49 protein-coding genes, 1 tRNA gene, 1 other RNA gene and 2 pseudogenes are annotated in these 46,707 nt (G+C 63.6%); 26 read left to right on the forward strand and 27 right to left on the reverse strand.

Features of this window, described 5'->3' with window-relative positions:
• Positions 1–258: 258 nt before the first annotated feature.
• From AUR66_RS01870 to AUR66_RS01880, 3 genes and pseudogenes are all read right to left on the reverse strand, one after another.
• The gene (locus AUR66_RS01870; RefSeq protein WP_058570826.1) at positions 259–843 is read right to left on the reverse strand and encodes a 2Fe-2S iron-sulfur cluster-binding protein; all 585 of its coding nucleotides are present in this window, start codon (positions 841–843) and stop codon (positions 259–261) included.
• A 149-nt stretch (positions 844–992) separates the two neighbouring features.
• Positions 993–1,913, reverse strand: a pseudogene (gene gnd / locus AUR66_RS01875) (phosphogluconate dehydrogenase (NAD(+)-dependent, decarboxylating)); the annotation flags it as partial.
• 60 nt (positions 1,914–1,973) lie between these two features.
• Positions 1,974–2,846: an ATP-grasp domain-containing protein gene (locus AUR66_RS01880; RefSeq protein ID WP_058570828.1), complete on the reverse strand. Its 873-nt coding sequence runs from the start codon at positions 2,844–2,846 to the stop codon at positions 1,974–1,976.
• Between the two features lie 111 nt (positions 2,847–2,957).
• On the opposite strand from AUR66_RS01880, the gene AUR66_RS01885 reads away from it, so the two are divergent.
• Positions 2,958–4,052: an aminopeptidase gene (locus tag AUR66_RS01885; protein ID WP_058570829.1), complete on the forward strand. Its 1,095-nt coding sequence runs from the start codon at positions 2,958–2,960 to the stop codon at positions 4,050–4,052.
• Between the two features lie 197 nt (positions 4,053–4,249).
• A pseudogene (locus tag AUR66_RS21635) lies at positions 4,250–4,735 on the forward strand (high-potential iron-sulfur protein); the annotation flags it as partial.
• 355 nt (positions 4,736–5,090) lie between these two features.
• Here the strand turns inward: AUR66_RS21635 and AUR66_RS01900 are convergent.
• Positions 5,091–5,345 carry a rubrerythrin-like domain-containing protein gene (locus AUR66_RS01900; protein ID WP_058570830.1) on the reverse strand — a complete coding sequence of 85 codons (255 nt, stop codon included), beginning with the start codon at positions 5,343–5,345 and terminating at the stop codon, positions 5,091–5,093.
• A 153-nt stretch (positions 5,346–5,498) separates the two neighbouring features.
• Here AUR66_RS01900 and AUR66_RS01905 point away from each other — a divergent pair, with 153 nt between their 5' ends.
• From AUR66_RS01905 to AUR66_RS01915, 3 genes are all read left to right on the forward strand, one after another.
• Positions 5,499–5,900: a 30S ribosomal protein S6e gene (locus AUR66_RS01905; RefSeq protein WP_058570831.1), complete on the forward strand. Its 402-nt coding sequence runs from the start codon at positions 5,499–5,501 to the stop codon at positions 5,898–5,900.
• A gap of 21 nt (positions 5,901–5,921) precedes the next feature.
• Entirely contained in the window at positions 5,922–6,359 is a 438-nt protein-coding gene (locus AUR66_RS01910; protein WP_058570832.1) for a DUF7112 family protein, read from the forward strand.
• 128 nt (positions 6,360–6,487) lie between these two features.
• Complete coding sequence (locus tag AUR66_RS01915) at positions 6,488–6,916, forward strand: DUF5807 family protein (RefSeq protein ID WP_058570833.1); 429 nt, start codon at positions 6,488–6,490, stop codon at positions 6,914–6,916.
• A gap of 24 nt (positions 6,917–6,940) precedes the next feature.
• On the opposite strand, the gene AUR66_RS01920 is transcribed toward AUR66_RS01915, so the two are convergent.
• Positions 6,941–8,194, reverse strand: a complete 1,254-nt coding sequence (locus AUR66_RS01920) for a DHH family phosphoesterase (protein WP_058570834.1) — start codon at positions 8,192–8,194, stop codon at positions 6,941–6,943.
• Between the two features lie 99 nt (positions 8,195–8,293).
• Positions 8,294–8,755: a universal stress protein gene (locus AUR66_RS01925; protein ID WP_058570872.1), complete on the reverse strand. Its 462-nt coding sequence runs from the start codon at positions 8,753–8,755 to the stop codon at positions 8,294–8,296.
• 100 nt (positions 8,756–8,855) lie between these two features.
• On the opposite strand from AUR66_RS01925, the gene AUR66_RS01930 reads away from it, so the two are divergent.
• Complete coding sequence (locus AUR66_RS01930; RefSeq protein ID WP_058570835.1) at positions 8,856–9,311, forward strand: universal stress protein; 456 nt, start codon at positions 8,856–8,858, stop codon at positions 9,309–9,311.
• A 33-nt stretch (positions 9,312–9,344) separates the two neighbouring features.
• Here the strand turns inward: AUR66_RS01930 and AUR66_RS01935 are convergent, their stop codons facing one another.
• Entirely contained in the window at positions 9,345–9,884 is a 540-nt protein-coding gene (locus tag AUR66_RS01935) for a GNAT family N-acetyltransferase (RefSeq protein ID WP_058570836.1), read from the reverse strand.
• The gene (locus tag AUR66_RS01940) at positions 9,881–10,249 is read right to left on the reverse strand and encodes a universal stress protein (RefSeq protein WP_058570873.1); all 369 of its coding nucleotides are present in this window, start codon (positions 10,247–10,249) and stop codon (positions 9,881–9,883) included. Before AUR66_RS01940 ends, AUR66_RS01935 begins: the two co-directional genes overlap by 4 nt.
• Before the next feature lie 111 nt (positions 10,250–10,360).
• Between AUR66_RS01940 and AUR66_RS01945 the strand changes: the two genes are divergently transcribed.
• Positions 10,361–11,188 carry a DUF5806 family protein gene (locus AUR66_RS01945; RefSeq protein ID WP_058570837.1) on the forward strand — a complete coding sequence of 276 codons (828 nt, stop codon included), beginning with the start codon at positions 10,361–10,363 and terminating at the stop codon, positions 11,186–11,188.
• Here AUR66_RS01945 and AUR66_RS01950 read toward each other — a convergent pair.
• The 3 genes from AUR66_RS01950 to AUR66_RS01960 form a co-directional block, all read right to left on the reverse strand.
• Complete coding sequence (locus AUR66_RS01950) at positions 11,185–11,706, reverse strand: DUF7529 family protein (protein WP_058570838.1); 522 nt, start codon at positions 11,704–11,706, stop codon at positions 11,185–11,187. The genes AUR66_RS01945 and AUR66_RS01950 overlap by 4 nt on opposite strands.
• A 114-nt stretch (positions 11,707–11,820) precedes the next feature.
• The gene (locus tag AUR66_RS01955; RefSeq protein ID WP_058570839.1) at positions 11,821–13,110 is read right to left on the reverse strand and encodes a dihydroorotase; all 1,290 of its coding nucleotides are present in this window, start codon (positions 13,108–13,110) and stop codon (positions 11,821–11,823) included.
• Positions 13,111–13,173: 63 nt separating this feature from the next.
• Positions 13,174–13,860, reverse strand: a complete 687-nt coding sequence (locus tag AUR66_RS01960; RefSeq protein ID WP_058570840.1) for a lipoate--protein ligase family protein — start codon at positions 13,858–13,860, stop codon at positions 13,174–13,176.
• Between the two features lie 54 nt (positions 13,861–13,914).
• Between AUR66_RS01960 and AUR66_RS01965 the strand changes: the two genes are divergently transcribed.
• Both AUR66_RS01965 and AUR66_RS01970 read left to right on the forward strand, forming a co-directional pair.
• The gene (locus tag AUR66_RS01965; RefSeq protein WP_058570841.1) at positions 13,915–14,823 is read left to right on the forward strand and encodes a hypothetical protein; all 909 of its coding nucleotides are present in this window, start codon (positions 13,915–13,917) and stop codon (positions 14,821–14,823) included.
• A 219-nt stretch (positions 14,824–15,042) separates the two neighbouring features.
• On the forward strand, positions 15,043–15,726 hold the full coding sequence (locus tag AUR66_RS01970) for a helix-turn-helix domain-containing protein (RefSeq protein ID WP_058570842.1): 684 nt from the start codon (positions 15,043–15,045) through the stop codon (positions 15,724–15,726).
• Positions 15,727–15,943: 217 nt separating this feature from the next.
• Here the strand turns inward: AUR66_RS01970 and AUR66_RS01975 are convergent, their stop codons facing one another.
• Positions 15,944–17,068: a hypothetical protein gene (locus AUR66_RS01975; RefSeq protein ID WP_058570843.1), complete on the reverse strand. Its 1,125-nt coding sequence runs from the start codon at positions 17,066–17,068 to the stop codon at positions 15,944–15,946.
• A gap of 60 nt (positions 17,069–17,128) precedes the next feature.
• Entirely contained in the window at positions 17,129–19,795 is a 2,667-nt protein-coding gene (locus AUR66_RS01980; RefSeq protein ID WP_058570844.1) for a PAS domain S-box protein, read from the reverse strand.
• Between the two features lie 115 nt (positions 19,796–19,910).
• On the opposite strand from AUR66_RS01980, the gene AUR66_RS01985 reads away from it, so the two are divergent.
• A complete protein-coding gene (locus AUR66_RS01985; RefSeq protein ID WP_197409649.1) occupies positions 19,911–20,396 on the forward strand; it encodes a PaaI family thioesterase in 486 nt (161 codons plus the stop codon).
• Between the two features lie 18 nt (positions 20,397–20,414).
• Here AUR66_RS01985 and AUR66_RS01990 read toward each other — a convergent pair whose 3' ends face one another.
• Complete coding sequence (locus tag AUR66_RS01990) at positions 20,415–20,987, reverse strand: cysteine hydrolase family protein (RefSeq protein ID WP_058570846.1); 573 nt, start codon at positions 20,985–20,987, stop codon at positions 20,415–20,417.
• A 149-nt stretch (positions 20,988–21,136) separates the two neighbouring features.
• On the opposite strand from AUR66_RS01990, the gene AUR66_RS01995 reads away from it, so the two are divergent.
• The 3 genes from AUR66_RS01995 to AUR66_RS02005 all read left to right on the forward strand — a co-directional run bounded on the left by AUR66_RS01995 (position 21,137) and on the right by AUR66_RS02005 (position 25,324).
• Positions 21,137–22,594, forward strand: coding sequence for an Hvo_1808 family surface protein (locus tag AUR66_RS01995; RefSeq protein ID WP_058570847.1), 1,458 nt, complete (start codon positions 21,137–21,139; stop codon positions 22,592–22,594).
• Between the two features lie 78 nt (positions 22,595–22,672).
• The gene (locus AUR66_RS02000; RefSeq protein ID WP_058570848.1) at positions 22,673–24,097 is read left to right on the forward strand and encodes an Hvo_1808 family surface protein; all 1,425 of its coding nucleotides are present in this window, start codon (positions 22,673–22,675) and stop codon (positions 24,095–24,097) included.
• Positions 24,098–24,172: 75 nt separating this feature from the next.
• The gene (locus tag AUR66_RS02005) at positions 24,173–25,324 is read left to right on the forward strand and encodes a nicotinate phosphoribosyltransferase (RefSeq protein ID WP_058570849.1); all 1,152 of its coding nucleotides are present in this window, start codon (positions 24,173–24,175) and stop codon (positions 25,322–25,324) included.
• 144 nt (positions 25,325–25,468) lie between these two features.
• Here the strand turns inward: AUR66_RS02005 and AUR66_RS02010 are convergent, their stop codons facing one another.
• Positions 25,469–26,071 carry a TIGR00296 family protein gene (locus AUR66_RS02010; RefSeq protein WP_058570850.1) on the reverse strand — a complete coding sequence of 201 codons (603 nt, stop codon included), beginning with the start codon at positions 26,069–26,071 and terminating at the stop codon, positions 25,469–25,471.
• A 150-nt stretch (positions 26,072–26,221) separates the two neighbouring features.
• Here AUR66_RS02010 and rnpB point away from each other — a divergent pair.
• The 4 genes from rnpB (at position 26,222) to AUR66_RS02025 (ending at position 29,751) form a co-directional block, all read left to right on the forward strand.
• Positions 26,222–26,636: RNase P RNA component (gene rnpB / locus AUR66_RS02125), an RNA gene on the forward strand.
• Between the two features lie 86 nt (positions 26,637–26,722).
• Positions 26,723–27,877 carry a hypothetical protein gene (locus AUR66_RS02015; protein WP_058570851.1) on the forward strand — a complete coding sequence of 385 codons (1,155 nt, stop codon included), beginning with the start codon at positions 26,723–26,725 and terminating at the stop codon, positions 27,875–27,877.
• Positions 27,878–28,002: 125 nt separating this feature from the next.
• A complete protein-coding gene (locus tag AUR66_RS02020) occupies positions 28,003–28,314 on the forward strand; it encodes a hypothetical protein (protein WP_058570852.1) in 312 nt (103 codons plus the stop codon).
• A 204-nt stretch (positions 28,315–28,518) separates the two neighbouring features.
• Complete coding sequence (locus tag AUR66_RS02025) at positions 28,519–29,751, forward strand: digeranylgeranylglycerophospholipid reductase (RefSeq protein ID WP_058570853.1); 1,233 nt, start codon at positions 28,519–28,521, stop codon at positions 29,749–29,751.
• A gap of 88 nt (positions 29,752–29,839) precedes the next feature.
• On the opposite strand, the gene AUR66_RS02030 is transcribed toward AUR66_RS02025, so the two are convergent.
• Complete coding sequence (locus AUR66_RS02030) at positions 29,840–30,136, reverse strand: hypothetical protein (protein ID WP_058570854.1); 297 nt, start codon at positions 30,134–30,136, stop codon at positions 29,840–29,842.
• Between the two features lie 94 nt (positions 30,137–30,230).
• On the opposite strand from AUR66_RS02030, the gene AUR66_RS02035 reads away from it, so the two are divergent.
• Positions 30,231–31,463 carry an MBL fold metallo-hydrolase gene (locus AUR66_RS02035; RefSeq protein WP_058570855.1) on the forward strand — a complete coding sequence of 411 codons (1,233 nt, stop codon included), beginning with the start codon at positions 30,231–30,233 and terminating at the stop codon, positions 31,461–31,463.
• Positions 31,464–31,486: 23 nt separating this feature from the next.
• On the opposite strand, the gene AUR66_RS21640 is transcribed toward AUR66_RS02035, so the two are convergent.
• Positions 31,487–31,624, reverse strand: coding sequence for a hypothetical protein (locus tag AUR66_RS21640; RefSeq protein WP_197409650.1), 138 nt, complete (start codon positions 31,622–31,624; stop codon positions 31,487–31,489).
• Between the two features lie 306 nt (positions 31,625–31,930).
• On the opposite strand from AUR66_RS21640, the gene AUR66_RS02040 reads away from it, so the two are divergent.
• Positions 31,931–33,133, forward strand: a complete 1,203-nt coding sequence (locus AUR66_RS02040; protein WP_058570856.1) for a hypothetical protein — start codon at positions 31,931–31,933, stop codon at positions 33,131–33,133.
• A 104-nt stretch (positions 33,134–33,237) separates the two neighbouring features.
• Here the strand turns inward: AUR66_RS02040 and AUR66_RS02045 are convergent, their stop codons facing one another.
• The 3 genes from AUR66_RS02045 to AUR66_RS02055 form a co-directional block, all read right to left on the reverse strand.
• Entirely contained in the window at positions 33,238–33,630 is a 393-nt protein-coding gene (locus AUR66_RS02045) for an SHOCT domain-containing protein (RefSeq protein ID WP_058570857.1), read from the reverse strand.
• A 333-nt stretch (positions 33,631–33,963) separates the two neighbouring features.
• Positions 33,964–34,251, reverse strand: a complete 288-nt coding sequence (locus tag AUR66_RS02050; protein WP_058570858.1) for a DUF7521 family protein — start codon at positions 34,249–34,251, stop codon at positions 33,964–33,966.
• Between the two features lie 2 nt (positions 34,252–34,253).
• Entirely contained in the window at positions 34,254–34,604 is a 351-nt protein-coding gene (locus AUR66_RS02055; RefSeq protein ID WP_058570859.1) for a winged helix-turn-helix domain-containing protein, read from the reverse strand.
• Positions 34,605–34,729: 125 nt separating this feature from the next.
• On the opposite strand from AUR66_RS02055, the gene AUR66_RS02060 reads away from it, so the two are divergent.
• Positions 34,730–35,443, forward strand: a complete 714-nt coding sequence (locus AUR66_RS02060) for a plastocyanin/azurin family copper-binding protein (protein WP_082682099.1) — start codon at positions 34,730–34,732, stop codon at positions 35,441–35,443.
• Positions 35,444–35,558: 115 nt separating this feature from the next.
• Positions 35,559–37,667, forward strand: a complete 2,109-nt coding sequence (locus AUR66_RS02065) for a PAS domain-containing sensor histidine kinase (RefSeq protein ID WP_058570860.1) — start codon at positions 35,559–35,561, stop codon at positions 37,665–37,667.
• 46 nt (positions 37,668–37,713) lie between these two features.
• On the opposite strand, the gene AUR66_RS02070 is transcribed toward AUR66_RS02065, so the two are convergent.
• Complete coding sequence (locus tag AUR66_RS02070) at positions 37,714–37,989, reverse strand: hypothetical protein (protein WP_058570861.1); 276 nt, start codon at positions 37,987–37,989, stop codon at positions 37,714–37,716.
• A gap of 44 nt (positions 37,990–38,033) precedes the next feature.
• Positions 38,034–38,522: an Lrp/AsnC family transcriptional regulator gene (locus AUR66_RS02075; protein WP_058570862.1), complete on the reverse strand. Its 489-nt coding sequence runs from the start codon at positions 38,520–38,522 to the stop codon at positions 38,034–38,036.
• A gap of 204 nt (positions 38,523–38,726) precedes the next feature.
• Here AUR66_RS02075 and AUR66_RS02080 point away from each other — a divergent pair, with 204 nt between their 5' ends.
• Entirely contained in the window at positions 38,727–39,665 is a 939-nt protein-coding gene (locus AUR66_RS02080; RefSeq protein WP_058570863.1) for a DMT family transporter, read from the forward strand.
• 33 nt (positions 39,666–39,698) lie between these two features.
• Here AUR66_RS02080 and AUR66_RS02085 read toward each other — a convergent pair whose 3' ends face one another.
• Together AUR66_RS02085 and AUR66_RS02090 are read right to left on the reverse strand one after the other, a co-directional pair.
• Positions 39,699–40,619, reverse strand: a complete 921-nt coding sequence (locus AUR66_RS02085; protein ID WP_058570864.1) for a DMT family transporter — start codon at positions 40,617–40,619, stop codon at positions 39,699–39,701.
• A 314-nt stretch (positions 40,620–40,933) separates the two neighbouring features.
• Complete coding sequence (locus AUR66_RS02090; RefSeq protein WP_058570865.1) at positions 40,934–41,218, reverse strand: DUF6360 family protein; 285 nt, start codon at positions 41,216–41,218, stop codon at positions 40,934–40,936.
• Between the two features lie 163 nt (positions 41,219–41,381).
• Here AUR66_RS02090 and AUR66_RS02095 point away from each other — a divergent pair, with 163 nt between their 5' ends.
• Positions 41,382–41,774 (forward strand): MaoC/PaaZ C-terminal domain-containing protein, encoded by a 393-nt coding sequence (locus tag AUR66_RS02095; RefSeq protein WP_058570866.1) that lies wholly within the window; start codon positions 41,382–41,384, stop codon positions 41,772–41,774.
• Between the two features lie 15 nt (positions 41,775–41,789).
• Here AUR66_RS02095 and AUR66_RS02100 read toward each other — a convergent pair whose 3' ends face one another.
• On the reverse strand, positions 41,790–43,562 hold the full coding sequence (locus tag AUR66_RS02100; protein WP_058570867.1) for a nitrite/sulfite reductase: 1,773 nt from the start codon (positions 43,560–43,562) through the stop codon (positions 41,790–41,792).
• A gap of 90 nt (positions 43,563–43,652) precedes the next feature.
• Entirely contained in the window at positions 43,653–43,973 is a 321-nt protein-coding gene (locus AUR66_RS02105; RefSeq protein WP_058570868.1) for a hypothetical protein, read from the reverse strand.
• A gap of 302 nt (positions 43,974–44,275) precedes the next feature.
• Here AUR66_RS02105 and AUR66_RS21645 point away from each other — a divergent pair, with 302 nt between their 5' ends.
• Both AUR66_RS21645 and AUR66_RS02110 read left to right on the forward strand, forming a co-directional pair.
• Positions 44,276–44,425 carry a hypothetical protein gene (locus AUR66_RS21645; RefSeq protein WP_197409651.1) on the forward strand — a complete coding sequence of 50 codons (150 nt, stop codon included), beginning with the start codon at positions 44,276–44,278 and terminating at the stop codon, positions 44,423–44,425.
• Between the two features lie 67 nt (positions 44,426–44,492).
• Positions 44,493–45,164, forward strand: coding sequence for a DUF7119 family protein (locus AUR66_RS02110; protein ID WP_058570869.1), 672 nt, complete (start codon positions 44,493–44,495; stop codon positions 45,162–45,164).
• Here the strand turns inward: AUR66_RS02110 and AUR66_RS02115 are convergent.
• A complete protein-coding gene (locus AUR66_RS02115) occupies positions 45,152–46,396 on the reverse strand; it encodes a M20/M25/M40 family metallo-hydrolase (RefSeq protein WP_058570870.1) in 1,245 nt (414 codons plus the stop codon). The genes AUR66_RS02110 and AUR66_RS02115 overlap by 13 nt on opposite strands.
• An 83-nt stretch (positions 46,397–46,479) precedes the next feature.
• Here AUR66_RS02115 and AUR66_RS02120 point away from each other — a divergent pair.
• Positions 46,480–46,587, forward strand: a tRNA-Lys gene (locus tag AUR66_RS02120).
• Positions 46,588–46,707 lie beyond the last annotated feature (120 nt).

The following is a 46,707-nucleotide window of genomic DNA, read 5'->3' on the forward strand; positions in this document are numbered from 1 at the left end:
GAGTTCGGTGACGATAATCGGCCACGCCAGTTCGAACATTGGACGTTTGAGGTCACCCTCGGTGAGTGAACCTCCTTCGGGGACAGACACTGAACCTGTGAGACACGCGGCGTGCGTTTCAAGGCGTCGATAATTTTCTCAGGAGGTCGAGCGCGGCAGACTCTCCCGAGTCAAAAACGCGCCCAAGAGAGACGACTCGCGTGGCGAGGCGAGAACTCAGAAAGCGAGCGCGAGAAAACGAATGGTGGGTTCGAGTCGTTACGGTGCTTCGCCAGTCTCGATGGCGAAGTCGGCCTTCGGGTAGGCCACACACGTCAGGGTGTACCCGTTGTCCATCTCGTCGTCGGAGAGGGTCTCTTGCGTGTGGTGGGTCACGTACTCTTCGGCGGGTCCGTTGGTAATCTTCGCGGCACAGGAGACACACGAACCCTGGCGGCACGCGTACGGAAGGTCCATCCCTGCGTCTTCACCCTGGTCGAGGACCGTCTGGTTGCTCGCCAGTTCGATGGTCTCACCTTGCTTGACGAACTCGACTTCGAAGTACTCGACTTCGTCTTCGGGCATGTCCGCGGGGCTCGGTTCTTCCTCTTCGGCTTCTTCGCCTTCGAGTTCGGCACCTTCTTCGCCACCGGCGATTGCACCAGCGACCGCGCCACCGCCGATGGAGCGGTTCATTGGTTCGGGGAAGTCGGTCTCCGGGACGGTCGCCGCACGGCGCTCGAGGACCTCTTGCGTGATGTCGGCGGTTGGTTCCCAACCGGTGCCCTTCGAGAAGTGCAGGGCGACGGCGAGGAGTACCAGGACTAATCCGGCCCCGACACCCACCAGACTGATGACTGCCATGAGGGCGGATATGGAGGGAGGGGTTAAGGAAATTGTGATTGTGGCGCCGTCGCCGAACTGTCAAATCCGCCGGGGAGACGGCGTCGACGGGTAAGTTCCCACAATATTTCGGGGCGACCTGTGTTGGTGCCCGTTTTCTGTCGACGCGGTTACTCGTCTTTTCGCGCGACTTCGTGACGGCCGAACCCGTATCGAAGTCGGTTGGCGAGGCGGCGCGAGAATCGGTCGTCGGCGCGCGACCCGAAGCGCTCGGCGAGCGACTGGTAGATGAGCGGAACGGGCACTTCCTGTTCGAGTGCTTCTTGGACCGTCCACGTGCCAGTCGACCCGCCAGCGATGTGGTCGTCCACGTCGCCGAGGTCGGTCCCTTCCTCGCGGAACGCCTCTTCGCAGAGTTCGAGGAGCCACGAGCGGATGACTGCACCGTTGTTCCACGTGCGCGCGACCGCTTCGAGGTCGAGGTCGTAGCGGCCCTCGGCGAGCAGTTCAAAGCCTTCGCCGTAGGCCTGCATCAGCGCGTATTCGACGCCGTTGTGGACCATCTTCACGTAGTGGCCGGACCCTGCTTCGCCCATCCGGTCGTGGCCATCGGGGTTGGTCGCGACGGCGTCGAAGACGGGTGTCATCTCGTCGTAGGCCCACTGCGGGCCACCAATCATGAGTGAGAAGCCGAGTTCGGCCCCGGCGGGACCGCCGGAGGTTCCACAGTCGAGGTACGCCGCGGAACATGCTTCGGCACGACGAACCGACGCCTCGAAGTGTGAGTTGCCGCCGTCGACGACCACGTCGTCTGCGTCGAGGTGCGGGTCGAGGTCGTCGAGCGTCGCGTCCACCGCGTCGCCCGCGGGGACCATGAGCCAGATTCGCTTGTCGTCTCCGAGTCGGTCGGCGAGGTCAGCGACGCTCTCGGCGGGTTCTGCGCCCGCGTCTGCCGCTGCTGCGACTGCCTCTTCGGAGAGGTCGAAGGCGACGACTTCGTGCCCGGCATCGAGCACTCGGTCGACGACGATGCGCCCCATACGGCCGAGGCCGATGACGCCTAGTTGCATGCGACGGAGTCGTCTTCGGGGGGAGGTAGTGGTTGTGGTTTGGCGCGCAGGACGAACGAGTCGGCCCGGCCGAACTCGTTTTCAGAGTCGGTCGAGTATCGCGTCCGACAGGAGACTACCGGCGTCGGCATCGACCCGGAAGAACAGTTCGGGTTCGATGAGTTCGACTTCGAGGAGGACGAAGTCGCCGTCTCGTTCGACGCCGTCGACGCGGGCGTACAGCGGACGGTCGCCACCCATCTCGTCGGCAACTGCGTCGACGACGTCTCTCGCGTGGTCACGGAGCGTCTCGCTCGGTGTCTCGACGTGGACGCTCCCGCCGTGTTTCTCTTGGACGCGGTAATCTCCCGACTCCGGGCGTTTGACGACGGCGTGGCTGAACTCGTCGCCGAAGAACACGACCGACCACTCGCCGTCGGTGATGTCGTCTGCGAACTCCTGGACGAGTACGTCCTTCTGTGCGACGAGTGCTTCGACCCACGACTGCTCTGCTTCGGCGTCCTCGCGGCCGATTCGTTTCGTCTCGAACGCGCCGGCGCTCACCGCAGGTTTGACGACGAGTTCGTCCCACCCTCTGTCGTCGAAGACCGACGTGAGCGACACGTCACCGCCCTGTTCGACGTACTCGGTCGGGAGCGTCGAGACGCCGTGTCGCTCCAAGTCCCGCAGGTAGAACTTGTGGCTGTTCCAGCGGAGTGTCTCGACCGAGTTCAACACTGTACAGGACGAGGCGTCGAGTTCGTCGACCCACGCGCTGAACTCGTCGGGGCGCTTGTAGTAGTCCCAAATCGACCTGACGACGACGGCGTCGTAGTCGTTCCACTCGACAGTTTCGTCGGACCAGACGGTCGGTTCTGCGGTCACGCCTCGGTCACGGAGTGCGTCGAGAAACGACGCGTCGTCGTCGACGAGCGAGGGGAGTTCTTCACAGGTGGCGAGTGCGATGGAGGTCACGGGATGGTGTGTCGCACGTCGGGCGATAAGCGTTCTGTCACGATTCTCGGAGATGGGTGCGTCACGGTCGCCAGACGCCGACGTTTTTACCGCCCCCCGCGAGGTCCGCGTATGGACGAACGCATCTACGAGCACGCCGAGGTACTCGTCGATTGGAGCGCACGAATCGAGGCCGGCGACGACGTGGTCCTTTCGGTCGGTGAGGGCGCTCACGACCTCGCTGTCGCCGTCGCCGAGGCACTCGGTGAACGCGGCGCGAACGTCGTCACGACCTACGCATCAGAGGAGGTTCAGCGCGCGTACCTGCGCGCCCACGACGGCGACTTCGAACTCCCGGAACACGAACTCGCACTCTACGAGGCGGCCGATTCGGTCCTCTTCCTCGGTGGCACGCGAAACACGGCCACGACGGCAGACGTGCCAACCGAGACACGGCAAGCCTACGGCCGTGCCACGGAAGCAGTTCGTGAGGCTCGTATGGCGACCGACTGGGTTTCGACGGTCCACCCCACACGAGCGATGGCCCAGCAGGCCGGCATGTCCTACGAGGAGTACGCCGACTTCGTCTACGATGCCGTCCTCCGCGATTGGGAGGCCCTCGCCGACGAGATGGCGAACATGAAAGAGATTCTCGACGACGGGTCGGAGGTCCGAATCGTCAAGGAAGACACCGACCTCACGATGTCCATCGAGGGGCGGACGGCGGTCAACTCCGGTGCGTCTGTCGTCTACGACTCACACAACCTCCCGTCCGGCGAGGTGTTCACCGCACCCGTCGAAGACGCCGTCGAGGGCGAGGTGTTCTTCGACGTGCCGATGACGCTCGAAGGCCACCGCGTCGAGAACGTCCACCTCACGTTCGAAGGTGGTGAAGTCGTAGACTTCAGCGCGGGACAGGGTGAAGAGGCACTCGCCGGCATCCTCGATACCGACGAGGGCGCACGCCGTCTCGGCGAACTCGGCATCGGCATGAATCGCGGCATCGACCGCTTTACCGACAGTATCCTCTTCGACGAGAAGATGGGCGACACCATCCACCTCGCCGTCGGGCGCGCCTACGACGCCTGCCTCCCCGAGGGCGAAGACGGCAACCAGTCTGCAGTCCACGTAGACATGATAACCGACATGAGCGAGGACTCGCGCATCGAAGTCGACGGCGAAGTCGTCCAGCGGAATGGCGTCTTCCGCTGGGAAGACGGCTTTTAACGTGGCCTGTCGTTCCGCTTAGGAGGGCGATACGACACGGAGACGAAGGGTTAGGACGTTCTGTTGGAGAGGTTGGCTCGGCGACTGTCGTCGTCTGTCGCACTCGTCTTCGACGTGTCAGAATAATAGTCTACTATTCGCTATTGATACGTGGTAACTATACGCCTACCAAAGTGCGCTGACAGACTAGCTCCTTTATGGCACATTCTAGCCGGACGAGGCGGCGGTTCCTTCAACTGGCGGGGAGTGGCACAGTTCTGAGTCTTGCTGGTTGTCTCGGGGGTGGTGGGTCTCAAGAGACTGAGACGACGACAACCGAGGAGATGACGGAAGAAGAACACGAAGAGGAACTTCCAGAGGGTGTCTCCGAAGAGGAGTTCGAGCGCGGTCCGGTTCCCGAAGAGTACCGGACAGCGCTGTCTCAGGCGAACGAGGAACGAGACCCAGACCGCTTGCTCGCGAAGCCAGACGTCCAATTCCAGGAGGCAGACGCAGCGTTCGAGGCGGGACTCGCCGTCGAAGGGACGAACTGTGGGAACTGCGCGGAGTACATCCCGGACAAGAACGGCGACGGGTTCGGGGCGTGCGCGAAAGTCGAGGGGTACGTCGACCCCGAAGACTGGTGCGTCCTCTGGGAGTCTATCGAAGAAGCCGAAGCGGAAGCAGAGCAGACGGCGGAAGGCGACGGAGAAGACCACGAAGAGGAACTCCCGGAAGGCGTCTCCGAAGAGGAGTTCGAGCGCGGACCGGTCCCAGAGGCGTACCGGACCGCGTTGTCACAGGCGAACGAAGAACGAGACCCAGACCGCTTGTTCACGAAAGAGGAAGTTCAGTTCCAAGAAGCGGACGACGCTGTCGCAGCAGGATTCGCCGACGAAGGCAGCGACTGTGGGAACTGCGCGGAGTACATCCCGGACAAGAACGGTGACGGGTTCGGGGCGTGCGCGAAAGTCGAAGGCTACATCGACCCCGAAGACTGGTGTGTCGTCTGGGAGTCTATCGAAGACGCAGAAGCAGAACAAGAGAGCTAACTCGGACTTACTCTTGGGCCACCCCGATGTGCTTCAGCACGCCGCCACAGCGGGGACACAGCTGTTCGTGGACGCCGTGCCCAGAGCGGTAGCCACACGAGACACACTCGTACCACGCCCGTTCGACGAGCACTTCGGTCGGTCGTTCGACCAGTTCTTCGGGACGGCGCTCGGCCAGTTCGGTCGGTTCCGGTTCGACGAGTTCTCTCGACTCCGCTTCCACGAGGTCTGTCGGCTCGCGTGTGGTGATATCGTCGGTCATGCGTGTCCATACGCTGTGCTAGGAGTTAACTGTTGACACAGTCGTTCTCAGGCGTGATCGTTCCGAATTCGGGCGTCTCGCGGGGTTTCGACGGGACTGGTCCCGAGACACGCTTTCGACGTACTTTTTATCCGCGACCGTTTTCATCCGCGCATGGCAGAATTCATGGTCGTCGTCGCCGACCCCGACTCCGGCGAGACCCACCAGTTCGACGTCGAAGGACAGGACGCAAACCGATTCCTCGGCCGTGACCTCGGTGACGAGGTCGACGGCGGTGCCGTCGGCCTCGACGGATTCACGCTCGAACTGACGGGCGGGTCCGACAAGGCCGGTCGTCCGATGCACCCCGAAGTCCCCGGTTCGAACCTCAAGGAAATCCTCAGCGAAGGCGGCATCGGCTACGCTCCGTCCCGTGACGGCGAGCGCAAGCGTGTCACCGTCCGCGGTCGTCAGGTCTCCGAAGAGACCGTCCAGATCAACGCGAAGGTCGTCGAAGGCGGCGACGTCGCCGCCGCACTCGGCGAAGACGACGACGAAGAAGAAGCAGACGAGTAAGCTTTCTCGCTACTCTCTTTCGTGCCCGAGCAACTACCATCCGACCATCCGTCGGTCCAGACGTTCCGCGCGAGCATCGCCCGCAGCGGCGGCACTCGTCGCCCCTGTCTGCGCGTCCCCGACGAGGTCCCGGCCGCCGGCGGCGACTTCGTTCGCCTCCACCTCGACGGAACAGCCTACCACGCTCGTCTCTCCGCCGACACCTCTGGTCTCGTGATTCGCGGTGCGTACGACAACAAACGCCTCGCACGGTCGCCCGGCGAGGGTGAGAACCGCCTCGTCGAGTGGTGTCGCGAGAACGACCGCGGCCCAGACGATGCCGTCGAACTCGACTCGCTCGACGGTGGCTACCAGTTCGGTCTCCGCGTCCCCGGTGTCCGTACCGTCTACCGAATCACAGAGCGTCCGAACGACTCACTTTCGAGTATCGCGGAGAAGTTCGGGTTGTCGGACGAGTAGTTAGCTCGGCCGGTGCAGTTCAGCCGGGCGAGTAGTTAGCTCGGCCGGCCCACCTTACCGGGCGAGTCAGTCGCCTCCAGCCACGCAGATACACGCCGCTTTTAGGGCCTGATTCCCCTAGGCGGGGTATGAGCAAGGTAGCGGAGTACCTCGCGGGCGAGCGCCTCGACGACGTGGCGCTCTTTCTGACACACGAGTATCTCGACAGCGAAGGCAAACTCCCGAACATGGGCGAAGAGGTCGAAAACGGGTACATCCTCGTCGTCCCCGGCGACGACGGACGCCGCGCGTTCGCCGCCGGAACGGGGATGGACGCGATGGAATTCGCCCAGACGGCGATGGGCAACGACGGCGACATCGACCACGACCTGAGTGGCGGCACCTGCCCCGACGCGGCACCCGACGAGAACCACGAAGCGAAGTTCATCTTCTCGTTCGCCGAGGCGCAAAACGAGGAGGTCGGCGGTATCTACGAAGACGGCGACGTCGTCCACGCCTACGCGAAGTGCACCTGCGGGACGACGTACTCCGACCGCTGGGTCGTCGACGACGAATAACGCGACGACAGTTCTGAGTCGGTCTTACCGGTCCGTCTCGATATCTTCTTCTTCTTCTTCTTCTTCTGGCATCTCCGCGACGCGTTCGAACGCGTTGAGGATGACGCGCTTCGTGGTCGCACCCTGCGTCGTCCAGTGGTGGGCGTAGTCGAGCATGTCGTCGTAGATGTCGGGTTTGCACCCGGCGGCCTTCGGGTGGCCACCGCCGTTGACGAGGTCGGCGACTTCGTGACAGCGTTCGAAATCCTCCGACCCACGGATACTCGCGCTTCCGGCGGGTTTGACGATGACCGCGGCGTCGGCGCCCTTCTCGCGGAGGGCGTCTGCCACTTCGTTCTGCGAACAGCGACCGTAGGTGATGCCGACGGTCCAGTCACCGACCGCCTTCATGTCTGCGCGGTCCACGGCGGCCTCGATGAGGTTCTCTTTCTCGATGCGACGGTGTGCGATGTAGTCTTCGACGACAGGCGGGAGGTCAGCACCGTAGGCACCGACGACGGCGACGTACTCCTCCTTCGAGGTCCAGTAGGCGTAGTCGGCGAGGTCCTGACTCCGCTCGTCTTCGTTCAGCCAGAGGTCGTGGTCGCGAGTGACCGCGGCGAGTTCGACGAATCGGTCGTCGAAGTCGTAGTCGAGTTCGCGGAGTGCCACGTCGGTCGAACATTCTTCGTCGGACTCGCCGACGACGAGGTCCACGCCTGCCTCGCGAACCTTCGATTCGACCTCGGGTTTCCACTGGTGGTGGTCGTACCAGTGAATCGCACCGGCAACCTCGGCGAGTGCTTCGAGTTCGTCTTCGACGTACTCGTACTTGTCCGGACAGAGGTCACAGACGAACACGTCGATGCCTTCTGGCGCGTACTCGGCGACGCGCAGCAGGTCGTCTTCGAGCGAGTACGGACTCGACCCGACGAGCGCGACGGGCGATTTGGGTCGCTCTTCTTCCTCTTCAGCAACGTCGACGACGGCGTCTTCGGCTTCGGCGTCGTCTTCGACTGCTTCTTCCTCGTCGTCGTCGCGCAGTCGCTCTTCGATGCGGTCTTCGAAGTCTTCGACGTCGAGGGCGGCGTCGTACATCTCGCGGATGAGCGCGACACACCCGAGGCCGTCGGCGTCAGTGTCGGTGACGACGGCGACCGAGGCGCCTTCGAGTTTCTCTCTGGCACGCTCTTCGGCGCGCGATTCGTCGAGCGAGTCGGGGTAGAAAAAGCCCGCTCCCGGGAGGACAGACTTTCGGGGGAGCGAGAGTCGAGAACTGTCGATGAGCTCGTCTTCCATACCAGCGGGTCGAACGCGACGGGGAAAACTCCTGCCGATTGTCTCGGAGTGCGGTCGCTCTGGTCGGAGACGGGCCGTCTCCGTGTCGCCGTCGCCCACTCAGGCCGGTTCTTCGCCGAGGAGTGTGTCGACCGACCCCTCTTCGAGTTGCCGAACTGTCAGCACCGGGACGGGGCAGGTTCGGACGACACGTTCGGCGACGCTCCCGATGAGGAAGCGGTTCTCGCCGTGACGGCCGCGGGTACCCATCGCGACTAAATCTGCGTCGACTTCGCGGGCGTAGTTCGAAATCTCGGCCGCTGGCCGGCCCTCACGCACCGCGAACGTCACCTCTCGGTCGGTCTCCGCTTGCACATCTGCCAGCGCTTCCTCACCGCGTTCTTGGAGTGCGTCGCGCATCTCGTCGCGGAGTCGCTCCGGGGCAGTCTCCACGTCGCCGGCGTCGACGACGTACAGTGCGTGCACGTCGGCGTCGAATCGCTCGGCGAGGTCGGCGGCGACCCGGACGCCGCGGCGGACACTCGCCGACCCGTCCGTGGCGATGACGATGGTGTCGAACATGTCCACGGGTTCTCCGTGCGAGGTGATAAAACCCGTCCGGGTCGGCGAGATGTAGGGACGGTGGGTGAGTTTTTTGTCGTCCCCCGACGGAGGTGGGGACATGTCATCGCGCCCGCTCTCTATCGACCTCGTCCTCGTGCCGGTCGACCAAAGCGAGGAGGCGACGCGTGCGGCCCGGTACGCCGTCGCCGTCGCGGCCGAGTACGACGCCGCAGTCCACGCTGTCCACGTCCTCGGCGAGGACGTCGTCCGCGCTATCGAGCAGGGCGTCGTCGACCAAGACGCAGTCGCCGAAGACAGTAAAGCTGTCACCGACACGATTTCGGCGATTGCCCACGATGCCGGCGTCCCTATCACCACGTCTGTCGCGTACGGGTTCTCGCCGACGAGCAAACTCCGTCATCCCGGTAGCGTCGTCCTCGACACCGCAGAAGAACTCGAAGCCGACTTCGTGGTCGTGCCGCGCGAACCCGTCTCTGGCGACCCGGGTGAGGTCCTCGCGAAGGCCGCCGAGTACGTCCTCTTGTACGCGAGTCAGCCCGTTCTGTCGGCCTGACGACCGACCGGCGTTTCGCCGTCGAACGGCCAGTTATTCGTCAGGCTCTGAGAGACGGATGGTCATCTCTAACTCGAAACTCTCGGCGTCGCTGGTCTCGAAGCCGACGTTCTGGTAGAGGTTGACCGCGGCACGGTTCCAACGCTCGACGGTGAGCCACACCTTCTCGACGCCAGAGACGCGTCCGTGTCCGAGGAGTGCCTTGATGAGTCGCGTGCCGATACCCGCACGCTGGTAGGTCTGGTGGACGAAGATGGCGAGTTCGTACGCGTCGCCGTCGGGGACGAGCGTCGCGTGGCCCGCCACGTCGTCACCGTCCCACGCGACGACGTTCAGGCAATCGTCGTCGAGGATGTTGTCTAACCAGTCGCGGATGCGGTCTTCGCGTCCCGGAGGGATGCCCTGTGCCCGGTCTGAGGGGTCGAACGACTCGTACATGTCGACGAGTGACTCCAGTTCCTCGTCCGTGCCCTCGTAGGCGCGTACCTCGATGGTTCTGTCGTCCTTGTCGGTGAACGACAGGGGCGGGGCCTCGTACGGGTCTGCGACGACGTCGGAGTACGTTCGAGTCATCGGACTAGCGTGACCGTCACGTGGGAGTTGAGGAGGACGAACTCCGCGATGCTCCCGATCTGTATCTTCCCCATCGGACTCGTTTCACCGCCGCCCAAGACGAGTTGGTCGAATCCCTCGTCTTCGGCAAAGTCGACGAGCGAACTTCCGGGGTCGCCTTCGAGGTGGCGGACCGTCGCGTCGATACCGAGGCCAGAGAGCACCTCCGAGACCTTCGATTCGATGTCGTCGCGTGAGCGCTCTACGGACGGGTTCTCGACGATAGCGATGGTCAGGTCGTCGTCGGCGTTCGCCGTTCGTTCGACCGTCTTCTCCAACGCTCGGATGGAATCGTCGCTGCCACCGATTCCGAGCAGTACCTTCATGATTCCCATTCTCGCGGGGATGATAGAAAACCCTTGCCCGGACTCGGGGGACGAGATGGTCCCCCTCGTCGTCGCGGAACCCTTTTCGGCCGTGCCGCGGTACCCCGCGGTATGACAGACGAGTTTGGTGAGGCTGACCAGGGGTCGGCCGACGCCGAGATGGGGTCGGACCCGACCGAACCGGTCGAAGACGACGACCCGTCGGCGTCTTCGTCGGCCGACACAGCAGGGGCGGATGCAGAATCGGAGGCTGGTGTGGAGATGGAAGACGCGGCGGAGACGGAGTCGGGCGCCGATACAGGTGCAGCGTCGGACGCCGATGTGAGTGATAGACCGGACGCCGATGCGAGTGACGAGGACGAGAACGATGCGGCGGACGCCGACACCGAATCGGCTACCGACACCGACGCCGAGTCGGATACCGAACCGGAGGCCGACGTCCCGGAGGACGTACAGAAGTACGCCCGTTTCAAGAAGGTTGACGGCGCGCAGTACGACCGCGTCAACGACTTCCTCCGCGAGCGAACGTACGTGACGGCGCGCGAGTGGGCCATCGCACGCCTCTGTGCCGACTTCCGCACCGAGACGGGCGTCGAGATGACGAAAATCGGTGAGAACCTCCCCGAACTCGTCCCCTTCATGACCGACACGTACTCGCCGCAAGCAGTCAATCAGGCGCGGTCTGCGTTCCGCGACAAGGTGCGCAAGTCGGGCGCGACGTTCCTCTACGGCGCGATGTCCGGATTCTTCACGGCCGAAGAACTCGACGAGATGATGTACGAGGTCACCGAGATTGCGAAGTTCCTCCTCGAAGTCGAAGGCGTCGACCTCTCTGTCGAAGAAGAACTGGAGGCCGAAGAGCGCATCTCCAGCGTCATGCGCGAGGTTCGCGAGGCGAGTACCGAACTCCGAAGCGAAGAACTCTCGAACGACGACTAAGGAAACAGCGGGTCCGGGTCGGACTGGACGAGTTCGACGCGCCGGTCTGCTTCGACGGGTCGGACGTAGAGGCGTAATTCTCCCTGTTCGCGCGCTTTCTTCGCCATCACGTCGACCTTGTCTACGCCGTAGTAGAGTGGGACGACCACGGCCGTCCCCGTTTCTGCGGCCTGAACCACGGAGACGGCGAACACCGTCCCGCCCTCGCGGGCGCGGTACACGTCGTACCTGTCGAACGCGGCGTCTTCGACCCACTCGGAGAGTGTCTCGAACTCACTCCCCGGCACGAGGACGTCGAACCCGACGCGGTCCGTCGCGTCCGGCAGGTTCGCGGGAGGGAGCACGGTCACGTCACCGGGGTGGAGAACGAGTGTCTCCCAGCCTTCCGACTCGTACTCCTCGGCGGTCGCTTCGGCGTCTTCGACCACCGTCTCCCAGAACGACAACACTCCTTCGAGTGCGTGCGGGTCTCCCGCGTTCGGCCCGCGCGTTCGCGGCGGCGTCTGCTCGTCGGTCATGTGTGTCGTTGTCTCGGTGGGTCCGACGGGAAAAGGATTCGCTTGTCGGACTCCGGCGGTGTGTGGGTGGAGGGCGTACTGGGGTGGGACCGAGACAGGAACTGCGGGAGCGGATTATTCCCTGACGTTCTCGCCCGTCACGTCGCCGAACTCCTCGCCGTCCCAGACCATCTCGCCGCGGAGCATCGTCCACTCGGGGAAGACGCCGGTGAAGCCCTCGAACGGGGTCCAGCCACACTTCGAGTGCAGGTCGTCGCCGCGAATCTCGCGTGCGGCGTCGAGGTCGTAGAGTGCGAGGTCGGCGTCTGCGCCCGCTTCGATACGACCCTTCTGCGGCAGGTCGAAGATGTCCGCGGGGTTCGTCGCGACCACGTCGCGGACACGTTCGAGCGACAGGTCGCCATCGACGGCGGCACCGAGGAGGAGTGGGACCATCGTCTCGACGCCGGGGACGCCACTCGGCGCGTCGAGGAGTGACTGGTCTTTCTCGTCGGTCGTGTGCGGCGCGTGGTCGGTCGCGACCACGTCGATTCGGCCGTCTGCGAGACGCTCGAACATGGCTTCCCGGCGTTCTTCTGACCGGAGTGGCGGGTTCATCCGGCCGTAGGTGCCGAGGTCCGACAGGTCGTCTCGCGAGAGGAACAGGTGGTGCGGCGTCACTTCACAGGTCGCCCCGCCGTCGCGGGCGGCGTCGACGCCCTCGGGCGTGCTGGTGTGGGCGATGTGAATCTGCGCACCCGTCTCGCCGCCGACACCGACGGCGCGTTCGACGGCCGCCGCTTCTGCCTCGGCGCGGCGGTAGGCACTCCACGCGTCGGCGTCGGCGTCGCGGCCGATGCCACCGAGGTCACCCTCGATGGCCGCGTCGTCGAACAGGTCGGCGTCTTCGGCGTGGACGGTCACGGGCACGCCTGCTTCGCCCGCGCGCTTGGCGGCCGACTCGAACAGGTCGGCGTCGATGCCCATGTCGCCGGTCGAATCGGCGAGGAACACTTCACCGAGGGCGAACAGGGGTCGGTCGAAGAGGCTCTCGGGGTCCCAGTCGGGTGTGACACCGCCGTTGATGCCGTAGTCGATACACGACTTCGCGGCACGCTCGGCCTTCGCGTCGAACCCCTCTCCGCTCGTCGTGGTCGGGTCCGTGTTCGGTTGGTCGGCGACAGTCGTCACCCCGCCTGCGGCGGCGCTCTGTGACCCGGTCTCCCACGTCTCTTTGTGTTCGAATCCCGGTTCGCGGAAGTGGACGTGGACGTCGATTGCGCCCGGCAGGAGGAGGTTCTCGTCGGCGTCGATGGTCGCTTCGTCGGCGACTGGGTCGAGGTCACCGACCGCGGTGATGCGTCCGTCTTCGACGCGGACATCCACCACGCGCCCGTCGGCCACCGTCGCGTTCGCAATTCGCATAGGAGGGGGTGCCACGCGACGCGCCCTAAGTCCGACGGTTCGGGTGACGCTTCTCGCCCTCGGTTACGCCAGGTCGCTCGCGTCTTCGAGTCGTGGCGTCGCGTCGTCGACGAACACGTCTTCGAGTGCTCGGCAGACTGCCTCTGGGTCGGCCGGTCCACCCGCAGTGTCGACGCTGCCGACTGATTCCGGGTCGAACGGAACGTCGATTGCGTCGTAGATAGGGACGAGCACCTCGGCGATTTCGTCTCTGTCGGTGACGACGACGACGCCCGAGACGAGTGCAGACGACTTCCGCACTCGCTGGGCGAGGCCGCAGAGTTTCCCGCCGGCCTGCACCGAGTGGTCGCCCGGACAGTACGACTTCGGTGGTTCGCCGCGTCGCGCAGGCACGCCGAGTGTCCGAAGTGCGCGGACGACTGCCGTCGTCGCTGCCTCGTATCGTTCGTCGAGGCCGGCACGGGAATCGTCCAGCGGAACCGCCGAGGCGAACGCGACGGTCGTTCCGGTGTAGGCGACTGCTCGGCCGCCGACGGAGCGTTCGAGTGCGGGGAACCCACTGGACTCGGCGGCGGCGACGGCCTCGTCGTATCGACTCGCTCGCGTGTCGCGCCGGCCGAACGCAATCTGTCGGTGCGGCGTCCACGCGCGGAAGGCGGGTTCGCCCGTCTCGCCAGTCTCGCGGAGCATAGCCGCCGTAATCTCCCGGTCGGACACCCTGTCGGGCCCACGACCACGGATGACGCGCATACCTGTCCGAAACACCCCGACGTACCTAAGAACATCCGTCCCGTCCCGACGACCATGCTGCGACTGCCGCGGTCGGTCCTCGCCCCTTTCGAGCGATTCTCACTCTACAACTCGCCGTATCCCGCGCACGATAGCGGGTGCGCCATCGACCTCTACGTCGACGCCGACGACGCAGTCGCTCGGTCGCCCGTCGCGGGCGTCGTCCGCGAGACGCGTACCGTCCGCGCACCCGATAAACCGTACGCCCACGACGACGAGTACCTCGTCTTGCTCGACGTTGACGCCAACGCCACTGGGTTGGCGTGGACCGGCGACGGTAGCGACGACCCGCGTGATGGACTCGTCGCCCGCATTCTCCACGTCGAACCCGACGTCGCCGCAGGTGACACCGTCGCAGTCGGCGACCCAATCGGCCGACTCGTCAGGTCTGGCTTTTTCGCGCCGTGGGTCACGAATCACGTCCACCTCGGCTTTCGCCCGGCGACGGCGAACCACCACCGTGCTCGGGGGTCGCTCCCCCTCGACGTCGATGTCTCCGTCTCACCGCTCGATTGGGACGGACGTGGGACCGTCGTCGACGTCGGGGAGACGTTCGTCGTCCTCGACCGACCGACGCGGGAGGGACAGGCCGACCCGGACGCGTTCGTCGGGCTTGGAAGCGACGAGGGCGTCGTCTTAGACGGCGGACTCGCCCACTATGGGTTCGGTGGGACACTCTCACCCGTCGCAGACGGGCACTCGCTCTCGTTGCTCGGCGCGGACCTCGGCCGGACGGCCGGACGCGACGTTCCGTGGGCCGACTTCGACGTCTTCGCCAATGGAAAGCGAGCGACTGGATTGTCGTTGTTCGCCTCCCGTGGCGACTTCGGGACGAAAGTCGTCTTCCCCGGCCACGACTTCGCCGTCGGCGACGACGTCGAGGTGACGATTCGACCGAGTGACGACCCGATTCGACTCGGGTGACCGAGGGGTCGCCGGTCCACGAGTGTGGAGATTTCTGCGAATCATCGACCTGACAGCTGTTCTGGTATCTGGATGGTATTTAAATTCATTTACTATGAAAGGTCTACTGTCCGGAAATAATATGTCTGTATCTCACTTACCTATCTTCGCTCGTGAGAAACAGTACGCGACCCATCGTCGAGTTGTGGGTGTCTTTCGAAACCCCACTCCACCTGACTGATGCCTGACGACGAGACGTCCGCCGGGTACGAAGTCGAACTCGGCTACCCCCTCGGTGATTCGTACCTGGGAACCGCGCTCGAAGACTCGGACCTCGAAATCACGTTCGTCCCGGGTGTCCCTATCTCGAGTGACCCCGTTCCCTACTTCACCACAACCGGTCCGAACGTCGACAGTATCGAAGACGTTCTGGACTCACACGCCAACGTCGAGCACTTCGAACTCGTGTCGAGTGGACCCGAGCGGCGGTTGTATCGCTGTCAGTGGTCACTGCAAGACGGTGGTATCATCTCGACGATTCAGGCACACGACGGCATCGTTCGGGAGATGGTCGGAACGAAAGATGGGTGGACCCTTTCGGTCTTCTTCCCGACCAACGACCACGCCGCACAGTTCCACGACACGTGCCTCGACCGGCGTCTCGAAATCGACGTCCGTCGGGTCGAACCGTCCAGTGTGGACGAGCGTCACCCTGCCACTTCCGACCTCTCGGAGAAACAACTGACGGCACTCGAACTCGCGTTCTCACAGGGGTACTTCGAGACGCCGAAAGAAGCCTCTCTCGCCGACATCGCCGACGATATCGGCATCTCTGAACAGGCACTCTCCCAGCGAATCCGTCGGGCACTCAATCGCCTCGTCGCGTCGTCGGTTGACGACACAGACCGCGAATACTCACAGTAAAAAAGTTCACTCGCTCCCGTGGCGCTCGGAAGCAGTGAAACACGTGGGGGGATGTCAGTACGCCACTGTGATGGTGCCTCTGACACTGTCTCGTTCTCGCATTGGTCGAATATACGTACCTCTTGTTCAGACAAGTCCTTTTTAACTAGAGACGCGACGACTCTCGTCCTTCGTCACAACGACAGGCCACGAGTAGATGGCCCGGACGTGGCCGCGGTTACGCCTCGAAGTAGTCGAGGTAGCTATCCACGAATGCGTGAACCGCTCCGTACGTCGGCGGAGTTCCGTTGCGGACGAAGTGTCCGGCGACGGCGTTTCCGACGACGAGTGAGTCCGTCCGTCCGAGGCCGAGGACGTGTCCGAGTGCGAGACCAGCGTTGAAGTGGTCACCGGAACTCGTCGTGAGGACGGGGTCGTCCGTCTTCGGGACGCCGACGCTGACGATACCGTCGTCGTCCACGAGGTGTGCCGCGTCGATTCCGTGGCCCACGAACCGCGTGACGCCGAGGTGGTCGAACGCGGCGCGCGACTCGTTCTCGAAGTCACCCTCGGCGGCACCGCCGAGTTGCGCGAGATAGCGCGTCTCGTATCGGTTTGCCGAGACGAGGACGTCCACGACGTCGTCCAGTGCGGACACCTGCGACACCCCTTCTGCGACGACGTCGGGTTCGCGCTTCCGGAGGTCACCGGGGTCTAACAAGAGCGTCTCCGGTGGGTTCGAGAGCGTCGGCCAGAGGTCTTCGCGGATGCCGCGTGCAACGTCGGGGAGTTCGGGCATCTCCGACCAGTAGCCCATGCCGAGCAGTTCGGCCCCATCGACGAGTTCGGCGAGGCGGTCCAGTCCGACACGAGATTCGATGTCTGCCCAGTCGAGCGTCATCAGTGCGCCAATCTCGGTGAGCATCAGTTTCCCGTCGCCGAACTCGACGGCGTCGGTGTACCCCGGTGCCCCGAGCGTTTCGAGCGGGTAGTCACCGAACTCCTCGGCGAACGGGTCTTCCGGTGGGTCGCCGAGACACCCGACGATTGCGGGGTCGAACCCCATCTCGCCGAAGGCCCGCGCGAGGTGACTCACGTGACCACCCGTCCGGACGCCGTCTTGTATCCACTCGAAGGAGAGCGAACTCTCGGCTTCGACAGACGCGTTCACACGCTCAGCGAACGCCTCTAACGTCGGGACACGCTCGTACTCCTCGGCGGACTGTCGCTCGGAGACGAACTCCCGCACACGGTCGATGTAGCCGTCGAATCCGAAGACGACACGCCCTCCATCGACTCTCTGTGGCAGGGCGGCACGACAGGATTCGACCGCCTGTCTCGTCGCTTCGTCTGGTCGGTCCATGCGTCGGACTTCGAAAGCCCCCGAATTAGGTGTTTACGCTGACGGCGACGTTCGCAGGGGTTACGACTCGTCTTCGGTCGTGATTTCGAACCGTGCGCCACCGTCACGACTCTCGTCGAACCAGATGCTCCACCCGTGGGCGTTGATGACGCTCTGGACGATGCTGAGGCCGATTCCAGTCCCGTCTGTGCTCGTCGTGAACCCCGCTTCGAAGATTCGCGGGCGCGCCGACTCGGGAACCCCTGGTCCGTCGTCTGCGACGTAGAACCCCACCCGGTCCTCGAGGGGGCCGATTCGGACCGTCACGTCGTCGCCACCGTGTCGAATCGCGTTCGAGACGAGGTTTTCGAGGAGTTGTCGCAGGCGGCCTCGATGGGCGCGTACGTCTTCGCTCCCCTCGACATCGAGCGTGGCATCCGGTGTGTTGGCCGCGGCGATGTCCCACGCTTCTGTCGCGACCGCGTCGAGCGACAGCAGTTCGACTTCGTCGATAGTCTGCCCGTTTCGAGCGAGCGTCAACACGTCCTGAATTATCGACGCTATCCGGTCGTGTGCGTCGGCGACCCGTTGCAGTTCGTCGGAGTCGTGTTGCTCGCGTGCGAGTTCGAGATACCCCGTTGCGACGTTGAGCGGGTTCTGTAAGTCGTGTGAGACGACGGAGGCGAACGACTCCAGTTGCTCGTTCTGCCGGGCGAGTTCCTGTTCGCGGCGACGGAGGAGTTGCTCGCGTTCGACCCTGTCGAGTGCGGCGCGTGTGTTCGACGCCAGCACTCTCGCCAGCGTGACGCGCTGGTCTGCGAGTTCGCCCGATTCGAGCGACCCGACGAAGAACACCCCGTAGTCGGGGATGGGGACGACCAACTCCTCTGCGATGTCGGTGTCCGGGTTGTAGCGTTGTGGATTCGACTCGACGTCGTCGTAGAGACAGAGCTCCTGCGATTCGAACACCTCCCACGAGAGGCCCGTTCCTCGCGGAAGCGGCGGTACCTCCCCGAATTCGTGCATCGCTCGCTCGGTGAACGCCGTCGGAACGAGTGCGTCGCGCGAGTCGTCGTACAGGAGGACGCCGCTGAGTTCGTAGTCGAGTACCTCGACGGCGGCATCGCAGACGACCTCCGCGACGGCCGTTTTGCTCGTCGCCGCGCTCAACCGCCGTGTCGACACGTGGAGCGCGTTGAGGCGTTCTTCGTATCGTTTGCGCTCGGTGATGTCGGACGAGAGGCCGACAGCACCCGTGACCCCACCTGCGTCGTCGGTGATTGGCGTGACGGTGAATTCGACGACGCGTTCGACGGTGGATGACGACAGCGACAGTTCGAGTCGTTCACCGGTGCTCTCGCCGGAGAGGATGTCGTCGAGTGCAGCATCTATCTGCGCGTACTGGTCGTCGTCGAGCAGGCCGTAGTCCTTCGTGACCGAGATGTGTTCGCCGACCAGCGTCTCTGGAGACACGCCGACCCGGTCTGCTGCGGCCTCGTTGATGTACCGGATAGTCCGGTCTGCATCCGCGACGTAGGCGCCTTGGTGGATGCTCTCGACGATCGTCTCGTACCGCTGCAAGCGACGTTCGTAGGTTCGCTGTTCGGTCACGTCGCGCGACGTGACCACGAAACCGTCGACGACCGTATCTGCCTGGTTCGTCGCCATCGACTCCATCCAGCGCCACGACCCGTCTGCGCCGCGGTGTCGGTAGCGAATCGGCTCTTTGGTACCTGTCTCAGTCTGTAGTGACTCCTCGTACGCCGAGAGGACGACTGCTCTGTCGTCGGGGTGGACCAGTTCCTCGATGTGTTTGCCGACCAGTTCGTCTTGGTCGAACCCGAGGACGGATTCGACCGACGGACTCTGGTACTTGACCCGACCGTCGGTCCCCACGAGCGTCACGACGTCTCGTGCCAGTTCGATGAGGCTCTGGAACCGGGCTTCGGTCGCCCGTTGTTCCGTCACGTCTCGCATCGTGACGAGGACACCGTACTCTCCGTGGTAGTGGATATCTTGGACGGTCACCGAACACTCGTGGACGTCGCCGTCGGTGTCGACGACGCGAACGTTGTAGTTCGTCGGAACGTCCTCTCCGCGGCGGCGACGGTCAGAGATGTCTGCGACCTTCTGCCGGTCGTCGGGGTGGATGACGTCCAAGACGGCACTCGCTGCGAGTTCGTCGTCGTTCAGCCCAGTCAGTTCGGTGAGTCGTCGGTTCCAAAACTGGAAGTCGGCGTCTTGTCCGATGAAGATGGCGTCGTTGCTCTGCTCGACGATGAGTCGATACAGGGAGTCGCCCTCTCGGGACGTGGCCGCCCACTGCGAGAACTCCATGGCCCGTTCGAGACGGGCGGCGAGTGCGGCCGTGTCGTCGGCGACGGCCGAGCGTTCGATGCCGATTCCACCGCCGCGGACGGCGGTTGCAGTGGCACGTTCGGAGTCGTCGACGAGGACGTAGACTGGAACCGGTCCGACGTAGTCGCGGACCTTCGAGATGAATTCGGCGTCACAGTCGGCAGCAGCGTCGGCGTCAGAGGTGGTCGCAGCGTCGTGTGCACCGTCGTTATCGGCACGCTGGCCTCTCGTGCAGATACCGTCGACGACGACACCGCCGACTGTCTCGTCGAGTGCGTCGAAGGCGGTGTCTCGTTCGCTCACCGTCTCGACGGCGAACCCGCGTCGTTCGATGCCATCTCTGAGGAGAGCGGCATCCTCGCCGACGAGAAGGACGCGGGAATCGTTCATACAGGTACGATTTTCGGGGCCGATAAATATCTCACGGCGTCTATCTTCGGCAGCATCTCGGGCCACCGAGACGCGGACCGTCGGTTACATGCGTTCTCGAATAGTCGTTCGTGACATGACCGACGAGTTTCCTGCCGACGCCGCGGCCATCGTCCAGCGGCACATCGAGGACGAACACGGCTATCTCTCGTGGCTCAATACGCGGGTCGACGCCATCGAGCGTGGCCGCATCGTGATGACCATCCCGTACGACGAGAAACTCACGAACACTGTCTCGCCGCCGACCATCCACGGCGGTATCGCGGCGACGCTCATCGACACGGCAGGCGGCATCGCACTCCGGACGATGCTCGACAATCCGCTCTCAGGTGGCGTCGCCACCATCAACCTCAACGTGAACTACCTCCGTCGCGCGTCGGGTGACCTCACCGCCGTCGCAGAAGTCGTTCGCGCGGGCGGGAGCGTCGGTGTCAGCACCATCACCGTCGTCAGTACCGACCCGAAAGAAGACGCCGACGTGGCGCGGCGACAGTCGCCGTCGACCGACTGGGACGACGCCGTGGCCACTGGACAGGGCGCGTACCGACTCTTCCGCGACTGAACTGCTCTCCCTCTCGCCTCACTCGAACTCGATTTCGCCGAGCGTCGTCGTCTCACCGAACAACCAGTCTGCGTGCTCGACGGCGTACTCCTTGTGCGACTGTTCGATGTAGCCGAGGGCGTCCGTGACGAGGATTGGTCGATAGTCGCGGAGGCCAGCGCTTCCGGCAGTGTGGAGGACACAGACGTTCGCGAGCGTCCCACAGATGAGTAGGTCGTCGATTCCGTGGGAGTCGAGCCATCCCTCCAGTTGCGTCTGGTAGAACGCGTCGTAGGTGTGTTTCTCGACGACCAGGTCGTCGTCTCGCACGTCGAGGGCGTCGAGTAACTCGGCGTCCCACGTGCCCTCGACGACGTGTTCGCCCCAGCGGTCGAACTCGTCGTAGTAGTGTGAATCGTCGAACTGGTCGGGTGGATGGACGTCTCGCGTGTAGACGATGCGGGCGCCCGCTTCGCGGGCCGTCGAAACGAGGTCGGTGACGGCCTCGACGGCCGCGTCGCTCGCGGACGAAAAGAGGCTCCCGTCTGGGTGGCAGAAGCCGTTTTGCATGTCGACGACGACGACTGCAGTCCGTGTCGGGTCGAGTGCCATACGTGGCCGTTGTGTCGGGACGACCAAAACAGTACACCAGCGAGCGGTCGTCTCCTGTCACGTCGGCCTCGCCGTCGACCCGCCGTAATCCGTCGGTTTCGCCGAACGTATCAGACAAGGTACTTCCCTCAGGAGGCCAAGAGTAGGGTATGCGAACGACTGGCTACCGTGCCATCTTCGTCGCCGCTCTCTTGGTTCTCGCTGGGTGTGCCGCCCCCTCCGCGACACCCGGTGCAACGAGTGGCGACACGTCTCCGCCCGTGACGCCGGACCCCGACAGAGAAGGCTTCTCCGACCCCGAACAGGACGTCCTCGGGTGGGAGAACGGCTACTGGTACGACGAACCGATTGCAGTCGACCAGTCTGACGGCCTCAACGACTCCGAACTCGAGGCGTACGTAGCCCGTGGAATGGCGCGCGTCGAACACATCCGGGAACTCGAATTCCAAGAGTCGGTCCCCGTGAACGTCATCTCTCGGGACGACTATCGCGCCGGTAACGCCAACCGCTCTGGGTCGCCGGACTCCGAGTTCAACCGCTGGAACGACCAGGTGTGGGAAGCGCTGTTCATCACCGGTGAGTCGCAAGGCAGTGCGGACGCCATCTCGGAGACGACCGGAAGCGCCGTCCTCGGGTTCTACTCGCCGGGCGACGACGAAATCAAAATCGTCACCGACTCCACCGGCGCGCCGACTATCGACAACGCGACGCTGATTCACGAACTCGTCCACGCACTCCAAGACCAGCACTTCGACCTGACCGACCAGCGCTACCGCGGACAGACGCAGGACGGTGACCTCGCCATCGACGGCGTCGTCGAAGGTGACGCGAAACTCGTCGAACTCATGTATACTGACGAGTGTGAGTCCGGTGCGTGGGACTGTGTGGCCACGCCTGCCGCGGGTGGGTCCGGCGGGTCTGGCGGTGGTGGCGGACCGAACCTCGGTATCCTCCTCACTATCTTCCAACCGTACTCTGACGGTCCCGTCTACATGAACAGTATCTACCAGGAGGGTGGCTGGGACGCTGTCAACGACAAACTTCGCAATCCGCCCGTGTCGTCCGAGCAGACCATCCACGTCACAGACGAGACGCCGACTCCCATCACGTTCGACGACGAAGGCACGAACGGGTGGACGACGTTCCCCAACCAGGGCGTCGAGGGGTCCGACACAGTCGGTGAGGCGTCTATCTACGCCATGTTCTGGTATCAGGCGCGAACGGCCGGTGCCGAGACAGTTCGTCTCCAGACCATCGTCGAGACGGACGAGCAGTACGATACGTACAACTACGACGCTGCACCCTCCGATGGGTGGGGCAACGACCGACTGTTCCCGTACAAGAACGACGCAGGGTCCGAGACTGAGTACGGGTACGTCTGGGTGACGCAGTGGGACTCCGACGGTGACGCCCGCGAGTTCCACGACGCGTATCTGAACATCCTCGACGCGAACGGCGCGACACAGCAAGCAGACGGCGTCTACGTCGTCGAAGACGGCGAGTTCAACGACGCGTTCCGCGTCGTCAGGTCCGGTGACCGCGTGGTCATCGTCAACGGCCCGGCGCCCGCCGACGTAGACGAGATTCGGCCGAGCCTCGCGTCCTGAGCAGTACCGGTCGCCACGGCACTCGCTCTCTCTGAATCGCCCGTGACGCTTTTTCCTTCCTCTGTCCTTTCACTCTCTATGAACCGGTCTCGCCTCGCCGTGCTCCTCTCGTTGCTTCTCCTCCTCGTCGCAGGGTGTGCTGCGCCCGTGATGACTCCCACAGCGACGCCAGACGACGGCGCTGCGAGTGAGTGGTCGTGGCCCGACGACCCACCAACGGACCGACTCGGGTGGGAAAACGGCTACTGGTACAACGAGTCGATCGACGTTGACCAGTCTGACGGCCTGAACGCGACCGAACGCGAGGCGTTCGTCGCCCGGACGATGGCCCGCGTCGAAGTCATCCGCGAACTGGAGTTCACGGACCCCGTCCCCGTGGAAGTCATCTCGCGCGCCGAGTACCGAAACGAGTCGGACATCGGTGACCCCCCGGAAAACGCGTCTGAGGCGCTCCACCACGACTGGAACGACCAGGTCTGGGAGGCACTCTTGCTGGTCGGCGAGGACCGGACTATCAACGAGGTGTTCGGTGAACTCTACGGCGGCGCCGTCCTCGGCTACTACTCCCCGTCAGAGGACCACATCGTCCTCATCAGTACCGATGGCGACCCAGTCATCGACCGGCGGACGCTGGCGCACGAACTCCACCACGCATTGCAGGACCAGCACTTCGGCCTCGACGAGTCACCACCGACGCAGGACGAGCAACTCGCCGAGAACGGACTGGTCGAAGGCGACGCGCGGTACGTGGACCGACTGTACGAAGAACGCTGTGCGGCGGAGTGGGAGTGCGTCGCTCGTCCGTCCGGTGCCGGGTCGGGAAGCGGGTCGTTCGACTATCCGGTCTTCTTGACCATCTACGCGCCGTACAGCGAGGGTCCGGAGTTCGTCACTGCCCTGCGCGAACGCGGCGGATGGGAGGCAGTCGACGACGCCTACGCGAACCGGCCAGTCTCGACGGAACACATCTTCCACCCCGAGACGTACCCCGACGAACGACCGGTCGAGGTGACCATCGAAGACCGCTCGTCGGCCGAGTGGACCCGATACGACCACGACCCGGTGGGTGACACCGTCGGTGAGGCGTCCATCTTCGCCATGTTCTGGAAACACGGTGCCATCGACAAGCAGAACCTCCAGCGCAACACGGGCAACTACTCGGCGTACAACTACTCTGCGGGCCCCTCTGCCGGGTGGGCCGGTGACCTCGTCGTTCCGTATCGCCCCGCATCTGACGCCGACGCATCGGCGAACCCAGACCACCGCGCCTACGTCTGGAAGACGGTCTGGGACACCGAAGAAGACGCACGACAGTTCGAGACGGCGTACCTGACGTACACGCTCAAACTCCGTCTCGGCGCGACGTACGCCGCCGAACATACATACGTCGTCGAAGATGGCCCGTTCGCCGACGCGTACCGCGTGACGCGAGACGGCGACACGGTCACCATCGTGAACGCGCCGACAGTCGAGGAGTTGGACGCGGTGCACAGGCGAGCATAGATTGAAGAAAATTCGTCTTCGACCGCTCGCTCCGATTATGCACCTTTTTCATCGCGCGGGGCAGACTCCTCGACAATGACTGAGTTCGACATCGTCGGTCCCGAGGCCATCCGCGAAGGCGTCGCGACCGACGCCTACTTCGAGCGGACCGAGGCCACCCTCCGCCACGCGGGCAAGAACCCCCGCGTCGTCGCCGAGGTGACTGCGGACCAGTTCCCCGACGGGGACTTCGAGGTGTTCGCCGGTGTGAAAGACGCCGCGGCACTCCTCGAAGGACACGACGTCGACGTGGACGCCATGTTCGAGGGGCAACTGTTCGACGGCGGCCCAGTGATGCGAATCGAGGGGAACTACCTCGAATTCGCCCGCCTCGAAACCTCGCTCCTCGGATTCCTCTCGCACGCCTCCGGATGCGCGACTGCCGCACTCGACGCGCGCGTCGCCGCGCCCAACACCCCTGTCTTTTCCTTCGGCGCGCGCCACGTCCACCCCTCTATCGCCGCGATGGTCGAACGGAGCGCCCTCGTCGCGGGTCTCGACGGCTTTTCGCACGTCGCCGCGGGCGAGATTCTCGGGAAGGACGCGTCGGGGACGATGCCGCACGCACTTCTCATCGCCTTCGGCCGTGGAAATCAAGCCGACGCCTTCCGCGCGTTCGACGACGCGGTACCGGAAGACGTGCCGCGTGTCGCACTCTGTGACACCTACGGCGACGAGACCGAAGAAGTCCTCCGCGCCGTCGAGACACTCGGCGACGACCTCGACAGCGTTCGACTCGACACCACCTCGTCGCGCCGTGGTGACTTCCGCCACATCGCCCGTGAGGTTCGCTGGGAACTCGACGCACGCGGGCACGAAGACGTCGGCATCTTCGTCAGCGGTGGTCTCGGTCCGGCCGAACTGCGGCACCTCCGCGACGTCGTCGACGGGTTCGGCGTCGGCGGGTACATCTCGAACGCCAACCCTGTCGACTTCGCACTCGACATCGTCGAAGTGGACGGCGAACCGGCGGCCAAGCGCGGGAAACTCTCCGGCGTCAAAGAAGTCTACCGCACGACCGACGGCGGACACCACGTCGGTCTGCGTGGCCGACCCGGCCCGACCGACGGCGAGTCACTGCTCGAACCGTTGATTCGCGACGGCGAACTCGTCCGCGAGTTCGACCTCGACGCGGCGACGCGACGGACCCGCGAAGACGCAGAGAAAGTCGGATTCGGCGAGGAGTAGCGGAAGATAGGGCCCGGTGTCAGCGTGAAGACACCGCTCAGAACGTATTCTATCGGGTGAAACGAGAACGTCACGTCGACAGCGGTACGATTGCCGTCGTCTGTGTGCAAACCGCTCTGTTCGTGGTCTGTCTCTGCTGTGAACTTACAGCGCTTCGACGCTGCCGCCGTCGTCACGCTCGCGGAAGACCTGTCCTTCGAAGAGCGTAATCATGGTGTCGTCGTCCTGCCACGCCAGCGGCGAGAGACCGGCCTTACGGCAGGCGTTCGTGAGGAACTCTTCTTTCGACCACCCAAGCTCGAGTGGAAGCGTCGGGTACATCCACCCGTGGACGCCGCCAGCGTCGATAGCGACGCCGTGCTTCCCGAGTTCGATATCCGCGACAGGGTCGTTAGTCAGCGTATAACTGTTCACGATACAGACGGAGATGTTGAGATTCGGGAGTTCCGGTGCCTCGATTTCCGTCTGACAGGAGTCGCCGGAAGACGCCTTGATTGCGGCGTCGACGATAGCGTGACCCAGTTGGTCTTTACCGCGATACGCGCCTGCACAGCCTCGAAGTCGACCACGCCCACGTGTCGACTTGATACGTACGAACGCCCCAGTTCGTGCGTAGAAGGCATCTCGCATACTGCCCGGTTGTTCTCGTTGCCCGTGAAGAACGTACGATTCGACCGATTCCCGCGCCAGTTCGACCGCCCGCGCCCCATCCTCGTAGGTGAGGTGTACGGTCTGCGCCTCGGACATATTACTATTCAAGGCCTGTGTTGACTTCAACGCTTCCCTCGAGTGTTAATCGGTTGTTAGGTCGGTTAATGTCCACATAAGTACCCATATACGGGCCGTTCGACCGGACCAATCGAACCGCTTATCCGACGGACGAGGCTACAGTACGTCGGCAGAGAGAGCCCAGTTCCCGTGCCCACTTCGGGCATGAGGAAAGTCCCCCCACCGTCTGGACAGGTGACCGGGCGCAAGCCCGGAGTCGGAGACGGCTGGCTCTGGAACAGAAACGACACCCCTCGACCCGACCGATGATGCGCGCGCGGCGGCCACCGGCCGTCGGCGGTGCGTCCGAGGCAACTCGAATGCACGCGAACCGACCCGTGAGGGGAGGGAGATAACCCGCGAAGGGTAGACGGTCGAGAATGGATGGAACGGTGAATCCTCACCGGTGCAAGTCCGCGCCGTGAAGGTAGTCCGGACGGCACGCCCGGGTTCGCCCGGCGTGCCCTCGGGTTTCGACCCGAGAAGGACGCGGACGCTTAGCCGAATGCTGGGACGAACAGAAGGGGGCTTACTCCTCTCAGCCGATTTCGAACTGTGAGCGACCGCTCTGTCTCGTCACCCGTCTGACGAGGACAAACCTTCTTGCCATCTCGCCGCCCCTGTTCGGGTATGCGTGGTCTCCCGATTTTCGTCGTCCTCCTCGTCGTTCTCGCGGGATGTACGGCACCGGTGTCTTTGGACGGTGATGGACCGGCAGTCACGACGGCGACAGACACGACGACGCCCGCGACTGCGACGCAGACCACCGATTCGACGGAGACCACTCCGACGCCACCGACGACGATAGAACCGGAGACGACTACATCGTCGTCGGAGACGACAGCACCTCAGACCACGACGGCGGAATCGGAGGCAGTAACCACGACGTATCCACCCGCGTCGGGATACGGCCCGTGGGGGTCCGACCCGGTCATCATCGAGGTGCGTGCGCCGAACGACGGCCGAGATTACGAGACATTGGTCCGAGAGGCGACGGTGTTCTGGGAGCGAAACGACGCGCGGTACCTCGGCTACGAAGTCGAATACGCGGTGTCGTCCGACGTGCGGAACCCCGACATCATCCTCCAGTTTTCGGACACCATCCCCGAGTGCAGTGGGCAGGCCGACGCCGTCGGATGTGCGCCGTACATCACCGACGCTCGCCAAATCGACCGCCCAGAGACGGTCTACGTCAAGACGGGATTCGGTGACGATTCGACGGTCGAAATCGTCGAACACGAGTTAGGCCACACGCTCGGCCTCGCCCACGGCGACGAACCGGCCGACTTGATGAACGCGACTGGCATCCTCTACACACTTCCGCGGACGAACGCGACCGAGAAGGCGTTCCCGTGGGACGACCCCGAGTTCACGGTCTACGTGAACGAATCAGGTGCGAGAGAGCCCGATGGCGCGCGCGAGCAGGTCGGACACGCCTTCGACTACTTCGCCGCGGGTGCACCGGGAATGCCCGACACCCTCTCCTTTAGGTACGTCGACGACCCCGAGGCGGCGGACATCCACGTCTCGTTTTCGGAGACCTCTCCGTGCGGAACCGGGGCCGCCTCGTGTGCCGCAGTCACCGGATACGACCCGGACGGCGACGGCGCACTCGAGACGTACGATAGGTTCCGAATCGTCCTCGTCGACCTCGATACCGAGGCAGTCGCGTGGCACGTCGGTTACTGGACGGCCCACTATCTGGGCGCAGAAGAGGACGCCGACAAACCCGACCCCTTCCAGAACGCCACGTACACCGAGCGACGCAGTGAGTGGTGGGCGTAACTCGAGCGAATAGTCGGTCTCGACGCGACGTGAACCGAAGGGTCGTCGAGACGAACGTCGATGACGTGTCGCCCTCTGAGTGATCTGGCCGAGCCATTCTTTGTCACAGGCCACATAGAACGAGTGTGATTCCCACCGATAGGCATGACAACCAACACTCCTCGTTCGACGAGGAATCCTTCCGCGAGGCTCTCGCCGAGTTCGGGGGCACCGACGCGGAGCGCCGGGTCGTCGCACGCCAAGCCCGTGACCTCGCCGACTCGGGGCAAGCCGAAGCAGACCGTGGTGCGGCACTCACGTCGGACGAAATCATCCGAAACCTTCGCGACGCACCCGAAGGAAGTCCGGCGACGCGCTGGAACTGGTGGCTCGGTGCGCTCGAAGCAGCTTACGGGAACTATCGAGAGTTCCAAGTTCGGCGTATTCCCAAGGCCTGACGCCACGTCCTCGGCCGCGTCGATTCCTGTTCTGTATCCCTACGCTCGAACCAACAGTCACCACACGATTCTGTCGTCACGAGGAGGACGAACGCCAACATATTCACCACTGGATGAGCGTTCAAAACCAAAGCAGATTACACGCTCGTTTCAGAAAGAGTGTGTAGCGCGTACGAACAACCTACCGGTGATGCCTACTCTACAATGACAGACAACTATGACGTGATTATTGCAGGTGCGGGCCCTGCGGGTGGACAGGCGGCACGAGACCTCGCCTCGCGCGGGTACGACGTCTGCGTCCTCGAGACTGAATCCCGAGACGAATTCCCCTCGCGGAGTAACAAGTCCACTGCAGGGACGTTCCCCTCGACGATGGCCTCGTTCAACATCCCGGACGACGTCGTCATGCACTTCACCGACGACGTAATCTTGGAGTCTCCGAACCACCACTACCGCCGACACCAACCCGGCGCAGTCCTCGAGTTCGCCGACTTCAAGAATTGGTTGGTCGAGGAGTCCGAAGCAGACGGTGCCGAGTACCGTTTCGACGCCCGAGTCTCCAAACCGATCATGGAGGGCGGCGAAATCGTCGGCGTCCGATACAACGGGGACGAAGAGGTCTACGGTGACATCGTCATCGACGCGACTGGTCCGAGCGCACCCTTGGCGAAGGCACTCGACGTCTGTAACTTACGACGCGAGAAACAAGCAATCGGTATCGAATACGAGTTCGAAGGGATGAACCTCGACCCCGATGGGTACGCGGACCTGACGGACACGATGATGCTCCGCCTCGACCACGACATGGCACCGGGTGGCTACTCGTGGATTTTCCACACCGGCGAGGACACCGCGAAGGTCGGCGTCTGTTACATCCAGAACGATGGGCACCGAAACAACGCCAAGTCTGGATTCACCATCGACGACTACCTCCAGTACTGGGTCGACACCGACCCCCGATTCGAAAACGCCGAACGCATCGCGGGCAAACAGCACCGCGGGTCTGCACACATCCAACTCCCCAGCCAGATGAGCACGGACAACTTCATGGCTATCGGTGACACTGTCCCGACGGTCGACCCGCTCTGGGGCGAGGGCATCGACAAGTGCATGCGTTCTGGTCGCGCCGCCGCCGTGACCGCCGACCGCACACTCATGCACACCAACCGCGACACGTCTGCGTCGGAACTCGCCATCTACGACCAACTCTGGCACGAGCGGGTAGCACCGAAGGCGAAAAACCGACTGTTCATGACGGAGATGCTCTATCGCGCGTCCAACGAGCGCTACGACGCGCTCCTGAAGGACCTCCACCGCTTCTCGGTGGACCAGTTGGACGAGGTAAACGGCGGCAACCCACTCGCGATGTTCCGGATGCTGAAGTTCGAAGACCTCTCTATCCTCGCTTCGACGGCGAGAGAGTGGTTCTCGAACTAATCTGACTGCAACACACTTGGAGGTAGGCGTAGATGTCTCGTCCGACGCTGTCTTCTCGCCGACACTGCTGACTCCCGTTCTCCGTCGGTCACGCTCGCTCGTCGAGCACTGCGAGCGCATCGTCGAGGGCGGCACGCGCCGCGGCGACGTGTTCGTCAGCCTCGTCGTCTTCGGTCGCGTCGACGTTCGACAGCAGGTGTTCGACGTGGCCGAGACGGGTTCGAACGACGTCGTCCGGCGGGAGTGGACCGATTGTGAGGTCGCCGGTGACGGCCTCCGCTTCGCCAAGCCACCTGCTCGCATCTTCTCGAACCGGGCGCGTCGCCGTCGCGGCGAGGTGGTCGTGGAGCGTCGCCACCAGCGAGTCGAGGGTACCGTCGGCCATGGCCTCTGAGAGGCTCTCGACAGACAAAAACGTCAGTTCTCACTCGCCGGCCGGACCGACGGGCAAAAGCCCCTCCAGTCGGTACGGGCCACCAATGCAACTTCAGTTCCTCGGCGGGGCCGGGGAGGTCGGTCGCAGCGCGATTCTCGTCAACGACTCGCTGCTGCTCGACTACGGGATGATGACTGGGAACCCACCGCAGTTCCCCGTCGGGTCGGTCGACCCCGACGCAGTCGTCGTCTCTCACGGCCACCTCGACCACGTCGGGACGGTCCCTGCACTCCTCTCTGGTTCCGAGTGGCCGGCAGTCCACTGGACACCGCCGACCTACGAACTCGCGCTCACCCTCGCGCGGGACACGCTCAAACTCCACGGCGGTACCTACGACTGCCCGTTCACAGAGACGCACATTCGCCGGATGACACAGCAGTCCGAACCGCACGATTACGGTGAGACGTTCGAGGCGGCCGGGCACGAGGTCACGTTCTACAACGCGGGGCACATCCCCGGAAGCGCACACGTTCTCGTCGACGACGGGGAGACGCGCTTGCTCTACACCGCAGACTTTCACACCGACGACCAGCGGTTGGTGTCGGGGACGACAGACCGCCCGGACGCGGACGTAGTCATCTGTGAATCGACCTACTCGGACGTCGAACACGAAGACCGTGCGACAGTCGAAGAGCGGTTCGTCGAGTCGGTTCGGACGACCATCTGGCAGGGCGGCACCGTCGTCGTCCCGGCGTTCGCCATCGGTCGGACACAGGAGATTCTGATGGTCCTCGACGCCCACGACATCGACTGCTACGTGGACGGGATGGGGACGCAGGTGCTGAAGATGCTCCGAAACCACCCGGACTACGTCCGCGACCCGACGGCGCTCAAGCGGGCGAAGTCGAACGCGCGAATCGTCTCGGGTCGTGACGGCCAGCGTCGCCGTATCGCGCGGCAGAATTCGGTCATCGTCACGACGAGTGGGATGCTCTCTGGCGGACCGGCGATGACGTACATCCCAGAGATTCGCCAGGACCCGACGAACAAAATCTGTCTCACCGGGTATCAGGTCGAAGGGACGCCCGGCCGCGAACTCGTCGAACGCGGTAGATGCGAACTCAACGGCGGCGTCGTTCCTGTCGCCGCCCGCGCCGAGATGTACGATTTCTCTGCCCACGCGGACAAACACGGCCTCCGTGAGTTTCTCGCCGGCTACCGTGAGACGCCCGTCTTCGTCAACCACGGCGACCGGTGTGCAGCGTTCGCCGAAGAACTCCGGACTGATGGATTCGAGGCAGTCGCTCCCGACGTCGGCGCCGTCGTCGAAGTCTGACTCGACTGAAAATCGGGACTCAGTTACGCAGTCTCGTCGTCTGACCCTCCGCGAATCGACCGACTCGCGGCGACACACGCCGAGACGCGGAGCCGGGTTCGGTGCGGACGGAACCGTTTGAACACCGCGCTGAGTCCACCTGTGGGTGAATCCGAAGCCATAGTTTTAGGTTGGCCTAAAGATTCATAGTCGTTACGGTCACCAGGCGTCGGGCTGTGACTCGTCTCGTGAGCGCCGAGGGTGACGCTCGCCTGTCTTCTCCTCTCCTCTCCTCTTCCTCCTCTTCTCTCCATTTCGTGCGGAAAAGCCGCCAGAAACTCCGTCTTACGCCACCTAGGCTGTGTCTAATGGTGTCATGTATTCTATAACTATGGCAGTTCCTCGCCTCTATTCTGTCGTTCAGACGAGAACTCCGACCTCGTTCTCGCGCGATAGCCCGCCTGACCGCCCCGCTCACCCGTCACTCGATGGTTCCCATTCGCCTCATCGTCGTCGTCGTACTCCTCAGTCTTCCAGTGACGGCCAGCGCCGCGGTTTCGTTTTCTCCTGCCGTCGTGGTTTCGTCGTTCGACGCCGATGCAGGGGACGACAGCATCTCGGTGGATGTGGACGTTCCCGTCGAGGGTGACCGAGCGTCCATCGAGACGCTCGAAGACGCCGAGCCGTACGCCACAGCGTCCAGTACCGTCAGTGTGGGCACGCAGACGGTGGTGTCGGACCCGACGCTGGCCGACTCGGATGCCGACGGTCTGACCGACCGTCTGGAGGCGTCGCTCGGAACGGACTCGACCGCCGCAGACACCGACGCCGACGGCCTCGACGACTGGACCGAGGTACTCAGACAGGACACTGACCCACTCGACGCCGATTCGGACGGCGACTCCATCTTCGACGGTACCGAACATCGACTCGGCCTCGACCCGACTGTCCCAGAGCGCCCGTCCACACTCGACACCGACGGAGACGGCCTCCCAGACGACGTCGAACGGCGCATCGGGACGAACGTCTCCGCCCCCGATACCGACGGTGACGGCCTCAGCGACGGGGCGGAAGTCTACGGCGCGCCGCGGCAGTTCCCTGACGCTGACCCACTCCACAAGGACCTCTACTTCGAAGTCGACGCGTACCACACGGTCACGGTGAATCAGACGGCACTGGACCGAACGGCGGCGTTCTTCGCGTCGGCACCGGTGGACAACCCCGACGGTACGACCGGGTTTGCGGTTCACTTCGTCGTCGACGAGACGGACCTCACGACGCTTCCGGCGGCGAACGTGCGTGACAACGACGCAGTCACTGCGCACTTCGACGGGGCGGCGCGCGGGTACCTGTACATCTACCTCGCCGAAACCGTCTCCATCGGTGACCGTGGCGTCCGCGCCTCCGCGAATTACGGTCGAATCGCTATGGCCGGCGACGACCAGACTGACCGCCTGTACGTCCACGAGATTGGTCACCTACTCGGTGTCCACGGGAGCGACGGCCCCGGCGTGGACTCCTACGAGGCGTCGGTCGAAGAGTATCCGAGCATCATGTCCTACGAGTACCTCAACTCGAACCGAAAACTCCGGATGGCGACGGGGGACGAATCGTCGAAGTCGAACGACGACTGGGACGACATCGGTCGGCGATTCACCCGGTGGATAGACACCGCTCACCTCGACTCGTGACCCGTCGCGGGACGACAGACCGCGTCGGACGCATCTACACCCTCGCAGGCGACCGACCGTCACACCCGCGAGCAGCACGCTCGGTTCCGCTGACTCTCACGTCGTCAGTCTCGGCCCTGCTCCCGTTCGAGACGGGCCTGTCGCCGGTCGAACTCGTCGTCGTCGATGTCACCGCGAGCGTACGCGCGCCGGAGTTCTTCGAGGGCGTCGTCGCCGCCGTTGTCACCGCTTACGACGCGGAACAGGAGGACGCCGCCACCGACCAATACCGCGAGGACGAGCAGTTGGCCAAAGAGGCCCATGCCCCACATCCACCACGGGACGGACCCGCCGATGCCACCGTGCATCCACGTGTCGTGCATCCATCCGCCGCCCCATCCCATCGGTCCCATTCCGAACACGCCGGACATCCCGAGGAGCGCGGGGAAGACGAACAGTGCAGTGAGCGCGAGCAATACGATTCCAACGAGTCGCGTCGAAGAGTGTGTCGTCGTCATGTGCGTGTCACCTCGACGGCGCTTCGCCGTCTACGAGTGACTGTACGTGTTCGACGTTTACCTCGTTTGTTGCTTGGCTGTTGGGGGTCTCTGTACACCTCGACTTCGGCATCGAAAGATTTCGTGGTGTCCAACTTCACGAATCGTAACTCTCGCACTTGGCGTCGACTGGTCTCGGTCTGTTCCGCACTCAACTCACGAGCGACTGGAGCAAGACGACGACCCCCGCGGCGATAGCGAGAGTCTCGACGACGTGGACCTGCGTCACCGTGAGCGACGTCACCTGAAAGGGAACGAGGCGAGTGACGACCAGAACGCCGGTCTACACGCTAGTCACGACTCACCACCGCTGTACCGCAGGCCGTACAGCGAGTAGAGCACCGAGAGCATGCCGAGGGCGACGATACTCGTCTGGATGGTGCCAGCGTGGAACAGCGACAACCCGACGACTTCGAAGAGGACGCCCTCGATGACGGCACCGACGCTGATGAGCAGGAAACCGATGGCGACGAAGAGCATCGGTTCGCTGCCGTACTCGGCGTACCCCTTGTACGCCTGATAGGCGATGAGGAACCCGAGCGCCATCGTGACGACTTTCGCGACGACGAGTTCAATGTGCATGCTCACTGCCTCCTGATGTCGTCCCAGATGCGGGTGAACCGTTCGGCGGGCGACGACTCCACGTTGGTATCGACTCGTATCTCGCCGTCGACCACGTCGATGTCGAGGTGCGTGAGTTTCGCCTCGTAGACACTGTGGTGACTCCCGTCTGCGACGAGTTCGGTTCGTTCGACGAGTAAGTCGTGGGCGAGCATGTCGTCCAGTCGCCGATAGACCGTCGACTGTGCGACCCCACAGCGCTCACTGAGGTCCTTGACGGAGTGCGGTTCGAGACTCGCTGCGGCGAGAATCGACCGGACGTACTCGTCTCCGAGGAGGTCGAGCAGTTCGTCGGAATCTTGAGAACCTGACACACGCTTCTCACTCCGAAAGTGCTCCGCTTTCGTACTTAAACCCTCCCCGGATTTGCCGACCCAGCAAAACAGCACTCCTTCATAACCACCACCGAACCCAACTCTCTGTTGTCGGGTGACCTACCATGACTGACTCACTCTCTCGGCGGCGCGTGTTGAAGGCAACCGGCGGCCTCGCCATCTTTGGCCTCGCCGGGTGTACTGGAAGTACTGCACCGGACGCAGAAGAGGACGGTTCGCACGACGACGGTACTCACACCGAGGAGTCGCACACCGAAGAAGCGACCACCGAGGAGAACGCGGACGGAAGTAGCGACCACCACCACGAGGGTGGTACTATCGGTGACCCCGCTGAACACGCGACGGTCACTATGTTGACCGAAGACGGGGAGTACCACTTCCACCCGCACGTCGTCCACGTGGAGGAAGGTGGGACCGTCACCTTCGAACTCGAGAGTGGCACCCACACGGCGACGGCGTACCATCCCGACAACGACGGCCCGCGTCGCGTTCCCGAGGGGACCGATGCGTGGGACAGCGGGATGCTCTCGGAGAGCGGTGCAACCTACGAGGTGACGTTCGACACGGCCGGCGTCTACGATTACTACTGCGTCCCGCACGAGGCACTCGGGATGATTGGTAGCGTCGTCGTCGGCGACGCTCCCCTCGACGGTCCGGGGATGTCGGCACCGTCTGACGAGATTCCCGAGGATGTTCACGGGAAGATTACTGAACTGAACGAGATGGTCGAACACGGACTCGGTTCCGGGTCGTCTGGCCACGACGACGGCCACGACGACGGCCACGACGACGGCCACGACGACGGCCACAGTGAGTAGTCACTGCGGGGCTTTCTGAGGCCCCTCGTCTCTCCTGTCTCTTCGTTCTGCGCACTCGTTCTCACGCTGTCGAACCGTCCGGTTCATACTTGACCTAGGATTGCGTTGCACCGGTATGTCCGGTAGAGTGAACGTTCTCGTCGTCGCCGAGAACGAACCAGTCCGCGAGCGTCTTGCGGCGTCCCTCCCTCCGACAGTTGGCGACCAGACCACGACTGTCCACGTCGAAACTGCGGAGAGTATCGACGCTGCACAGTCGACGCTCGAACACTCGCGTGTGGATTGTCTCGTCGTCTCGACGGAACTGACGAACTCCGAGGGAGAACCGCTCGCCTCTGTGTTGCGCACAGACGGTGTCCCACTCGTCTCGTTCGAACGGTCGAATCCGTCTTCTCCCGATATCGAAAATCTGGGACAGGTCGTCTACGACGCGGTCCAGAACACGGTCGGGTCACTGGACCACCGAGCACTGTTCGAGGCAGTGAACGTCGGCCTCGCCGTGCGCGACCCAGACACGCTCGAACTGGTGGATATCAACCAGCGCTATCTCGACATCCTCGGTACCACCCGAGACGACGTCATCTCGACGGCACCCGTCGAACTCACCGCCGACGTTCCGGGATTCTCGCAAGAAGACGCCCGCGCCGAAGTCGAACGTGCCATCGAGACGGGAACGAACGTGTTTCCGTGGCCAATCGAGCGACCAGACGGTGACCTCGTTTGGCTTCGAGTGAGCCTCTCGATTGCGGACCTTTCCGGGCACCGGCGCCTCGTCTCGACGGTCCAAGACGTGACCGACGCGCGGGTCCGCGAACGGGACCTCGAAGCGCTCAAGAGTGCGGTAGATTCGGTCGACGCCGGTATCGCACTCACCAAAGGGGGCGGCCACACCTACATCAACGAGACTGGCGCGCACATCTGCGGGTATCCCGATTCCGAGTCGATGCTCGGTCTCTCGTGGCACGACCTCCACACCGAATCCGAGGCACAGCGCCTCCAGGAAGAACTCCGCTCCTCACTCGACCAGAGGGGGCGGTGGCAAGGTGAAGCGACGATTCAGCGGCCCGACGGAACGTCCGTTCCGGTTCGTCTCTCTGTCACGTCTCTGTCGGACGACCGGAACGTCGTCGTGTTTCAAGACCTCTCCGAACAGAAAGCACGCGAACGGGAACTCGAACGCAGTCGCGACTTCCTCGAACGGACGCAACGCATCTCGAAAGTCGGCGGGTGGGAACTGGACCTCGAAGACGAGACGCTCGAGTGGACCGACCAGACGAAGCGCATCCACGAGGTTCCGTTGGAGTACGACCCGTCGCTCGACGACGCGGTTTCGTTCTACGCCCCAGACGAGCGAGACGTAGTTCGGGAACTGGTCGAGCGGTGCCGAAACGAGGGCGTCGCGTGGGAAGACGACTTCCGCATCGTCACCGCCGAAGGGACGGAGCGCTGGGTCCGGACGCGCGGCGAACCGGTCATCCGGGACGGCCGCGTCGTCGCCCTGCGTGGGACGATTCAAGACGTGACGGCCCGTCGCTCTCGCGAACGCGAGTTAGAGCAGACCAACGCCGAGTTGGAGGCGCTCAACCGTATCATCCGGCACGACATCAGGAACGACATGGCCGTCATCGTGGGCTGGGCCGAGTTACTCGAAGACCACGTCGACGACGAAGGGCGCGACATCCTCTCGCGGGTCCTCTCGACTGGGCGACACACCATCGAGATAACCGAGGTTGCTCGTGACCTCATCGAGACGATGAGTGGGGGCGCAGTCGAGACGCGCCCACTCTCACTGGCCGAGACGCTGAACCGCGAACTCGTCGTCCGGCGCGAGGCGTTCCCGAAGGCGACTATCGACGTCGATGGGGAGATTCCGGATGTCGCCGTTCGCGCGAACCCGCTTCTCACCTCGGTGTTTGGGAACGTCCTCAACAACGCGATTCAACACAACGACGACGACACGACGGTCACTATCTCGGTAGACGTCGACCACGACGACGGAGTGGCCATCGTCCGCATCAGCGACGACGGTGTCGGTATCCCAGACAACAGAAAGTCCGTCGTCTTCGGGAAGGGTGAGAAGGGACTGGAGAGTTCCGGGACGGGTCTCGGACTCTACCTCGTCAACAAACTCGTCGATTCGTTCGGTGGACGGGTCCACATCGAGGACAACGACCCATCTGGAACCGTCGTCGTCGTCGAATTACCACTCGCGTCGACCAACTAACGACACCTCAAACGGGGTCTGCCACTGTGCCCGCGAGTCCGGCCAGTCACACGACGTCGGTTGGGTCGTGCGACTCGGCCATCCTGGTCGCCGCGGCGGCGTACTCCGCCTGTGTCTCCTCGTCGCCGACGCGTCCTAACTCGTCTTCGGGAACGTCGAGGGCAGCGTAGGTGTCGCGGACGTCCGATTCGAAACTCGTCAACGACCGTTCTTTTCTGTGATATCGTGTCCCGTCTGTCGTCGCGTACACGAGGATGATGATGTTCTGTTCGTCGTCCGAGTACGTGCGCTCGACGAGCCAGGTAGTGACTGTGTCCGACATAGCGGACAGTACGCGTCAGAACTCCGTAAGCAGTCGGAGGATTCTCAGTCTTCGATTCCGAGTTCGTCGAGAAGGGTCTCCAACGTGTAACTCTGGAGTGCGCGGTGACTGTCTCGCATCGTCGAGATGACGAACGTAGAGTTCGTCCGCTCGACTTCGGGAACCGCTTCGAAGTTGCTGATGAGTCGTTCGACGCGGTCAGAGTCTGCGAGGTGGGCGACGACGATGAAGTCCGTCTCACCCATCGTGAAGTACAGTTGCGTGACGCCTTCTATCTCCAGGAGTTTGTTTCCGACTTCTTCGTACGGCCCACTGTAATCGGCCAGCACTTCTACGACGACGGTGACGCCGAGGCCGAACGATTCGAGGTCGATGTCGTAGAGGTCGTTCTCGATGACGCCGTCGTCTTTCAGGTTGTTCAACCGGTAGTGGATGGTCGATACTGGGATGCCGGTCGCGTCGTGTAACTTCTCGGGACTGCCGGTTCCGAGGTCCGCGATGGCCTTCAACAGGCGCACGTCGCGTTCGTCCATACCTACAGTGGACAGGTCGTGGGACGTAAGTCCTTGTGCTATCCGCCATCTCTCGTGGCCTCCTCTCACTCTCGAACATTCACGGATTATTCAAACTACAGAACAGCAACAGACAAATTACTAAATGAAAAATCCAACTGATTAGATTTCTTTTGTAGAAGGATTTAACAACGTCCGTCCCTGACGGTTGAAGCAGATTCGACCATGACGCATCTCTCTTGGAGAAACCTTCCGACGACGCCGCTGATGTTCGTCGCTCTCGCAGCCATGTGGGGGACGTCGTTCGTCGCCATCGAAGTCGGCTTGGAGTTCTTCCCGACGCTGACGTTCGCGGCGATACGCTACGAGGCCGCTGGCCTGTTGATGCTCGCGTACGCCGTGTACTCGACCGACCGGTGGCGCCCACAGACCAGAGACGAACTGCTCGCGACGGCCATCGGAGCGGTGTTCATCATCGCCGCCTACCACGGACTGCTCTATCTCGGCCAGAACTACGTCCCCGGTGCCATCGCCTCGATTATCATCAGTCTCTCGCCCATCCTGACCGCCGTCTTCGCGTCGGCTATCCTCTCGGGTGATTCACTCGGCAAGACGGGTGTCCTCGGCCTCCTCGCAGGGTTCGCAGGCGTCGTGCTCGTCGCCGACCCGGGCGTTGGTATCCTCGGCTCTGCACAGGGTCTCGGTATCGTCCTCATCTTCCTCGGTGCCGTCTCCTTTGCCCTCGGGTCGGTCCTCACCCGGCCACTTCGAACGGACCTTCCGGTCCAGTCGATGCAGGCGTGGACGATGTTCGGCGGCGGTGTCATCCTCCACGTCTGGGGACTTCACCGCGGTGAGTCACTCGCCGCAATCGAGTGGGCACCCGTCGGTATCGCGTCGTTCGTCTACCTGACGCTCGTCTCGGGTGCGGTTGCGTTCCTACTCTACTTCGAACTCTTAGACCGCCTCGGCCCGACGGAACTCAACCTCATCGGCTACGTCGAACCCGTCGTCGCTGCGGTGCTGAGTTTCGTTCTCCTCGGCCACGCAATCGAGACGACGGCGTTCGTCGGGTTCGGCGCTATCTTCGTCGGATTCGCGGCGATGAAAAAAGACGCGCTCGTCGACGTCGCCGCCACGGTTCGGCGGCACGTCACGGTCTGAGAGGGTTTTCTTCACTCGATTCGGCGACTTTCGCTACTCTGTCTCGGCGGGCCGGTTCACCTGTACTCCGAGAACGTTCGCCACGCTCTCGCGGTGGACCAATAGGAACCCGGAGACGATGACGCCAAATCCGAGAACCGTCCCCGCGGATATCGACTCACTGAGGAACGCCCATCCCGAGAGCGTCGCCACGATTGGCATCGCGTAGGCGACGAGGTTGCCGCGAACCGGGCCTGCCTCTGCGAGCAGGGCGAAGTACACCGGGTACGCCGCCGCCGTCGCCGGCATCCCCACGTAGAGGATTGCCGCGACGATTGTCGGCGACCACGCCACCTGCGTGGGAAGTTCGCCGAGTCCGAGACTGACAGCGTGAATTCCGACACCTGCGACGGCCATCGCCCATGCAGTCATCGGAATCGTCCCGATGGTCGGGGCGACGCGCTTGAGCAAGACAGTTCCGAAGGCGACGGAGAGTGCCGCACCAGCGACGAGTGCCTGTCCGACACTCCCACCGCCGAGGACGCTCTGTGGGCCGACGATGACGACGACGCCCGCGAGTCCGAAGAGGATGCCCACGGCGTCGACGGCCGAGATACGCTCGTCGTCGAGGAGGAAGACGGCGAACATCGGTGAGGCGATGGGCAGGATGCTGTACATGACTGCCGCAGCGCCCGACGTCGCGTTCTGCTGGCCGAGGAACAACAAGACGTTGTTCGCGCCGAGGACGAACGCAGCACTCACGAGGATGCCGAGCACGTCGGAACGGGTCCGGGGACGCCAGTACCCACCGCGGACGGCGACGAGCGTCAGCAAGACGACTGCGGCGACGTCGACGCGGAAGGCAGCGAACAGGACTGGTGGAATCGCACCGATGGCCGCTTTGATGCCGACGAAGGAGGTGCCGAACAGCACCGCGGCGGCGACGAAGAGGACGAGGGTCCGGTGACGACTCACGCCACCACCCCCCGCGCTGTGGCCGGCGTTCGATTCGCCGGGTGAGCGCGGGAGGTAGTGAGGGGTCGACGGGCAATGCGTGGACGGCGTGAAGGCCTCGTCTTTAGCACGACCTATCGTTCAGCTCACTTCACCATATGTCTAACGATTGGGTATGTGGGTGTACGAATCATTAACAAACGATGCCGGTTTCGGGAGAATATGAACCAAATCGCGCGAAAAACAACCATGGTGCGTGTTGCCAGTGAACTCTGTAGCTGTCGACGTGACTCACTTTCGGGGCGGCGAATCAGGAGAAAATCAGGCGATGTCGGTCAGTCGTCTCTCGCCGCTTCGACGCGGTCGGCGTGTTTTTCGAGGTCGGCCGCCAGCGCCCGCGCTTCGTCGGGCGAGAGCGAGACGCGGTCGGCGTGCGGTGGCAGTGCGTCGAGTTGCGTCCCGTCGAGTTCGAGTTCGAGCGTCACGGCGTCGGGGCTCTTCCGCGGTGAGGTGACGTTGAGCACCGCGAACGCGGACTCGTCGAAGTCGTGACCCTGTGCGGTTCCGTCGACTAAGTCGAGTGTCGTGTAGGCGTTGACTGTGAGGATTCGGTCTGGCATGGATGGGTGGGTGTTGGTGTCTGGAGGTGCGTGTGGTGTCTGGAGGTGCGTGTGGTGACTGTGGTGTCTGCGGGTGCTGTGTGTGCTCCCTGTCGTGCTCGCTTCGACAGGTGTTCGAGCGCCCGGGTGAAGAACTATCCCGCGGTCGGCCGTCGGGCAGGATATGTCCACCCCCGACGTGCCGACGGAGGGAGAGACCCTCGTCAGAGAGCGAACGTTCACCACGGCGGAAGTCGAGGCGTTCGCGGTCCTCTCTGGCGACGAGCAACCGATTCACACCGACCCCGACGAGGACGGCCGACTCGTCGTCCACGGGTTGTTGACTGCGACGTTGCCGACGCAAATCGGCGGCGACCTGGAAGTCCTCGCCCGGTCGATGGAGTTCGAGTTCCTCGCCCCGGTGTACACCGGCGAGACGATTCGGTGTGAGGTGACACCGACCACCGTCGACGCCCGCGAGGACCGCTACGACGTCGAGACCGACATCGTCTGTCGGAAGGTGGACGACGACTCAGTCGTCCTCCGCGGTGGGTTCGAAGGCCTCATCTGGAAGTGAGGCGGTGGTCGGTGGTCAGTCGTCGCTCGTGATGGGTGTCCCGTCGGCGAGACTCGGCGCGGGACTCGCGTCCAGTTCGTCGTCTTCGGCGTAGGGGTACCACGTGCGCTTCGTGTTGTGCATCATCGGGTCCTCGTAACTGGTCTCTTCGGGTTCGACCAGGTCGGCGAGTTCGTCGTCGTCGTGCCGCAGGACGAACTCGCGGAACGTCTCGGTTCCGTCGCGTTGGTCGTCGAAGTTGGCGAGGAGGTTCTCGATTGCGCCCGGCACTTCGTCCACGGGGACGCGCTGGGTGACCCAGCGGGCGAACTGCGGTTCTTCGCCGAGGCCGCCGCCGAGGCCGATGTCGAGGGCTTCGACCGGTTCGCCATCCTTGCGGGTCTTCATGCCGCGGAGGCTCACGTCCGCAATCTGTGGCTGGGCGCACGAGGCCGTACACCCGGAGAGGTGGATGTGGAACTCTTCGACGCCCTCGGGGAGGTCGACGTTCTCCTTCAACCAGCGGGCGAAGCGCACCTGTCGGTTCTTCGTCTCCACGATGGAGAGCGAACAGAACTCGGTGCCCGTACAGGCGACAGACCCGCGCATGAACGGCGATGGCTCGGGCGAGTAGTGTTCGAGCAGGTCTTCGGCGAGGAAGTCGTCCAGTTCGCCGTCCGGGATGTCCGGGACGATGACGTTCTGACGCTGGGTCAAGCGGGCCGCACCGGACCCGTACTGTTCTGCGAGGTCGGCGAGTTGGATAACGTCGTCAGCACCCATCCGGCCGACGAGGACGTTCAGGCCGACGAAGTTCGACCCGTCTTTCTGCTCGTGGACGCCGAGGAGGTCGTTTCGACCCTCGCCACCGGCGTTGTAGGTGTACTGGTCGCGCAGGTCGTCGCCAGCGGTCTCCAGTTCGAAGTCCACGTAGTCTTCTTGGAGCGTCTCGCGGAGTTTCTCGGTACCCCACTCGTCGACGAGGAACTTGATGCGGGCGTTGTAGCGGTTCTCGCGGTCACCGTGGTCGCGGAAGAGTGCCGAGAGGCCGCCGGCGACTGCCGCGGCGTCTTCGGGTGCGACCCACACGTCGATATCGCGGGCGAGGCGCGGTTCGTTCCGGGCGAGGCCGCCGCCGACGCGGACGTTGAAGCCGACCTGTTCTTCGCCGTCGATTTCTTTGTACGCCGGTTCGAGGGCGAGGTCGTTGATGTCGCCTTGGCCGGACCCGTCGGGCGTCCCCGTGACCGACACCTTCCACTTCCGCGGGAGGTTCGAGTGGTCGTCGTTCCCTTTGAACGTCTCGTTGAGTTCCTGGATGACGGGCCACGCGTCGATGACTTCGGTGGCGTCGTCGCCGGCCATCGGGTTCCCGACGATGTTGCGCCACGAGTCACCACACGCTTGCTGTGCGGAGAGGCCGTGTGCTTCGAGTTTCTCGAAGATTGCAGGCACGTCTTCGAGCTTGATCCAGTGCAGTTGAATCGACTGACGGGTCGTGAAGTCGGCGTACGCGTCACCGAAGATGGGGTTCGTCCCCGGTCCCGTCGCGTACTCTTTGGCGACTTCGCCGACGACGCGGAGTTGGCCGGGTTCGAGGCGGCCGTTCGGCGTCCCGATGCGCAGCATGAAATAGGACTCCTGGCCGTTCCGCTGGTGGTACAGACCCCACCACTTGAAGCGCTCGAACCACGCGTCTCGCTCGTCTTCGGGGATGGCGTCCCATCCTTCTTCGGCGAAACGGAACAGATGCTCTCGTATCTCGGTACCGTAGACTTCTGACTTCCACCGTTCGACGTCCGTGGGCATTCGTACGAAACCCAAATATTCGCCTACGTAAGGTCCCGAGCGTACCGTCAACCCTTCCCGGTGCTGCCGAACACCGGAGAATGTTGCCGGCTACCTGTCGTCGCCGTCGTACACCGGGAGAACGGTGTTCTCACGGTCGATATCGACGAATTTCCCGTCAGAGAGGCGGCCGACGGGAACCCACCCCGGGACGCCCGTCTCGCCACACCCGATGCACTGGCCGTACACGTTCGCGGTGACGGTTCGTCCGTCCACGCCGACCGAGAGGACGTTCTCGACGACGAAGTCCGGCAGGTCACACCCACAGAACGACGGGTCGTCGAGGCGCCAGAGTTCACTTACGCTCACTTCCCTCGCGTCGTTCACGGAGACCCACGCCCCGTCGTCGAGGACGCGTAGCGAGACAGTCATACTCCCCACTCCGTGGTCCGAGTACCTATGCGGGACGACGGCCGCAATCCCCGCAGGAGGGCGCGACGGCCTGTCGTCACCACACGGTGCCTTCGTCGGTCGATTTTGGTCGTAAATATCCGTCGGAGGTAGGGGCAACCGGTTCCGATACCCGGGAGTACGGGTACACCTTACAGGTGCGGATTCCCTTATGCGTCTCCCCCCGTTACCGAGGGAGTGATGAGTGACCGCCGCACCGCCGCCCGACAACACGCCTCCGCCGACGCTGCTCCCGAACTGTTCGAATCGACGGAGGACGACGAATGACGACGGACGTCGACCTCGAACCAGAACCAGAGCGTGCAGACGACGAAGACGACGAACGCGACCCCACCGCCCACCTCGACGACCTCGAAGACGGTGCCGGATGTACCGAAATCTGGTCGCATCTCTCCGAATCCCGTGAGGAGTGAGCGCTCGCGCACGAATCTCGCCACGCAGGGGGACGTTTTTAACCGAGAACGCGAAATCCTCTCGTAGATGACGAACGACGAACGCCGACGCACCAGTCGGGCCCCGGCCGACCGGCGAGAACCGGTCGGTGAACCGGTCGTCCGCGGTGACCCTGCCGTCACGGGTGACCGTGCCCGTGAGGCAGTCGGGTTCGACCCGAACGACCCGGCTAGTGTCGAGGAGGCCGCCCGCACAGTCCGCTCGTTCGCCGAATCGTCGGCGGGCGACGACCACGTCTTCATGCTCAGGGGTGCCGCCGCCTGTGCTGCACTGGTCCGTGGTGTCGGTTCCTACAAACAGGCCGCCGAGATGGCCGGCGGCGACGTGTCTGTCTCGTTCATCCGCAAGTGGGCGCGCGTCCACGACCTGCCGCAGTCGGTCCGTCGACACGTCGCGCGCGGCAACATCGCGCCGACGGCCGCGAAACACATCGCTCGCGTCCCCGGTGACGCCCGACTCCACCTCGCGTGGGCGACGCTGGACGGTGACTTGACCGTTCGAGAGGTCCGCCGCCTCGCCAGCGAAGTCAACGACGGCACGCCGGTCACCGACGCCCTCGCCGACCACGGCGTCGCCGTCGGAACGTTAGACGTATCGCTCCCGCCGAACGTCTACCTCGAACTCCGCCGCCGCGCCTCGTTAGACGACACCGACCCCGGCGACGTGGTGGCGGAGGCGCTGACCGCTTACTTCGACTGAAGGAATCGCTGTGCCGTCTCTCGAATCACGTCGCGGGCAGTCTCGACTTCGGCCCACTCGATAGTCTCGTCGGGGAAGTGCGCCTGGTCGATGTTCCCCGGGCCGAACACGACGGTTGGGATACCCGCTTCCACGTAGAGTCGTGAGTCCGCGCCGTAGGTCGCACCCACCGGTTCGTCGTCGAGTGAGCGGTCTCGGAGCGTGGCCCGGAGGGCTTCGACCACCGGTTCGTCGACGTCGACTTCGGCGGGTTCGAACTGGACGGAGAATCGCTCGAACGTCGGCGGGTGTTCTGAGAGCCATTCGTCTTCGGCGACGACTCGGTCGAGTCGCGCTTCGAACGCTCGTTCGACCTCCTCGACGCTCTCACCGGGCGCGACGCCCAGTCGCCACTCCGCGGTGAGCGTCCCGGCGACGCTGGACGCCCACGACCCCGCTTCGACGCGCCCGACGCAGATTGGCCACGGGACCGGGTAGTCGTACAGCGGATGCGAGACGTGCTCGCAGCGTTCGGTTTCGAGGTCGAAGAAGGCCTCACGAATCGCCTCGAACTTCGGGAGTACGTCCACACCGCGCCACCGCGACGCCGCGTGCGCGGTTCGTCCGGTCAGGTGGAGTCGCTTCATCACCGACCCTTCGGTGGCGACGACGGGTTCGAGTCGCGTCGGTTCGGCCACGAGTGCGGCGTCGCGCTCGAATGGGTACGGATTGTCCAACGCGGCGGCCGCCGCGCCGATTCCACCCTCTTCTTCGCCGACGACGCTCTCCACGACGACCCGGCCGTCGAGTTCGAGCGAACCGGATTCGACCGCGTCTTTGAGGTCGAGTGCGGCGAAGACGCACGCCGAGAGTCCCGACTTCATGTCGGCCGCCCCACGGGCACTGACTGTCCCGGCGTCGTCGTCCCACCGCGGCAGGAACGGTGCGTGCGACCACAGTTCCGCGTCGGCGGGGACGACGTCCACGTGGCCGTTGAGGACGATAGTCTTCCCTGCGTCAGGGTCACCGAACTCCAAGACACCCGCGACGCTTGGGCGGTTTATGGTCACGATATCGTCGGAGTCGTCCGGAAACGACGGGTGCTCGGCCAGTCGACGGGGGTTCGCACTCCACTCGTACGTCTCGAACCCGAAGTCGTGCAGGCGGTTTTTGAACCACGTCTGTGCGGGCGCTTCGGCGCGGCCGACGCTCTCGAATCGAAGGAGCGTGTCGACGAAGTCGCGTAGGTCCATACATGGGAGACGGGAACGGGGTACAAAGCAGGTGGGGAACGAAAATAAACGCTTATCAGTATCCCCACCCTCGAATCGGACGAGGGCTGGTAGCTCAGTTAGGCAGAGCGTCTGGCTTTTAACGGGGCTACGCAGGTTGCGTGGTTTCGGAAGACACCAGACGGTCGGGGGTTCAAGTCCCTCCCAGCCCGTTCTTACATTCGCGAGCGACAGCGAGCGATAGTCGAACTACTGGGAGGAGTTGAACCAAGGAGCGAGCACCGCGAGCGACTGGGTCCACGCGAACAATGTGGGCGTGGGCTCGTGAGACG

The organism is Haloferax profundi (assembly GCF_001469865.1).
Taxonomy (GTDB): Archaea; Halobacteriota; Halobacteria; order Halobacteriales; family Haloferacaceae; genus Haloferax; species Haloferax profundi.

What these genes read in the sequence shown, in the direction of transcription:
- AUR66_RS02070 (WP_058570861.1), bottom strand. Translation starts at nt 37,989, where the DNA reads ATGTCGGACACAGTCACTACCTGGCTCGTCGAGCGCACGTACTCGGAC.
- AUR66_RS01985 (WP_197409649.1), top strand. Translation starts at nt 19,911, where the DNA reads ATGACCGACGAGTTTCCTGCCGACGCCGCGGCCATCGTCCAGCGGCAC.
- AUR66_RS01955 (WP_058570839.1), bottom strand. Translation starts at nt 13,110, where the DNA reads ATGCGAATTGCGAACGCGACGGTGGCCGACGGGCGCGTGGTGGATGTC.
- AUR66_RS02065 (WP_058570860.1), top strand. Translation starts at nt 35,559, where the DNA reads ATGTCCGGTAGAGTGAACGTTCTCGTCGTCGCCGAGAACGAACCAGTC.
- AUR66_RS01995 (WP_058570847.1), top strand. Translation starts at nt 21,137, where the DNA reads ATGCGAACGACTGGCTACCGTGCCATCTTCGTCGCCGCTCTCTTGGTT.
- AUR66_RS21640 (WP_197409650.1), bottom strand. Translation starts at nt 31,624, where the DNA reads ATGGCTTCGGATTCACCCACAGGTGGACTCAGCGCGGTGTTCAAACGG.
- AUR66_RS02010 (WP_058570850.1), bottom strand. Translation starts at nt 26,071, where the DNA reads ATGTCCGAGGCGCAGACCGTACACCTCACCTACGAGGATGGGGCGCGG.
- AUR66_RS01990 (WP_058570846.1), bottom strand. Translation starts at nt 20,987, where the DNA reads ATGGCACTCGACCCGACACGGACTGCAGTCGTCGTCGTCGACATGCAA.
- AUR66_RS02100 (WP_058570867.1), bottom strand. Translation starts at nt 43,562, where the DNA reads ATGCCCACGGACGTCGAACGGTGGAAGTCAGAAGTCTACGGTACCGAG.
- AUR66_RS01940 (WP_058570873.1), bottom strand. Translation starts at nt 10,249, where the DNA reads ATGAAGGTACTGCTCGGAATCGGTGGCAGCGACGATTCCATCCGAGCG.
- AUR66_RS01885 (WP_058570829.1), top strand. Translation starts at nt 2,958, where the DNA reads ATGGACGAACGCATCTACGAGCACGCCGAGGTACTCGTCGATTGGAGC.
- AUR66_RS01950 (WP_058570838.1), bottom strand. Translation starts at nt 11,706, where the DNA reads ATGACCGACGAGCAGACGCCGCCGCGAACGCGCGGGCCGAACGCGGGA.
- AUR66_RS02110 (WP_058570869.1), top strand. Translation starts at nt 44,493, where the DNA reads ATGACGAACGACGAACGCCGACGCACCAGTCGGGCCCCGGCCGACCGG.
- AUR66_RS02090 (WP_058570865.1), bottom strand. Translation starts at nt 41,218, where the DNA reads ATGCCAGACCGAATCCTCACAGTCAACGCCTACACGACACTCGACTTA.
- AUR66_RS02040 (WP_058570856.1), top strand. Translation starts at nt 31,931, where the DNA reads ATGGTTCCCATTCGCCTCATCGTCGTCGTCGTACTCCTCAGTCTTCCA.
- AUR66_RS01900 (WP_058570830.1), bottom strand. Translation starts at nt 5,345, where the DNA reads ATGACCGACGATATCACCACACGCGAGCCGACAGACCTCGTGGAAGCG.
- AUR66_RS01930 (WP_058570835.1), top strand. Translation starts at nt 8,856, where the DNA reads ATGTCATCGCGCCCGCTCTCTATCGACCTCGTCCTCGTGCCGGTCGAC.
- AUR66_RS01975 (WP_058570843.1), bottom strand. Translation starts at nt 17,068, where the DNA reads ATGGACCGACCAGACGAAGCGACGAGACAGGCGGTCGAATCCTGTCGT.
- AUR66_RS02080 (WP_058570863.1), top strand. Translation starts at nt 38,727, where the DNA reads ATGACGCATCTCTCTTGGAGAAACCTTCCGACGACGCCGCTGATGTTC.
- AUR66_RS01965 (WP_058570841.1), top strand. Translation starts at nt 13,915, where the DNA reads ATGCTGCGACTGCCGCGGTCGGTCCTCGCCCCTTTCGAGCGATTCTCA.
- AUR66_RS01945 (WP_058570837.1), top strand. Translation starts at nt 10,361, where the DNA reads ATGACAGACGAGTTTGGTGAGGCTGACCAGGGGTCGGCCGACGCCGAG.
- AUR66_RS21645 (WP_197409651.1), top strand. Translation starts at nt 44,276, where the DNA reads ATGACGACGGACGTCGACCTCGAACCAGAACCAGAGCGTGCAGACGAC.
- AUR66_RS01980 (WP_058570844.1), bottom strand. Translation starts at nt 19,795, where the DNA reads ATGAACGATTCCCGCGTCCTTCTCGTCGGCGAGGATGCCGCTCTCCTC.
- AUR66_RS01920 (WP_058570834.1), bottom strand. Translation starts at nt 8,194, where the DNA reads ATGGAAGACGAGCTCATCGACAGTTCTCGACTCTCGCTCCCCCGAAAG.
- AUR66_RS01870 (WP_058570826.1), bottom strand. Translation starts at nt 843, where the DNA reads ATGGCAGTCATCAGTCTGGTGGGTGTCGGGGCCGGATTAGTCCTGGTA.
- AUR66_RS02095 (WP_058570866.1), top strand. Translation starts at nt 41,382, where the DNA reads ATGTCCACCCCCGACGTGCCGACGGAGGGAGAGACCCTCGTCAGAGAG.
- AUR66_RS01970 (WP_058570842.1), top strand. Translation starts at nt 15,043, where the DNA reads ATGCCTGACGACGAGACGTCCGCCGGGTACGAAGTCGAACTCGGCTAC.
- AUR66_RS02030 (WP_058570854.1), bottom strand. Translation starts at nt 30,136, where the DNA reads ATGGCCGACGGTACCCTCGACTCGCTGGTGGCGACGCTCCACGACCAC.
- AUR66_RS01925 (WP_058570872.1), bottom strand. Translation starts at nt 8,755, where the DNA reads ATGTTCGACACCATCGTCATCGCCACGGACGGGTCGGCGAGTGTCCGC.
- AUR66_RS01935 (WP_058570836.1), bottom strand. Translation starts at nt 9,884, where the DNA reads ATGACTCGAACGTACTCCGACGTCGTCGCAGACCCGTACGAGGCCCCG.
- AUR66_RS02075 (WP_058570862.1), bottom strand. Translation starts at nt 38,522, where the DNA reads ATGGACGAACGCGACGTGCGCCTGTTGAAGGCCATCGCGGACCTCGGA.
- AUR66_RS01915 (WP_058570833.1), top strand. Translation starts at nt 6,488, where the DNA reads ATGAGCAAGGTAGCGGAGTACCTCGCGGGCGAGCGCCTCGACGACGTG.
- AUR66_RS02005 (WP_058570849.1), top strand. Translation starts at nt 24,173, where the DNA reads ATGACTGAGTTCGACATCGTCGGTCCCGAGGCCATCCGCGAAGGCGTC.
- AUR66_RS02035 (WP_058570855.1), top strand. Translation starts at nt 30,231, where the DNA reads ATGCAACTTCAGTTCCTCGGCGGGGCCGGGGAGGTCGGTCGCAGCGCG.
- AUR66_RS02045 (WP_058570857.1), bottom strand. Translation starts at nt 33,630, where the DNA reads ATGACGACGACACACTCTTCGACGCGACTCGTTGGAATCGTATTGCTC.
- AUR66_RS02050 (WP_058570858.1), bottom strand. Translation starts at nt 34,251, where the DNA reads ATGCACATTGAACTCGTCGTCGCGAAAGTCGTCACGATGGCGCTCGGG.
- AUR66_RS01960 (WP_058570840.1), bottom strand. Translation starts at nt 13,860, where the DNA reads ATGCGCGTCATCCGTGGTCGTGGGCCCGACAGGGTGTCCGACCGGGAG.
- AUR66_RS02000 (WP_058570848.1), top strand. Translation starts at nt 22,673, where the DNA reads ATGAACCGGTCTCGCCTCGCCGTGCTCCTCTCGTTGCTTCTCCTCCTC.
- AUR66_RS02025 (WP_058570853.1), top strand. Translation starts at nt 28,519, where the DNA reads ATGACAGACAACTATGACGTGATTATTGCAGGTGCGGGCCCTGCGGGT.
- AUR66_RS02115 (WP_058570870.1), bottom strand. Translation starts at nt 46,396, where the DNA reads ATGGACCTACGCGACTTCGTCGACACGCTCCTTCGATTCGAGAGCGTC.
- AUR66_RS02060 (WP_082682099.1), top strand. Translation starts at nt 34,730, where the DNA reads ATGACTGACTCACTCTCTCGGCGGCGCGTGTTGAAGGCAACCGGCGGC.
- AUR66_RS01905 (WP_058570831.1), top strand. Translation starts at nt 5,499, where the DNA reads ATGGCAGAATTCATGGTCGTCGTCGCCGACCCCGACTCCGGCGAGACC.
- AUR66_RS02015 (WP_058570851.1), top strand. Translation starts at nt 26,723, where the DNA reads ATGCGTGGTCTCCCGATTTTCGTCGTCCTCCTCGTCGTTCTCGCGGGA.
- AUR66_RS02105 (WP_058570868.1), bottom strand. Translation starts at nt 43,973, where the DNA reads ATGACTGTCTCGCTACGCGTCCTCGACGACGGGGCGTGGGTCTCCGTG.